This window comes from Pseudomonas sp. SJZ103 (assembly GCF_007828335.1).
In the GTDB taxonomy this organism is placed as follows: domain Bacteria; phylum Pseudomonadota; class Gammaproteobacteria; order Pseudomonadales; family Pseudomonadaceae; genus Aquipseudomonas.
In genome coordinates this window covers 170,736-225,838 of the sequence record NZ_VIUN01000008.1, presented here as the reverse complement: position 1 = coordinate 225,838, position 55,103 = coordinate 170,736, and the positions used below count along the sequence as shown (strand labels likewise).

Sequence of the window (55,103 nt, the reverse complement as noted above, 5' to 3'; positions counted from 1 at the left end):
CATTCGGCGGGTAGCTGCCTACGGGCGAAGAATAGCTGTACCCGTCCGCCGGCCCGTAGGTGTTGGCATGCTCGGCGATGCTGTAGCCCTTGCCCTCGTCGAACGGGAAGGGGAATGGCCCGGTGGAACCGGCGCGCGCGGCGTATTCGCGCTGGGCTTCGCTGACCATGTGGTACTGCTGGCCGGTCTTTTTCGACAGCCAGGCCACATAGTGCTTGATGTCGTCCATGTCCATGCACACCGCCGGCTGGCGCGGGCCCTGGGGGTAGCGCGGCTTGCTGGCGATGCATTCGCGGCCGGGGCGCGTGTCGCCGTCGGCGATCTTCACACCGGTCTGGCGGATATAGCTGTCCCATTCAGCGGCGGTGATGTGGAAGCGGCTCATGGCGAACGGCTTGGCAAAGGTCACGTCATGCATCGGGCCTTCGTCCGGCTCGCGGCCGACTTCGTCTTCCGGTGTGCCCATGGTGAAGGTGCCCGCAGGGAGTACCACCATTTCCGGGCAGTCCTTGCAGTCCTTGAACACTTTGCCCGGTTGCGGTGTGGCGGCCTGGGCCAGGCCTGGCAGCAGCGCGCCGCACAGGGCGGTCAGCGCCAGGGCCGTCAGGGGTTTGAGTCGCAATGGCGTCATGTGGGCCTCTCGTTCAAAGGGGAAAGGGGTGTCACAACCGCTGGCTGAGCAGGGTCATGAAGCGCTGGATTTCTTCGGAATTGTTGAGCAGGCCGGGCGCCGTGCGGATCACCGGGCCGACGTCGCGGTCCACCGCATCGATCACCACGCGGTTTTTCAGCATGTGGGCCGCCACCGCACCACTGTCCTGGCCTTTGACCCGGAAGAAGGTAAAGCCGGCGGACAGCTCGGGGCTGCGCGGGGTGACCAACTCGATCTGCGGGTGCGCCAGCAATTGCTCCTTGAGTTCGGCGTTCAGCCCATGAATGCGCGCCTGCACCGGCGCCTTGCCCAGTTGCAGGTGCAGCTTGAAGGCCTCATCCGCCGCCCAGCGATGCTCGAAGGCGTGATAACCGCCGGGGGTCATGATGGTGGCGAAGTCCTTGTCCTCGGAGAAGGTCGGCACCATGGGCGTGACGTACTTGTTTTCAGGGTTGCGGGCGCAGACCAGGCCGGTGCCGCGGGGGCCGAACATCCATTTATGGGTGCCGGCAATAAAGAAGTCGCAGTGCATGTCGGGGAAGTCGAGGTTTTCCACGCCGAAACCATGCACGCCGTCCACCACATAGAGGATGCGGTCCTTGTCGTCGCGGTTGCGGTTGTGCTCCTCCACCAGCTTGCCGATCTCACCGATGGGCAGTTTCACACCGCTGCCGGACTGTACCCAGGTCATGCCCAGCACGCGGGTGTTGGGGCGGATATTGCGCTGGATGTTTCCCACTACTTCGTCGGCAGAGACCTGGCTGGCGCGCTCGAACATTGTGATCCGGCGTACCTGGGTGCCTTCCTTGAGCACGCGAAAATCCAGCACGTTCTGGGTGGCGTAATGCTCATGCACGGTGGTGAGGATTTCCTGGTCCGGGCGCACCTTGATCCCGCCATAGATCATCGCCAGGCCTTCGGAGGTGCTGCCGGTGAGGGCGATCTGCGGCGGGGCGGCCTTGAGGTAGCGGCCGGCCCATTCGCGCACCTGGCCTTCGCGTTTCCAGGTTTCCTCCAGGTCCCAGTCCATGGCGAGCCCCGGGTTACGGTCGATCTGTGCGCGGTAGCGCTCAATGGCTTCGCGTACCGGCCTGGGGTGCGAGGCCACCAGGAAATTGGAGAAGTGCAGGTAATCCGGATCCTGGTTGAACAACTGCTTGAACCCCGTCCATGGGTCATCCGTTGTGTTGGCAGCCAGTGCTTGCGGGAGGCGTGCAGCGCCCAATGGCAGGCTGGCGGCAACTACCCCGGCCAGCTTGAGAAACGTACGGCGGTCAGTCATGGACTTGCTTCTAGGTGATTAACGATTGGCCAAGGGCTTGGCGGCTTTTTGTACCTGGTCCCACACCCGCAGGAAGTTGCCTCCCCACAGTTTGGCGATGTCGGCTTCGGAGTAACCGCGCTGGATCAGCTCGGCGGTGACGTTGCGGATTTCGCCGACGTTGTTCCAGCCGTCGAGGCCGCCGCCGTCGTTGAAGTCCGAAGCGATACCGACGTGATCGATACCGATCTTGCGCACGGTGTAGTCGATGGCGTCGCCCAGGTCCTTGAGCGTGGCCTTGGGTTCCTCATCGAGGATCGCGTACAGCGCGCTGGCGTACTCGCCGAACCTGTGCTCGGGCCAGGCGGCGATGATCGCGTCACCCGGCATCAAGGCCACGGCCAGGTTGGGCAGGGGGGGCAGGTCGAAGCGGGCGCGCAGGGTGTTGAGCTTGTCCTGGGTCGGTTGGCTCAGCGGGCGCAGGTAGGCCGAGAAGCCCACGATTTGCACCACGCCGCCGCTGCGCTTGATCAGTTGCAGTTCCTTGTCGCTGAGGTTGCGCGGGATGTCCACCGCTGCGCGCGGCGCCGAGTGCGACGCCACCATCGGCGTGCGGCTCAACTGCGCCACCTGCTCCAGGGCCTTGGTCGACATCTGTGACACATCGATGATCACCCCCAGGTCATTGAGGCGCTGCACCGCTTGTTTGCCGATGTCCGACAGGCCGTCGAGCGCATCCACCGAGTCGTTGAAAAACGGCAGCGGGCGCGATGAGTCCGACCAGGCGTTATTGCCCACATAGCTGAAGCCGAACATGCGCATGCCACGTGCCGCCCACAGGTCCAGTTGGTTCAGGTCATTGCCCAGCGGGTAGGCGTTGAGCATGCTGATAAAGATCGCAAACTTGCCTTCGCCATGCAGGCGTCGAAAGTCGTCCGGGGTATAGGCGATGCCGACTTGATTGGGAAAATCACGCACCATGCCGGAGATGATCTTGTAGCGCACTTCCTGCTCGTGGCGGGCTTCCTCGACAAAGCCGTCAGTGGGCTTGTGCGGCGCGTTGGGGCCATTCCAGATTTCCGGCCAGCCGAAAATCGTCAGGGCAGCGCCGGACAAGCGACCGCGTGCCGCTTTGGCCAGGTCGAACTGGCCGCTGCCGTCCTTGTCGGCCTCGTTGCCGGCGGTGCCGAAGTCCATGGGGACGGTGATGTGGCTGTCGAACGACAGCAGGCGGTCCTGCATTTCATTGGCCTGCTTGATCACTGCGAGCGGGTAGCCGGCATTGCCCTTGAACCAGTGATCCCAGGCCAGGAAGCCTGCGCCGGCACCGATGGCCAGTGCCAGCGGCAAGCCGATGTACAGCGCCTTTTTCGAACGTGGTTTTGTCATTGCCATCTCAGTCAGTTTAGGCCTTCGCTATCAAGGAGGAACGAGTGATGCGCGGGGAAATTTAGGCGGCGCGGGCAGGGCGGTAAATTTCCCTGGCCTGCAAACGTTCTAGCTCTGATAAAGCCGTTTCCTAAGGTAGACAATGACCATCTCTCGACGTGGGTTCATCGCAGGCCTGGCGCTGACCGGCGCGGCTGTGCCGGCCGCCTTCTATGCCCATCGCGAGTTGACGCGCGAAGAAGAATTCCCCATCACTCCCGGCGAAGCCACCGTTGACCTGGCCGACACCGCCGGGCAGCACTTGGCCAACACCTTGCGCGGGGTGTGGAGCCTGCGCCTGGAAGGCCGCGACGCCGGCCTCAAGGGCTTGCCGCTGCAAGGCCTGGAACTGCTGCTCGACATCGCTCCCCGTGGCCGTGGCCTGCGCGGCTACCTGGACACCGCCGCCAACCTGCGCAGCGAAGGCGAACCGCGCTACCGCGTGCTCGGTGACCTGCTGACGGGCGAGGGCGCGTTGCTCTACTGGCGCCTGATCGACCGCGATGCCCTCGACGGCAGGCCCGCCTATGAGTTCAAGATGACCCTCGATGAGGTCTGGGCCGACTTCGGCAATGCCGGCAGCGGCACCCTCAGTGGGCACATCCTCGACCTGGACCGGCCGCTTGCCCTGACCGAGCGCGACAACCGCTTTATCGCCCACAAACAGCTGTTTCCCGAAGCCCGCCAACGCATCGGCCTCAACCCGACCCTGTTGGCCTGGCTGATCGCCCCCGAGCACCGCCTGTTTCACCAGCTATGGCACGCCACCCGTGACCAGTGGCACAAACTCTCCGAAGCAAAACGCGACGCCCTGCGCGGCATCGGCTGGCAACCCGGCCCGCGCGGTAAAGAGCGCGACGCCCGCGGCAAGCTCAAAGACCGCAACGGCTCGGGCATCGACTTCTTCTTCATGCACCGCCATATGCTCGGCACCGCGCGTTCCATGCAGGACTTGCCCTCGTGGCCCGCATTCCCCGAACCGCAACCGGCGCTGGAGCGTGATCGCCTTGGTTTCCTGCGTTACTTCGACAACCACGACGGCTTCGCGCTGCCGCCCACCTGGTCGGAGCCGGATGACAGCGAGTACACCCAGTGGGTCGCCGACATCAAGGCCGCCGAGACTTACCACAGCAACTTCCAGGTCTGGGAATCCCAATACCGCGACCCGCGCTACCTGGCCAAACGCACCCTTGGTCAACTCGGCTCCGAAATGGAACTGGGCCTGCACGACTGGCTGCACATGCGCTGGGCCTCGGTGCCCCGCGACCCGTCCAACGGCGCCCCGGTACCCCTGGCCCGCGACCCGGCAGACTTTGCCGCGCGCTGGTACGCGGCAGAAAACGACTTCCTCGGCGACCCGTTTTCATCCCACGTAAACCCGGTGTTCTGGCACTTCCACGGCTGGATCGACGACCGCATAGAAGACTGGTACCGCGCCCACGAACGCTTCCACCCCGGCGAGGTCAGGCGCCTGGACGTCAATGGCGTGGCTTGGTTCGCGCCGGGGCGCTGGGTCGAAGTCGGCGACCCGTGGCTGGGCCCGGACACTCATGGCTGCAGCACCACACCGGGGTTGCAGATGGGCAAGTCGATGGAGATGGACCCGGAAACCATGAAGCTCGCATTGCGCATTACCTTTGGCGAGGACGAGAACCTGTTGCAGGGCCTGTTCAAGCGCGTGCCGCAGCGGCCTTGGTATGCGCGGCATTTGAAGGTGAAGGCGCGAGAGGCTTGAGCGTTTGGCGCGGCACGGCGCGGCTGCACTTGGCCAACGCCTGCTGCACGTCCGCCAACAGGTCGGCAACGTCCTCAAGCCCCACTGATAAACGCACCAGGCCTTCGCTGATACCGTGATGCGCGCGTTCTTCAGGGGTGTAGGTGCTATGGGTCATGCTCGCCGGGTGCTGGGCCAGTGACTCGGCGTCGCCCAGGCTGACCGCGCGGGTGAACAGCTTGAGGGCATTCATGAAGCGTCGACCGGTGTCGATACCGCCCTTGAGTTCGAAGGCGATCATGCCGCCGGCCTGGCTCATCTGCCGCGCCGCCAATTCATACTGCGCGAAGCTGCGCAGCCCCGGATATGTCACCCACTCCACAGCGGGATGCGCCTGCAGGGCTTCGGCCACGGCCTGGGCGTTGCTGCAATGGCGGTCCATGCGCAGGGCCAGCGTCTTGAGACCGCGCATCAACAGCGAAGCGTCCTGGGGCGACATCACCGCGCCGGTCAAGTCCTTGAGGCCTTGCAGGCGAATGCGCTGGGCGAGGGCCTGGTTGCTGACGGCAATACCAGCGGTGATGTCGCCATGGCCGCTGAGGTATTTGGTGGCGGAGTGCACCACCACGTCGGCGCCCAGTTCCAGGGGCCGTTGCAGGTACGGCGTGCAGTAGGTGTTATCGACCACCACGGTCACATTCGGCTGTTGATGGGCGAGGGCGGCCACGGCGGCGATGTCCACCAGTCGCAGGGTGGGGTTGGCCGGGGTTTCGCAGTAGATCATGCGCGTCGCGGGGCTCAGCGCCGCTTGCAGGGCGGCCAGGTCGGTGAGGTCGACGTGGCGCACCTTGATGCCGAACTCGCCGATACCGTGATGCAGCAGGGCGAAGGTGCAGCCGTAGAGTGTCTGGCTGACGATCACCTCATCGCCTGGGCGCAGCAGGGTCCAGAATGTCGCGGCAATTGCGCCCATGCCGGAACTGAACGCTACCGCTGCCTCGCCGTTTTCCAGGGTGGCCATGCGGGACTCCAGCAGCGCCAGGGTCGGGTTGGAAATGCGTGTATAGAAATGGCCGCTGGCCTCACCGGCAAAACAGGCGGCGCCGTATTCGGCGGTGGGAAAGGCAAACGTGGCCGACAGGTAGATCGGCGGCACGAGTGCGCCATGGTGGTCCTTGGGGTCATAGCCGTGGTGAATGGCACGGGTGGAAAAGCCGAATGCGTTGTGTTTATTGTTCATGTCGGACACTCCTTATTTCCTACAATGCTATGCTCATAACCACGGCTGTATTTTCCAAATATTGCCGACAAGTCCCCTGTCCTGGGATGAAAAATCGCTAAAAACAATAAACAGAGGCACATCATGCCCGTCACGCTGGATCGCACCGACAAAGCACTATTAAACGCCCTGCAAGGCAACGCCCGTTTAACCGTGGCCGAGCTGGCCGACCGCGTGTCCCTGACCACTTCTCCGTGCTGGCGGCGGGTCAGGAACCTGGAGGAGAGCGGGGTGATCAGCGGCTACCAGGCGATCCTCTCGCCCAAGGCGCTGGGGTATGGGGTGACGGCGTTTGTCAGCATCATGATGGAGAGCCACACCCAGGAAATTGCCCGCGCGTTTGAGCAGCGCTTGTTGGATATTCCGGAAATCGTGGCCTGTCATAACGTGTCGGGGCGCTATGACTTTTTGCTGGAGGTGGTGGCGAAGGACCTGGAGTCGTTCGGCGAGTTTGCGCGGGAGGTGTTGCAGACGCTGCCTTGCGTCAAGGAGATCTATTCGAGTTTTTCCTATAAATCGGTGAGGCCGTTGCGGGTGATTCCATTGCCGGGTTGATCACACACCGCCCCATTGGTCACCTGTTCTTCCCCGCAATTGGCTATTTCTCCCGTACGGCCCGGTGGCTAACCTAGCCACCACTTCCCACCGTTCTGGAGTTCCTCATGCAAGCCCGTACCGATTTCTACACCGCTTCCCCAGACGCCATGAAAGCCATGCTTGCCCTGGAAGCCGCCGTCGGCAAACTGTCCATCGAGCTGCCATTGCTGGAACTGATACGCCTGCGTGTATCACAGATCAACGGCTGCGCGTTCTGCCTCGACATGCACACCGCCGATGCCCGCAAGGGTGGCGAGACCGAGCGTCGCCTGTACACCCTGTCGGCCTGGCGCGAAACGCCGTTCTTCACCCCGCGTGAACGCGCGGCATTGGCCTGGGCCGAGAGCTTGACGCTGCTGAGCCAGACTCACGCCCCGGACGCAGACTTCACTGCGCTTGCCGCTGAGTTCAGCCCCCAGGAGCAAGTCGACCTGAGCGTGGCCATCGCCACCATCAACAGCTGGAATCGACTCGCGGTAGGGTTTCGCAAGATGCCTAAATAAGAAGGTTGAAGACGGCTGTTTGTGGCGAGCCCGCTCGCCACTGGGGTAAGTGTCAGAAGTTTACCGAAGCACTCAGGCGCGCCGTCAGTGGCGCGCCCATGAACAGATAGTCATCGCCCATGTACTCGCCCGCGTCGCGCCAGTAGCGCTTGTCGAACAGGTTGTCGACGCTCAGGCGCAGCACCGTCTCGTAGCCGTCGACCTTGGTGGTGTAGCGGCTGCCGACGTTGACCACCGCATAATCCCCCACCTCCACATTGCCGCTGCGGTTGGCGTACTTCTTGGCGCTGTATTGCACGCCGCCGAGCACCGCCAGGCCATTGACCCACGGCAACGCATAATCGGCGTACACACTGGCGCGCAGCTTGGGCACGTTGATCGCCTGGTGCTCTTCGTATTCCGGCGTGCCGCTGCCGTTTACCCGGGCACGAATCGCCGCCACGCTGGTGGAAATCTGCAGGCGCTCGGTGGCCCAGCCGTTGGCCGACAGTTCCACGCCGGTGTTCTTCTGCTCGCCCTGTTGCACATAGGTAAAGGTACCGGCGCCCTCCGGCTTGGCGTACTGGTAGGCCTGGCGCGTCTGGAACACGGCGGCGGCGAAGCTGATGCGGCGCCAGTCGTATTTCACCCCGGCTTCGATTTGCCGCGAGGTGGTCGGGGCCAGGGTTTCATCGGCGTTGTTGGCAAACCACGGCGCAGTGCCGCCCAGGGACAGGCCTTTGCTGTAACTGGTGTACAGCGAGATATTTTCTATGGGTTTGTAGATCAATGCCGCCTGGGGCAGAAACACGTATTGCTGGGTATGGCGGGCTTGGTCGCCCGTCACGCCGTCGAAGGCTTTTTCATCCAGGCGCACTTCGCGGCCGCCGAGGATGGTTTGCCATTGCTCGTTGAAGCGGATGCGGTCGGTGACGAACAGGCCGTACTGGCGGCTGTCGAGGGTGCGATGGCTGTCGTTCAAAGGCTTGTCGGTGGGCGTGAACGTCGGTGCATCATCGTCGATATTGGTCGTGCCGATGTACTCGTTGACGGACTTGCGCTTGTCGATCACCCGGCGAAACGCGCTGGTGCCGAAGGTCAGTTCATGGCCGATGCCTGCGGTGTCGAACAGGCCGGTCATCGCCGCCTGGACTTCATCGTCACGGCGGGTATCGTCGGGGCTGCGGTAGTCGTAGACGTCGTAGTTGCCTTCGGGGCTGAAGTAGTTCGGCACGCTGGAGGTGCAACTGGTCGAGCCATAGCAGCCCCAGGCAAATGAACTGTAGTCATCAATCACCACCTTGCTGCGCGCGGCGCTGACGCTGCCTTTCCACTGGTCGCTGAAGCTGTACTCGAACGTGCCGTTGAGGTTCAACGCGTCGATGCCGACCTGCCTGGAACCGCTCTGGTGGCCCAGCAGTTTTTTCGGCGAGGCATCGTGGGGCACCTCGTTGCCGCCCAGCAACTGGTAGCCCGGCACCGAGCGTTGTTGCTTGTTCTGGTATTCCGCGTCGAGTTGCAGCACGGCGTCGGGGCTGATGTTCCAGTCGAAGGCCAGGGACACGAAATCGCGCTGGCCGTTGGCGTGCTCCACGTAGGAATTGAGGTCTTCATGGGCGACGTTGGCGCGCAGGCCGAATTGCTGCTCGCTGCCAAACCAGCCGCCGACGTCGGTGGCGATATAGCCACTGCCACGGTCATCGGTGGACACCGTCACCGAGCGCACATCCTCCGGGCGCTTGGTCACGTAGTTGATCACGCCGCTGGGTTCGGAAATCCCGCTCTGCAAACCGGCCAGGCCCTTGAGCACTTCCACCTGCTGCTTGTTTTCCAGGGCAACGTTCTGCTCGCCGGTGATGGTGCGTCCGTTGATCTTGTAGCTGCTCGCCGCATTCAGCGAGAAACCGCGCACCACGAAATTTTCGTAGTAGCCGATGGGGGCGTAGCTGTCGCCCACCGAGGCGTCGTTGCGCAGCACTTCACTGAGCAGGCGTGCTTGCTGGTCCTTGATCAACGCGGCATTGATCACCGTGATCGAGGCCGGGGTGTCCAGCAGCGGCGCCTCATTGAAGCCGCCGACCGAAGCGGTGTCTGCGCGATAGCCGGATGCGTCCTCGCCCTGGACCTGCACCGCCGGCAGTTCGATCTGCGCCGCCCAACTGTTGCCGATACCGCCGCTGAGCAGCAGGCCGAGAGCGAAACGTGTACTGACGACGGGACGAAAACGCAAAACCATGGGGGCAGGGCCTTAAAGCGCAGGGCGGGGGGCGCATAAACTAGGCATAACGGCCAGGTTTTACAAGCGTTCGGTACCGGCGCGTGCGCTGAGACAGTGCGTCTCAACGCCAACGCCAAACCCTTTGCGCCTCGACAGCCCGTGCGCGCACCTGCGATAGACAACGCTCTCTCATCGTTGCAGGAGATTGTCATGAGTATCGCTGGAAAAGTTGCGCTGGTGACCGGCGCCGGGCAGGGCATTGGCCGGGCCATCGCCCTGCGCCTGGCACAGGACGGTGCCGACATCGCCCTGGTCGACATCAATGGCGCCAAGCTCGAAGCCGTGGCCGCCGAAGTCGTGGCGTTGGGGCGCAAGGCCTCGGTGTTTATCGCCGACGTGTCCAAGCGCGATCAGGTGGTGGCGGCGGTCGAGCATGCGCACCAGACCCTTGGTGGCTTCGACATCATCGTCAACAACGCCGGGGTCGCGCAGATCGACGCGCTGCTGGACGTCAGCCCGGAACAGGTCGAGCGTACCCTGGGCATCAATGTGCAGGGCGTATTGTGGGGCATCCAGGCTGCCGGCAAGAAATTCAAGGCGCTCAAGCAGAAGGGCAAGATCATCAATGCCTGCTCCATCGCCGGCCACGAAGGCTTTGCGTTGCTGGGCGTGTACTCGGCCACCAAGTTTGCCGTGCGGGCCTTGACCCAGGCGGCGGCCAAGGAACTGGCGAGCGCCGGGATCACGGTCAATGCCTACTGCCCTGGGGTGGTGGGCACCGACATGTGGGTGGAGATCGACAAGCGTATGGCCGAGATTACCGGGGCTGAAGTGGGCGCGACCTACAAGAAGTATGTGGATGGGATTGCCTTGGGCCGTGCGGAAACGCCGGAGGATGTGGCGGGGTTGGTGGCCTACCTGGCCGGGCCGGATGCGGATTACATGACCGGGCAGGCGCCGTTGATCGATGGCGGGCTGGTTTATCGCTGATCTTCCAAGGCCTGCGGTGTTAAATGTGGGAGGGGGCAAGCCCCCTCTCACATGGTTGACCCCGTTGTGTCAGTGCTTGCCGGGCATGTCGATGCCCAACTGGTTGACTCGGCGGTACAGGGTGGCTCGGGAAATGCCCAACGCCTGCGCCGTCGGCAACGGCTTCCAGCGATGCCGGATCAACGCGTCCAGTACCACTTGGCGTTCCGGGCTGACGCTGTGCTCGGTCAGCGCCTCGACCTGTTCGCCGCGCACTTCCACCGGCAAGTCCGCCAACTGGATGGTCCCGCCTTCACACACCGCACAGGCATACGCCAGCGCATGGTGCAGTTGGCGCACATTGCCCGGCCAGGCGTAGCCCAGCAACCGTTCCAGCGCGGCCTGGCCGATGCCCACCGAGACGCCGCTGCCGCGCGCTTGCTGCTCCACCAGCCGGTTGATCAATGCCAGTTTGTCACTGCGCTCGCGCAGCGGTGGCAGGCAGAAGCGGGCGCAGCCGAGGCGGAAGTACAGGTCTTCGCGAAATCGTCCTTCGTTGACCAGCACGGCCAGGTCGCGGTGGCTGGCGCAGATCACCTGGATGTCCACCGTGCGGGTTTTGGCCCCGCCCAGGGGCGCGACTTCTCCCTCGGCCATCACCCGCAACAGGCGCGTCTGCAACGCCAGCGGCATATCGCCGATTTCATCGAGGAACAACGTGCCGCCATCGGCCTGCACCAACAGTCCCGGCATGCCTTTGCTGGACGCACCGGTAAAGGCCCCGGCCACGTAGCCGAACAGCTCGCTTTCAATCAGGTTCTCGGGGATCGCCGCGCAGTTCACCGCGACAAAGGGCCCTGTTCGCCGAGCGCTGCGTTCGTGCAGTTGGCGGGCGAAAACCTCCTTGCCGGCGCCGGTTTCACCCTGGACCAGTACCGGCAGGTTGCGGTCCTTGACGCGCACGGCCAGGCGCAGGTGTTCTTCCACCCGTGGGTCGACCTGAGTGTGCGCAACGGGCCGTGCCGGTTTGCGTCGCGGGGTGTTGACCCGCACGTGCAAGACGCCAGGCTCGCCCAGCCATTGCAGGTGTTGGGTTGATTGATCGGTGGCCGAGCGCAACGCATCCAGGTCGAACACTTCGCCGATATGCTCCGGCACCTGGCCGAAACGCCGGCGCAGTGCCTGGCGCGCCTTGCTGTTCAGCGCCTGCAGGCGTCCATCCTGGTCCCAGGCCAGCAGCAGGTCGGGCTGGCTGTCCACATAGCCCGGTGTGCTGTGGGCCTGGAGCACCCAGTGCTCGCGGGCGCTGTGCATGAAGAAGGCGTTCTCGATGGCTTGGGCACTCTGCGCCACCATCTGCCGCACCAAATGCTGGCTGCGTCGGTCATCCGGGGATTTGAGCGCCGAGGCGTCCATCACGCCCAGCAGGTTGCCCTGGGGGTCGAAGATCGGCGCGGCGGAGCAGGTCAGGCTGATAAAGGCGGCACGGAAGTGGTCGCGCTTGTGCACGGTCACTGCGGCCTTGCTGGTCAGCACCGTGGCCACGCCGCATGTGCCTTCCTCGGCTTCCGACCAGCAGGTGCCGAGGTACAGGCCGGCTTTGCGGCAGTCGCTGCGGATGGCAGTGTCGACGCGGTGGTCGATGGTCTGGCCCTGGGCGTCGGTCAGCATCACGCAGTAGTCGGCGTGGCGCACCCGATGGTGCAGTTGCCCGACTTCTTCGCTGGCGATGCGCATGAACAGTTCCGCGCGCTCGCGGCATTCTTTGAGCAAGGGTTCGGTGAGGATGCGGGGCCCCTGCAGCGAGCCGGGGTCGAGGTGGTGTTGCTCCATGGAGCGCCGCCATGAATCGAAAATCAGCGACGGCACCGGCGCCTGGGGCAGGCGATCGGCATTGCGGACCACGCGACTGACACAGTCGACGTGTTCCCTGGAGTTCGCGGCGAACATAAGGCCTCCGGTTCTCGATCTTTGTTGTTATGCCCGCCATTAAGCGCTTATGGGCGTCGACGGACAAGGCTGGCCTGACCAACTGCCGAGGCTGAGACGCAGCGTCTCAATTCGCCTGAGACGCTGCCTGCACGTTGCAATGCTGGGTCTCATTCTGCGCTGGCATCGCGCAGCGGCACAACCGTTCGGAACTGCTCTGGGTCAAGGCTTTGCCAGGTTTTTGTACGCCTTGGCACAGCCTGTGCTGAACCGCTTACAGCTGGCCGCAGCCAGCCTTTTGTGTGTCGAGACAACCTGGAGAACAACAAGATGTCCACTCACCTGTCCACCGATCAATTGCTGCATGCCTACACCGTGATGCGCACCATCCGGGATTTCGAAGAACGCCTGCATGTGGAATTCGCTACCGGCGAGATCCCCGGTTTCGTGCACCTGTATGCCGGCCAGGAAGCCAGCGCCGCGGGGGTCATGGCGCACCTCAACGATGAAGATTGCATCGCCTCCAACCACCGTGGCCACGGCCATTGCATCGCCAAGGGCGTGGATGTGTTCGGCATGATGGCCGAGATCTACGGCAAGAAAACCGGCGTGTGCGGCGGCAAGGGGGGCTCCATGCACATCGCCGACCAGGAGAAGGGCATGCTCGGCGCCAACGGCATTGTCGGTGCCGGTGCGCCGTTGGCGGCAGGCGCTGCCCTGGCTTCCAAGCTCAAGGGCAGCCAGGGCGTGGCCGTGGCGTTCTTCGGCGACGGCGGTTCCAACGAGGGCGCGGTGTTCGAGGCGATGAACCTGGCGTCGATCATGAAACTGCCGTGCCTGTTCGTCGCCGAGAACAACGGCTATGCCGAGGCCACCGGTTCCGGCTGGTCGGTGGCGTGCAAGGACATTGCCGAACGGGCGGTGGGCTTTGGCATGCCGGGGGTGATTGTCGATGGCAATGACTTCTTCGCCGTGCACGCGGCGCTGGGCGTGGCCGTGGAGCGTGCGCGCAAAGGCGAGGGGCCGACCTTGGTGGAGGTCAAGCTGAGTCGCTTCTACGGCCACTTTGAAGGCGATGCACAAACCTACCGTGGCCCGGATGAAGTGAAGAACCTGCGCGAATCCCACGACTGCCTCGCACTGTTCCGCCAGCGCTGCAGTGCCGAAGGCTGGCTTGACGCGGCTCAGTTCGAACGTATCGACGGCGAGGTCGCGCAGTTGATCGACGACGCCGTGCGCCTGGCCAAGTCCGATCCCAAGCCCCAGGCCGCCGACCTGCTCAGCGATGTCTACGTCGCCTACCGCTAATAACAACAAGACTCGGAGAGAATCTCATGGCTCGCAAAATCAGCTATCAGCAGGCAATCAACGAAGCCCTGGCCCAGGAAATGCGCAGGGACCAGAGTGTGTTCATCATTGGCCAGGACGTCTCCGGCGGCACCGGCTCCCCCGGCGAGCAGGACGCCTGGGGCGGTGTGCTCGGCGTGACCAAGGGCCTGTACCCGGAGTTTCCAGACCGGGTACTCGATGCGCCGTTGTCTGAAGTCGGCTACGTCGGCATGGCCGTCGGCGCCGCCACCCGCGGCATGCGCCCGGTGTGCGAATTGATGTTCGTCGACTTTATCGGCTGCTGCCTCGACCAGTTGCTCAACCAGGCCGCCAAGTTTCGCTACATGTTCGGCGGCAAGACCACCACGCCGCTGGTGGTGCGCGCCATGTATGGCGCCGGCCTGCGCGCCGCCGCCCAGCATTCGCAGATGCTGACGTCGATGTGGACGCACATTCCCGGCCTCAAGGTGGTGTGTCCGGCCACGCCGTATGACGCCAAGGGCATGTTGATCCAGGCGATCCGCGACAACGACCCGGTGATCTTCCTCGAACACAAGATGCTCTACAGCCTCCAAGGTGAGGTGCCGGAAGAGCTGTACACCGTGCCGTTCGGCGAAGCCAACTTTGTGCGCGAAGGCCGCGACGTGACCCTGGTGACCTACGGGCGCATGGTGCATGTCGCCCTGGAAGCCGCCGCCAACCTGGCGCGCCAGGGCATCGACTGTGAGGTGCTGGACCTGCGCACCACCAGCCCGCTGGACGAAGACAGCATCCTTGAGAGCGTGGAGAAAACCGGGCGCCTGGTGGTGATCGACGAGTCCAACCCGCGTTGTTCCATCGCCACCGACATCAGTGCGTTGGTGGCCCAGCAGGGCTTCTCGTTCCTGCGCGCGCCGATCGAGATGGTCACCGCGCCGCACACCCCGGTGCCGTTTTCCGATGCGCTGGAAGACCTGTACATCCCCAACGCCGCGAAGATCGAGGCCGCTGTGCTGAAGATCGCCGACAAGAGGAATGCCGCATGATCCATACCTTGACCATGCCCAAGTGGGGGCTGTCGATGACCGAAGGTCGCATCGATGTCTGGCTCAAGCAGCCCGGCGACCGGGTGGAAAAGGGCGAAGAAGTGCTGGACGTCGAGACCGACAAGATCTCCAGCAGTGTCGAGGCGCCGTTCAGCGGTGTGTTGCGCCGCGTGCTGGCGCTGAGCGACGAGACCTTGCCGGTGGGCGCGCTGCTGGGGGTCGTGGTGGAAGGTGAGGCCAGTGAGGCCGAGATCGATGCGGTGATCGAAAGCTTCAACGCCGGGTTCGTCTCAAGCAGCGCCGAAGCCGAAGCCACCGGGCCGAGTGCGCAGAAGATCGAGTTGGGCGGGCGCTTGTTGCGCTATCTCGACCTGGGTGAGGGCGGTACGCCGCTGGTGCTGGTGCATGGCTTTGGCGGCGACTTGAACAACTGGCTGTTCAACCAACCGGCCCTGGCCGCCGAGCGCCGGGTGATCGCCCTGGACCTGCCAGGGCATGGCGAGTCGGGCAAGCATCTGCAAGCGGGTGACGCCGAGGAGCTGAGCCAGGCCGTGCTGGCCTTGCTCGATCACCTCAAGCTCGACCGCGTGCACCTGGCCGGGCACTCCATGGGCGGGTTGGTCAGCCTGACGGTCGCCCGTCAGGCTCCGGCGCGCGTTGCCTCGCTGACCCTGATCGCCAGCGCCGGGCTGGGGGCGGACATCAATGGCGATTACCTGCAAGGGTTCACCGAGGCCAATAACCGGAACGCGCTCAAGCCGCAACTGGTGCAACTGTTCAGCGACCCGACGCTGGTGACGCGGCAGATGCTGGAGGACATGCTCAAGTTCAAGCGCTTGGAAGGGGTGGACCAGGCGCTTCGTCAGCTCAATACCCAGTTGTTTGAGGGTGGGCGCCAGCGCCTGGATTTGCGCAGCGTAGTGGGGCAGCAACCGAGCCTGGTGATCTGGGGCAGTGACGATGTAATCATCCCGGCCGGCCATGCCCAGGGGTTGGAGGCCCAGGTGGAGGTATTGCCGGGGCAGGGGCATATGGTGCAGTTGGAAGCGGCGGAGCGGGTTAACCAACTCATGGCAGCCTTCCTCAAATCCCACCCTTGAAATGCAATCCAATGTGGGAGGGGGCAAGCCCCTCCCTCATTTTCAGATGCATTTCAAAGTGAGTGCTTGAGGGTTTCGCTCGGCAGCTCTTTGAACAACGCGCGGTAGCTATTGGAGAACCGCCCCAAATGCCAGAACGACCAGTTCATCGCCACCTCGGCCACGGTCGTTCCGGTACTGCTCAGCAACTCCCTCCGTGCCCCATTCAACCGGCGCAAGCGCAACCACTGCGCCGGGCTCATCCCGGTGTAGGTCTTGAACCCTTGCTGCAACTGGCGCAGCGGCACGCCGGCGATCCGAGCCAGTTCCAACAGATTGACGGTTTCGTCCGGCGCATCCGCCGCCCACTCGCCTATGCGTGCCATCAACTGGCGCTCTTCGCTGCGCCGCTGCAATGAACTGCGGTCCAGGCACACGCAGGCGTTGTCGAGGATGAACAGGCAGTCGTCGAGCAATTGCTGGGTGAGGGCGTCGCGGCTGATCGGGTCGGTCAAGGTGGACAAGCGCGTCAGCGTGCCACTCAGCCAGCGGCTGAACAGCGCGTTTTGCTGACAAGTCAGCGGCGCCATGAACAGGCCTTCCAGCGTCTCCATATCCAGGCCGTGGCGCTGCACGAATTGCGGGCCGAACACTACCGCCACTTCACGGTAGTTTTCCGGGGTGATCCAGGTGTTACGGCTTTCGCCATTGAGCAGGTACAGCGCGTTGTCGCTGCCATCGAAACAGAACGCCAACGCGCCCGGTGGTGCGTTGAAGTGCTGCTCCACGCGGGTGTTCATGCTCTCTTCGTAGACCTCGACACCTTGCAGGTCGAGGTAGCGGATGCGCCCGGCAAAATGCCCGGGGGACATCTGCTGGTACTGCTGCACCCAACCGGGTGTCGCACTGCATTGGGCGGCCACGTCACCGGTGGTGAAGGCCTGTACGCGCAAAGCGGTTGCCTGTGTCATGGGTGATCCGTGCGCACTCTATTGGTGCGTTGTGCTGCGTGCAAAGTGGATAGATGGCCCGTGAAGGCTGGCCCAAGATAGACCTCAATGCGCCGCGAGTACAAGCCGGCGCAAGCCAACCCGTCTGCCGGAGCGTGTGTTGCTGCTGTTGAGCGTCTAAAAAACCAAAGGGGTGTCGATATGCGTCTTGTGAACAAGCTTCTTCCGCTGGCCCTGGTGGCCGCGTTCAGCAGTGCCGGCCAAGCCGCGCCGACGGTGAGCGTCTACAACTGGACCGACTACATCGGTGAGACCACCTTGGCGGATTTCCAGGCCAAGACCGGGATCAAGGTGATCTACGACGTATTCGACTCCAACGAAACCCTGGAGGGCAAGTTGCTCGCGGGCCGCACCGGTTATGACGTGGTGGTGCCGTCCAATCACTTCCTGGCGCGCCAGGTAAAGGCCGGCGCGTTCCTCAAGCTCGACCGTTCGCAGTTGCCCAACTTCAAGAACCTCGACCCCAAGCTGCTCAAGCTGCTGGAGAAAAACGACCCGGGCAATGCGCACTCGGTGCCGTACCTGTGGGGTACCAACGGCATCGGTTACAACGTCGACAAGGTCAAGCAGGTGTTGGGCATCGACCATATCGATTCATGGGCGGTGCTGTTCGAACCGGAGAACATCAAGAAGCTCAACCAGTGCGGCGTGGCCTTCCTCGACTCGGCGGATGAGCTGTTCCCAGCGATCCTCAACTACATGGGCAAGGACCCGCGCAGCGAGAACCCCAAGGACTACCAGGAAGCTGAAGCCAAGCTGCTGACCCTGCGGCCGTACATTACCTACTTCCATTCCTCCAAGTACATTTCGGACCTGGCCAACGGCAATATCTGCGTGGCGTTCGGCTATTCGGGCGATGTGTTCCAGGCCGCCAACCGCGCCAAGGAAGCCAAGAACGGCGTGAATATCGCTTACTCGATTCCCAAGGAAGGCTCCAACCTGTGGTTCGACCTGCTGGCCATTCCGGCCGATGCGAGTAACCCGAAAGAGGCCCATGCCTTTATCAACTACCTGCTCGACCCTGAAGTGATCGCCAAGGTCAGCGCCTCGGTCGGTTACGCCAACGCCAACCCGGCGGCCAAGGCGTTCATGGATCCGGAACTGGTGAACAACCCTGAGGTGTACCCGTCCCAGGCCGTGCTCGACAAACTCTATATTTCCACCACGCCGACCCCGGCGACCATGCGCCTGATGACGCGCGCCTGGAGCAAAGTGAAGACCAACAAATGATTCAAGCCAGTGACCACGCGCGTTCCTACTACCTTGCGTCCGCGAATGCCATGCCGGAGCGCCCGTCACTGGGCGCCGACCTGAGCGCCGATGTCTGTGTGATCGGCGGTGGTTTTACCGGCGTCAATACCGCTATCGAACTGGCCCAGCGCGGGCTCTCGGTGATCCTGTTGGAGGCCCGGCGTATCGGCTGGGGCGCCAGTGGGCGCAACGGTGGGCAGTTGATTCGCGGCATCGGCCACGATGTGTCGGGGTTCGCCAAGTACGTGGGCGAGGAGGGTGTGCGTTACCTGGAGCGCGCCGGTATCGACTCGGTGGCGCTGGTGGGCGAGCGCATTCGCGAGCACCGGATCGACTGCGACTTGCGCTGGGGGTTTGCCGAGCTGGCCAATACCCCGGCGCAGTTCGCCGCCTTCAAGGACGAGCAGGACAGCCTGGCGCGCCTGGGGTATGCCCATGAGATCCGTCTGGTGGGCCCGCAGGCTATCCGCGAAGTGGTGGATTCGACGCAGTATGCAGGCGCTTTGGTGGACATGGGCTCCGGGCACTTGCACCCGCTGAACCTGGTGCTCGGCGAGGCTCAGGTGGCCGAGTCCCTGGGGGTGCGGATCTTTGAACACACCGAAGTGCTGGCGCTGGTTCACGGCGACACGGTGCAGGTACGTTGCGCTGGCGGCACGGTAAGCGCCGCCAGTCTGGTACTGGCCTGCAATGCCCATCTGGAAGAATTGGAACCGCGCCTGAGCGGCAAGGTGCTACCGGCGGGCAGTTACATCATCGCCACCGAGCCGCTGCCTGAAGACGTCGCCCACGCATTGATTCCGCAAAACCTGGCCCTGTGTGACCAGAAAGTCGGCCTGGATTACTACCGGCTTTCCGCCGACCGCCGCCTGTTGTTCGGCGGTGCCTGTCATTACTCCGGGCGCGATCCGCGGGACATCGCCGCCTATATGCAACCGAAGATGCTCAAGGTGTTTCCGCAACTGGCCGACACCGCCATCGCGTTCCAGTGGGGCGGCAAGATCGGTATCACCGCCAATCGCTTCCCGCAGGTCGGGCGGCTGCAGCAGTACCCGAACGTGTTCTACGCCCAGGGCTATTCCGGGCATGGGCTTAACGTGACGCACTGGTGCGCGCGGCTGTTGGCCGAAGGCATACACGCGGGCCACAGCCAGGGCCTGGATGTGTTCAGCCAGGTGCCGCACATGACCTTTCCTGGCGGCAAGGCGTTGCGCTCGCCGCTGCTGGCGTTGGGGATGTTGTGGTACCGCCTGAGGGAATGGGTCTAGCCGACCGGCATCAGGTGGCAGTCATCATTCTTGGGGTTCGGTGAGTACCTTGCGGAAGGTTTCCACCAACGGCCGCAGGTTGATCCGGTGCCATGCCGCCCACAGCGGTGTGGTGTAGGTCAGCCACGGCAGTTCGCGCAGGACCACGCCGGGCGGTGCATTGCGGCTCAGGCCTTTTTGCACCATCGCCACCCCCAGCCCGGAGGCGACCAGGCCCAGTGCGGTAAACGGCTCGCTGGCTTCCATGGGGATCTGCGGGGTGAACCCGGCACGGATGCACGCGGCAACGAAGTCATCGGCCGGGCCGGCGCCGGGTTTGCGTTGCACGCCGATCCATTGCTGCTCGGCGAGATGGGCGGGCAGCAGTTCGTGTTGATGCGCCAGAGGATGATGCTCGGGCAAGGCCAGCAGCATCGGATCGTCCAAGACTTGCCGCGCGGTCAGGTCCGGGTCATCGACAGCGGGCGGCTCACCGACCAGGGCGACGTCAAGGCTGCGTTGGCGCAACCCTTCGAGCTGTTCCAGGGACGGCAGGTTGTAGAGCTTGATGTGCACGGTGGGCCGGTCATCGCGCAGGACGCGCAGGGCATTGGGCAATACGCCGGCATGCATGGCGTTCTCGATGTAACCGATGCACAGCCCGCCTTCTTCACCCCGACCCAGGCGTTTGCCCAGGGATTCCAGGCGATTGGCGTGGGTCAGCAGGGCCTTGGTTTCGGCGAGAAAGGTCTGGCCGTCTCGGGTCAGGCGGATGCGTTGCTGGCTGCGCTCGAACAGGGTCAGGCCCAGGCGCTCTTCGAGCTGGGCGATCTGCCGGCTCAGGGGCGACTGGGAAATGTGCAGGCGCTCGGCGGCGCGGCCGACGTGTTCTTCTTCGGCGACCACTTCGAAGTAGCGCAGTTGGCGTAGATCGATCATGTAAGACCTTCAAGGACTCAAGTTCGTCGCAGTATGTCTTGGACGGTCTTATCTATGCAATCTAGGATCTGCTCAACGGTCACAGCGACCCTGAACCCGATTGAGGATCCATCATGAGCTTGAAAGACAAACTGCCCGGCCAACTGGGCTTTGGCACCGCACCGCTGGGCAATATGTTCCGCGCCATTCCCGAGGAGGAAGCCCAGGCCACCGTAGCGGCTGCCTGGAACCACGGGGTGCGTTACTTCGACACCGCGCCGTTCTACGGCTCGGGTCTCGCGGAAATTCGCCTGGGCCAGGCCCTGTCGACCTATAACCGCGATGACTACGTGTTGAGCACCAAGGTCGGCCGGCTGATCCTCGACGAAGTTGAAGACAGCGCCCGCGACCTTGGCGAGAAAAGCGGCGTGTTCGAACACGGTCGCCCGAACAAGATGCTCAACGACTACAGCGCCGACGCCACCCTGCGCTCGATTGAGGACAGCCTGAACCGCCTGCAAACCGATCGCCTGGACATCGTGTGGATTCACGACATTGCCCAGGACTTCTACGGCGACCAGTGGCTGGAATACTTCAACCAGGCGCGTACCGGCGCGTTCAAAGTGCTCACCCGCCTGCGTGAAGAGGGTGTGATCAAGGCCTGGGGCCTGGGCGTGAACCGCGTCGAGCCGTGTGAGCTGACCCTGGACCTGAGCGAGGCGCAACCCGATGGTTTCCTGCTGGCCGGCCGCTACACCTTGCTGGACCATGAGCGCGCCTTGCAACGGCTGATGGACGCAGCCCACTCGCAGAACGTCGAGATCGTCGTCGGTGGCCCTTACAGTTCGGGCGTCCTGGCCGGTGGCGCGCACTTCGAATACCAGCAAGCCAGCCCGGCGATCATCAGCAAGGTCGAGCAGATCAGGGCGATTGCCCAGGCATTTGGCGTGAGCGTAAAAGCGGCGGCACTGCAATTTTCCCTGGCACATCCCGCCGTGGCTGCTGTAATTCCGGGAGCCAGTCGCCCGGGGCGGATTGCCGAAGACGTCGCAGCATTGTCAGAAATAATCCCCACTGCCTTCTGGCAGGCCCTGCGCGATGCCCGCTTGATTTCGGACCGTGCACCACTGCCACGTTGAATCCAGGAGTTCATGATGAAAATTGATGTAAGTGGAAAAGTAGCCATCGTCACCGGCAGCACCGCCGGCATCGGCCTGGGTATCAGCCAGGCGCTCGCGCAGTCGGGCGCCACCGTGGTGGTGATCGGGCGTGAAGCCGGCAAGGTCGACGATGCGCTGGCGAGCATTCGCCAGGCGGTGCCGGGCGCGGACCTGCGCGGGCTGGTGGCGGATCTTGGCACGGCCGAAGGCGCCGAAAAGCTGTTCGCTGCCGAACCTCGTGCCGACATCCTGGTCAACAACCTGGGCATCTTCAACGCTGTGGATTTCTTCGACGCCCCGGACAGCGAGTGGACGCGCTTCTATGAGGTCAATGTGATCTCCGGCGTGCGCCTGGCGCGGCATTACGTGCCGGGCATGGTCGGGCAGGGTTGGGGCCGAGTGATTTTCCTGTCATCGGAGTCCGGCGTGGCGACACCGGCGGACATGATCAATTACGGCGTGACCAAAAGCGCCAACCTGGCGGTGTCCCATGGCCTGGCCAAGCGCCTCGCGGGTACGGGGGTGACGGTGAACGCTGTGCTGCCAGGCCCGACGTTTACCGACGGCCTGGAGCAGATGCTCAAGGACGCCACGGCCCAGTCCGGACGCAGTGCGCGGGACGAGGCCGATGTGTTTGTACGCAATGCGCGGCCTACGTCGATCATCCAGCGTGCGGCGAATGTGGATGAAGTGGCGAACCTGGTGGCGTACATTGCTTCACCCTTGTCTTCGGCCACCACCGGTGCCGCGTTGCGGGTCGATGGCGGTGTCGTCGACAGCATGGCGATCTGAATTCTTTTTTATTGTGTGGAGTATTTATCGTGGCAACTGCCTCTTGCGTAATTGAAATCCCTGTATCGGCCGATCAGGTCTGGCAATTGGTCGGCGGCTTCAACAGCCTGCCGGATTGGCTTGCGTTTATCGCCAAGAGCGAGCCCGGTGAAGGTGGCCGCGTGCGCCATCTGACGACCGCCGACGGTGGTGTGATCGTCGAGCGTTTGCAGACCTTCGATAACGTCGGGCGTACTTACAGCTACACCATTGAAGTGTCGCCGTTTCCGGTGAGCGCGTACCTGGCAACGTTGCGGGTTGAGGCGTTGACCGAGTCGTCGGCGAAGGTGACGTGGTCTGGTGTGTTTACCCCGGCGGCGGGTACGACGGAGGCGGCGGTGGAAGAGCTGTTTGCCGGTGTATACAGCGGCGGCCTGGAAGCGTTGCGCGCGAACTTCCCGGCCTGATCCGATCTACCAGGCAATGCAAGACTAATGTGGGAGGGGCGGTGCGACGATTCGACTTGCCGCCTCCCACCGTTTGACCTCACTGGCTGATGGATCAGGCTTCGGGCATCAGTTGCTGGCGGCACTCCAGGATCAGGCGCGCACCGCCTTGCTCGCTGGTGCCGACTTCCAACTTGAACCCATGCAAGTTGATGATCGCCGCCACAATCGACAAACCCAACCCGAACCCGCCTTGCTGGTCGCTTTCATCCACCCGATAAAAGCGCTGGAACACCGCATCGCGCTCGGCTGCCGGTATGCCCGGCCCGGAGTCGTGCACTTCAATGCGCGTGCTGCCGGCATCGTTGAGCCCGCGCAGGATCACTTCGCCGCCCGGTGGGGAGAACTTGATGGAATTGCTCAGCAGGTTGGCCAGGGCTTCGAACAACAGGGCGCGGTCGCCGGTGATCCATGGCAGGGACTCGGGGACTTCGAGTCGCAGCTGCAATTCGCCTTCCTCCGCCAGGGGCAGGTAGAAATCATGCAACTCGCGCAGCAGCGGCAGCGGGTCCATGACCAGGAAGCCGGAACGGCGCTGGTGGTCTTCCAGCTCGGAGATACGCAGCAGCCCGCGAAAGCGCGCCATCAAGGTGTCGGTCTCGGCGATGGCGTCGTCCAGTTTCACCGCGTAGCCTGAGTCCTGCTCGGCCTCCTGCCGGATGCGGTAGAGCTGCGCACGCAGGCGGGTCAGCGGGGTGCGCAGGTCGTGGGCGATGTTGTCGCAGACGCCCTTGACCTCGTTCATCAGCTTTTCGATGCGGTCGAGCATGGCGTTGACGATGGCGGCGAGCATGTCCAGTTCGTCACGCCGGTTGGACAGCGGCAAACGGTGGGTGAGGTCGCCGGCGACGATGGCTTCGGCGCTGGCCTGGATCCCGCGGATCCGGCGCAGCGGGCGGCGGCGCAACAGATGCCAGCCGGCGGCGCCGGGGATAATCGTCAGGGACAGCGCCCACAGCAGGGCATGCCAGATGATCCGCGTCACACCGAACAGCGAGCCATTGGCGCGCACCAGCACCAGCCAGCGGCCGTCGTCGGTGTGGCTGGCGACGGCGTCGCAGCTGTCCTTGGGCAGTTTGGGGTCGTCGGAGTCGACGCAGTTGGCCAGGGCGTGGATCTTGCCGTCCAGCGGCAGGTCGGGCGGAATCGCGCGGATCGGTCCGCTCAAGGGACGGAACTGCTCATCGAACAGGCCGTAGGCGTCCACGCCCTTCATGTCGAAGGTCATGCTGGTGGTCAACGCTTCCAACAGTTCTTCGCCGTCGAAGCGTTGGAACAGGTGCTGGCGTTGCATCAGGGAATGGCGCGAGAGGTCGCCCAGGTAACCTGACACCTCGTAATACAGCACCCCCATGAGGATGCAGCTCCAGGCCACGAACAACGAACTGTACAGCGCCAGCAAGCGGCTGCTGGAAGAACGCCAGCCTTTAGAGGGGTTCAGCAATGACATAACCGGAACCTCGTACCGTGCGGATCAGCGGCGGGAGGCCCGGTGGATCGATTTTCTTGCGCAGGCGGCCGATGTGCACGTCGATCAGGTTGGTGCCCGGGTCGAAGTGATAGCCCCAGACTTCCTCGAAGATCATCATCCGCGACAGGATCTGCCCGGTGTTGCGCATCAGGAATTCCAGCAGTTTGTATTCGGTGGGCAGCAGGCTCAGCGGCTGTTCGGCGCGGCTGGCTTCGCGGCTGATCAGGTTCAATTCCAGGTCGGCCACGCGCAGGGCAGTCTCGAATTCCTTGACCGTGCTTTTGCGGCGCAGCAGCACCTCGACGCGGGCGGCCATTTCGTCCGAGGCGAAGGGCTTGGTCAGGTAGTCATCACCCCCGGCGCGCAGGCCGCGCACGCGCTCGTCGACGTCGGATAGGGCGCTGATCATCAGGATCGGCGTCGATACCCCGATGGTGCGCAGAGTGGTGACGATGGCCAGGCCATCGAGTTCCGGCAGCATGCGGTCGAGGGTGATCAGATCGTAATCACCACTCACGGCGCGGACCAGGCCTTCGCGGCCGTTGTCCACCCAATCTACGTCCAGTCCATGGCTACTCAGCTCGGCGACGATCTCGCGGGCCGTTACGGCATCATCCTCGATGGTCAAAATGCGGGTCATAGGATTACCTGGTGAGCGATTCACACTAGAAGTGGGGGCATTTTGCCAAGAAATGGCTGAACGCTTCCTAAATAAAACTTCATGTTGGCAAAACTGACACAAGTTTCATGGCGGGTACCGGCCGGGGACCATCCGTCTCCCACAGGGAATGCATTACGCCCGCCTGCCGCAGCCATTTCTTGCAAGTTGCATGGTTCAGGCAAGTTCAATTTACTTAACGTGTTGAAATATAAGGAGTTTAATTTTTGGCGCGACTGGCATGCTGCCTGCACTGTCCCTTTTGAGACTTGTAACACTATTTTTCCTGCCGGGAGCACAACAACAATGATCACATCGTCATCCATGCTGCAAGAGTCGAGCGCGCGCTCCGGGGTTTCCTGGGGGGCTATCTTTGCCGGGGCCGCTGCGGCGGCTGCGTTATCCCTGATTTTGGTATTGCTGGGCTTCGGCCTGGGTTTTTCGGCGGTGTCGCCGTGGGCCGACAGCGGTATCAGCGCCAAGGGGCTTGGCATTTCCACGATTATCTGGCTGGCGTTTACCCAGATCGTTGCCTCGGGCCTGGGCGGTTATATCGCCGGCCGGTTGCGGGTGAAGTGGGCCAATATGCATGGCGATGAGGTGTACTTTCGCGACACCGCTCATGGTTTCCTGGCCTGGGCGGTTGCCACGCTGATCAACGCAGTGCTGGTGGTCGGTTCGGTCAGCAGTGTCGTGAGCGGCGGTGTGAAAGCCGGTGCCAGCGTGGCAGCGGGCGCGGCCAGCGGTGTCACACAAGCCGCAGGCAGTGCAGCCAAAGGCGTCAACGGCGGCGACTTTGACTACTACGTCGACAGCCTGTTTCGTGATGATCGCCCGGTCGCCGTCAGTGATGACGCTGCCCATGGCGTGGTTGCACGCATCTTCACCCGCACCCTGAGCAACGACGGCCAACTCGCCGCTGAAGACCGTGCCTACCTGGCCCAGTTGATCAGCCAGCGCACCAACCTCAGCCAGGCCGATGCCGAAGCGCGTATCGACAAAGTCTACGGCGATGCCCGTAAAGCCGTCGAAGACGCCAAGCTCAAAGCCAAGCAAGCCGCTGATACGGCCGCGAAAGTTGCTGCCTATACCTCGCTGTGGACCTTTGTCGCACTGTTGATCGGCGCTTTCTTTGCCAGCTTCGCCGCAACCTTTGGTGGCCGTCGCCGCGATGCCGTGGTGTACGTCGAAACCGAAACCTACGTTCGTTAATTCAAGGAGAACACCATGCGCTCATTACTTCTGTGGTTCCTCGGCGTGCCGATCCCGGTCATCATCCTGATTGCAATTTTCATGCACTGATCCCGGGCTCAGCTCGGTCCGATGTGGGAGGGGACAAGTTCCCTCCCACATTTGGGTTTGTGGAGTGTCAGCCAGGTTGCTACCAACAGTGCGCTGGCAACGGCGGTCATGATCACCAGCGGCTGCGAGGTACCGTCGGACAGCAGCCCGGTGGCCCAACTGCTCACGGCAGTGAGGAACATCTGGGTAAAGAAGAACAACCCCGACGCGGTTCCTGCAATCGCTCCGTACGGCTGCAACACCGACAGTTGGCACGCCGGAATCACCATCCCCACCGACACCATGATCACCAGCATCGGCAGCACGATCGCCAGCCATTCCCCCGGCATAGCGGTGGTGGCAACCGCGAGCATCACGCTGCCCAGCACGTTCAAGCCGATGGCTGCATTGATCAACCGGTCCGGCTCGAAGCGCCGCACCAGCCTGCGGAACAGGTTCGCGCCGAGCATGTAGCCGCTGATCGTCGCCGCGAACACCAGCGCATACGCCGTGGCCGACAGGTGGAAGCCCCGCTGCAGCAGCGCCGAAGACTCACTGATAAACGGGAAATAGGTGCTGTACACGCAGCCGATCGCCAGGGAATAGCGCAGGAAATAGCGGTCGCGCAGTAACTGACCGTAGAGGCGTAGCAGGTTGCTCGGCGGCGCGGCGGCGACATCGGCCGGGCGGGTTTCGGGCAGGCGGCGATACACCACCAGGTAGAGCACTGCGCCGATCACGCCGAGCAGCACAAACAGGCCGCGCCAGTCGATGAAGGGCAGCATCAGGCTGCCAAGCACCGGAGCGGCCATCGGTGACACGGCCATGGCCATGGAAATCAGGCCCAGCAGGCGCGCCTGTTCATCCCGGTCGAAATAGTCGCGCACGATCACCCGACCGATCACCGTGGTGCAGCACCCGCCCAGGGCCTGGAACAGGCGGGCGATGATCAGCACACCGATGCTGTCGGCCAGGGCGCAGGCCACGGTAGCCAGCACGTACAGAAACAGTCCCGCCAGCAATACGGGACGGCGGCCGAAACGGTCGGTCAGCGGGCCGCTGATCAGCAGGGAGATCGCCGAACCGAAGGTGTACAGCGTGAGGGTCAACTGCAACTGGCTGTCGCTGGTCTGGAAGTAATCGGCCATGGCGGGCAGGGCGGGCAGGTGCATGTCCAGGGTGATGCGTGGCAGGCCGATCAGCACGGTCAGCAGTATCAGCCAGAACCACGGGGAGAGGGCGCGTTGAGTCATGGGCGGTGTCTTCACGAGGAGGAGAGCCCGCACTCTAGCGGCATTGTGGTTTAATCCTCAGGGCCGCTTATGACGAACATGATTGGACCACTATGAGCCGAGGAAAAACCCCATCCGCCCTGGACCTGCCGCGGCCCGACAGCCTGGAGGTGGGAAAGCAGCAGGGTGCTTACGAGGCCTTGCGCGCAGCGATCCTGAACCGACAGGTGCCGGCGGGCAGCCGTTTGCCGTCCACCCGCAGCCTCGCCGAACGCTGGCGGGTATCCCGTGGCACGCTGGAGGCGGCGTTCGACCGCCTGCACAGCGAAGGCTATGTACAGCGCGTGGCCGGTTCCGGTACGCGGGTGTGTGCGGTGATCCCCGAGCAATTCATTGCGGCACCTGCACCCCGCGCGATGCCTCGTCGCGAAGTGGCGGTTGATCGCCCCGAGTCCGGGGTGCAGAGCCATGTGCCTTTTGTCGCTCGGCGACCTGACGCCAGCCTGTTTGACATGAAGGCCTGGGCACGCTGTATTTCCCGGGGACTGCTATCGGCGGGGCCGGGTGCGCTCGAAGCAGGCCATCCCGCCGGGCTGCCGGAACTGCGCGCACAGATCGCCGACTACCTGCGCAGCTATCGCGGCATGCACTGTGAGGCGGATGAAGTGATCGTCACCACCGGCATTCGCCACGCCCTTGACCTGATCGCGCGTACGCTGCTCAAGCCCGGTGACACGGCCTGCGTCGAAGACCCTGGCTATCCACCGGCAAGACGCTTGTTCGGGCTGGCGGGTGCAGAGGTCCAGGCGATTGCGGTCACGGCCGAGGGGCTCGATACCGCTCAACTCCCCGACACGGCGCGCCTGGCCTACGTCACCCCGGCCCACCAGGCACCGTTGGGCATGACCCTGTCGGTGTCGCGACGCCTGGCGCTGCTGGACTGGGCTGCCCGCGCCGAGGCCTGGGTGGTGGAAGACGACTATGACAGCGAATACAACTACCACAGCGCACCGCTGGCGGCGCTCAAATCCCTGGATGCCAATGACCGGGTGATCTACTGCGGCAGCTTCAACAAAAACCTGTTCCCCGGTTTGCGCGTCGGCTTCATGGTGGTGCCCAAGGCGCTGCGCCCGGCGTTGTTGCGCACCCTGCAACTCACCGGGCATTCGGTGGGGGCCAGTGATCAATTGGGGTTGCTGGAGTTTCTCGGCAGCGGCGCTTTCGTGCGCCACTTGCGGGCTTCGCGCCAGGCGTATCAGGCGCGGCGCGATGTGTTGCTCGAGTGCCTTGGGCCCCACTGTACGATCAGCGGGCAGCAGGCCGGATTGCATTTTGTGTTGTGGTTACCGACCGGTGTCGAGGAAGGCGAATTCTGTGCGCGTGCCGCGCAAGCCGGGCTGACCTTGCAGCCACTGGGCAAGTTCTGCGTCGAGGCGATCCTGCCGCCGGCGGTCATCATCGGCTACACCGCGTTGACCCTGGCGCAGATCCGCTTTCACGGGCGTGCGCTAGCCCAATTACTGCCGGTCAGTCATCAAACCCGACCTGCTCGTGAATCTCGTCCACCTTCAACTCCAACCGATACGCCACCGCAATAAACAGCGCCTGGCACAGGCACAAGGTGGCGCTCAATGAGCGGAAGGCAAACGACGAGCCTTCATTCACCAACAGCACCGCGTTGGCCCGCTTGGCCAGGGGCGACAGGTTGCTGTCGGTGATGATCAGGGTCTTGGCCTGATGGTGCTGGGCGATCCGCAGGCAGTGCTGGGTCTCTTTGCCGTAGGGCGTGAAGCTGATGGCGATCACCAGGTCATTGGCACGCACGCTGCGCATCTGCTCGCGATAGCTGCCGCCCAGGCCTGAGATCAGGTGGATGCGCTTATTGGTGTGCTGCAGGTTGTAGACCAGGTAGTCGGCCACCGCGAACGAACGGCGCACGCCGACCACGTAGATATTGTCGGCGTTGACCACCAGGTCGACGGCTTTTTCAAACGCCACATCATCCAGCTCCAGCCCCAGGCGCTCGATACCCGACAGGGTCGCGTTGACGCACTCGCGGGCCAGGTCGCCGCCGCTGGCTTTCTGCGACTTGTTGGCGATCATGCTGCGAATGCGCTGCTGGTAGTTCTGCACCGGCGTGGTCTTGTGGGTGTAGGCCTCGCGAAACAGCGCCTGCATCTCACTGAACCCACTGAACCCGAAACGCTGGGAAAACCGCACGATCGCCGAGGGGTGCACTTCGCATTCGCGGGCGATGTCGCTGATGCGGTCGACCATGATCCGGTCGCTCTGCTGGCTCATGTAGCTGGCGATACGCTTGAGCTGGCGCGGCAGGCTTTCGTATTCGTCGGTGATCAGCTGCAACAGGCGTTCGGCATTGATCGGAGGGCTGGCGATAGTGTCTTCCAGGGTGGTCTCGGGATCGGTGCGGGACATGGGCAATCCTTCTGGCGTGTTCTTCTGATGCGCTGATGGGTGGCGCAAGTCTACAGGGTAGGCGCAAAAAAATACCCCGGCATCACGGCCCGCGTGGCCTGCTGAAACGATGCACGGCGGCTGGCGTGCCCCTATGCTGACGTATTGGAAAAAATATTCCACTAAAAATAATTATGGAATAAATATTGATTGCCGCCGCCGGACGTTCTAGTCTGCTCCCACCAAGAGCGTTTGCCGTCGCCACGGCGGCACAACGCAGGCTGATAAAAATAACAGGAGCCAGCATGGGCCAGACTCGTTTTGCCAGTGGGCGTCAATTGGATCTGATTTGCCTCGGGCGCCTGGGCGTCGACCTCTACGCACAGCAAGTAGGTGCGCGGCTTGAGGACGTGTCCAGCTTCGCCAAATACCTCGGCGGTTCCTCCGCCAATATCGCTTTCGGCACTGCCAGGCTGGGGCTCAAGTCGGCGATGTTGAGCCGGGTGGGGGACGACCATATGGGGCGTTTCCTGGTGGAATCCCTGGCCCGCGAAGGCTGCGATGTCAGTGGCATCAAGGTCGATTCGGAACGCCTCACCGCCATGGTGCTGCTGGGCCTCAAGGACCGCGAAACCTTCCCGCTGGTGTTCTACCGCGAAAACTGCGCCGACATGGCCCTGCGCGCCGAGGACGTCAACGAGGCCTTTATTGCCTCGAGCAAAGCCTTGCTGATCACCGGCACGCATTTCTCCACCGACGGCGTGTACAAGGCCAGCATCCAGGCCCTGGACTATGCGGCCAAGCACAACGTCAAGCGCGTGCTGGATATCGACTACCGCCCGGTGTTGTGGGGCCTGGCGGGTAAGGCTGACGGCGAAACCCGTTTTGTCGCCGACCAGAATGTCAGCCAGCATGTGCAGAAAATCCTGCCGCGTTTCGACCTGATCGTCGGCACCGAAGAAGAATTCCTGATCGCCGGCGGCAGCGAAGATCTGCTCACCGCCTTGCGCACCGTGCGTGAACTGACCCCGGCGACCCTGGTGGTCAAGCTCGGCCCGCAAGGCTGCACGGTGATCCACGGTGCGATTCCGGCGCGGCTGGAAGATGGCGCCATCTACCCGGGCGTGCGGGTTGAAGTGCTCAACGTGCTGGGCGCAGGCGATGCCTTTATGTCGGGTTTCCTCAGCGGCTGGATCAATGACGCCAGCGATGAGCGTTGCAGCCAGTTGGCCAATGCCTGTGGCGGTCTCGTCGTCTCGCGCCACGCCTGTGCGCCGGCCATGCCGACGCCGGCCGAGCTGGATTACCTGTTCAGCAGCCCGGTGCCGATCACCCGGCCCGACCAGGACGCTACCCTGCAACGCCTGCACCGCGTCACCGTGCCGCGCAAGGCCTGGAAACAGCTGTTCATCTTTGCCTTCGATCACCGCTGGCAACTGGTGGACCTGGCGCAACGCGGCGGCCAGGACCTGACCCGCATCAGCGAGATCAAGCAGCTGTTTATCCAGGCCATCCAACGCGTGGAGAAAAAGCTCGCCGAGCAGGGCGTCGAGGCCGATGTGGGCCTGTTGGCCGACCAGCGCTTCGGCCAGGACGCGCTCAATGCCGCCAGCGGTCGTGGCTGGTGGATCGCCCGCCCGGTGGAAGTGCAGAACTCGCGGCCGCTGGCGTTCGAACATGGTCGCTCGATTGGCAGCAACCTGATTGCCTGGCCCCAGGAGCAGATCATCAAGTGCCTGGTGCAATACCACCCCGACGATGAGCCCATGCTGCGCCTGGAACAGGAAGCGCAGCTCAAGGCGGTGTACGAGGCTTCGGTGACCAGCGGCCATGAGCTGCTGCTGGAAGTCATCCCGCCCAAGGACCATCCGTCCACTTACCCGGACGTGCTCTATCGCAGCCTCAAGCGCCTGTACAACCTGGGTATCTACCCGGCGTGGTGGAAAATCGAGGCACAGTCGGCCGAGGACTGGACAAAGCTCGACGAACTGATCCAGGAACGCGACCCGTACTGCCGTGGCGTGGTGTTGCTGGGCCTGAACGCGTCGGCCGAATGCCTGGCCGCCGGCTTCCAGCAGGCCAGCCAGAGCAGCACCTGCCGTGGGTTTGCCGTGGGCCGTACGATCTTCCAGGAACCGAGCCGTTTGTGGATGGCGGGGGAGATCGATGATGAGACGTTGATCCAGCAGGTCCAGGCGACCTTTGAGCAGTTGATCAACGCCTGGCGCAGTGCCCGAGCTTAAACCCAGTTCTTAATTTGAAATGCAATCCAATGTGGGAGGGGCGGTGCGACGATTCGACTTGCCCCCGATGGCTGAGTGTCAGACAACACTTCTGTAACTGAACTACCGCTATCGGGGGCAAGCCCCCTCCCACATAAAGCAGATCTCAGTGATACCTGAAAATAATAAAGGTGCAGCCATGCCCGCAATCCGAATTGGCATCAACCCGATCTCCTGGAGCAACGACGACCTTCCGGCCCTCGGCGGTGAAACTCCGCTGAGCACCGCCCTGAGCGAAGGCAAGGAAATCGGCTACGAAGGTTTTGAACTCAATGGCAAATTCCCCAAGGACGCCAAGGGCGTCGGCGACGTCCTGCGCCCCTATGACCTGGCGCTGGTTTCCGGCTGGTACTCCAGCCGCCTGGCCCGTCGCTCGGTGGCTGAAGAAATCGAGGCCATCGCCGGCCACGTCGAACTGTTGAAACAAAACGGCGCCACGGTGTTGGTGTACGGCGAAGTGGCCGATTCAATCCAGGGCTCGCGCATTCGCCTGATCGAACGCCCGCGTTTCCACAGTGAACAGGCCTGGCAGGACTACGCCGACAAACTCACCGAGCTGGCGCGTTTCACCCTGTCCCAGGGCGTGCGCCTGGCGTACCACCACCATATGGGCGCGTACGTCGAATCCCCGCAGGACATCGACGAGTTGATGCGCCGTACCGGGCCGGAAGTCGGCCTGCTGTTCGATTCGGGCCACTGCTACATGGGCGGCGGCGAACCCATCGAGGTGCTGCGCACGCATATCGACCGCGTCTGCCATGTGCATTTCAAGGACGTGCGCAAAGCCGTGGTGCAACTGGCGCGCAACCAGATGTGGAGCTTCCCCGATTGCATCGTTAACGGCACTTTCACCGTGCCTGGTGACGGCGATATCGATTTTGCCGAGTTACTCGATGTGCTGCTGGCCGCGAAATACGCGGGCTGGCTGGTGGTGGAAGCCGAGCAGGATCCGGCCGTGGCGCCCAGCTATGTCTATGCAAAAAAGGGTTATGACACGTTGCGTGCGCTTCTCAACGAGAGGACCAAACCATGAGCTTGCTGGTAAAGAGCAGTAAACGCGGGCAAACCATGGTCGCCCTGGAAGAGGGCCGCCTGGAATACGTAGGCTTTGCCGCCTACCGCCTGAGCCTTGGCGAAACATTGCCGGTGACTGCCGGCGATAAAGAGCTGTGCCTGGTGCTGCTCAGCGGCCGGGTGACTATCGAAGGTGAGGGCTTCAACTGGCAGAACCTCGGTGATCGCCAGTCGGTGTTCGAGGACAAGTCGCCGTTCGCCGCCTATCTGCCGCCGGGTACCGATGCCCAGGTCACCGCGTTGAGCGACGTACAGATTGCCGTGTGCGCGGCGCCCGGTGCGCCGGGTTTCGAACCACGCCTGATTCGCCCCGAGCACTGCAAGCGCAGCGTACGCGGCAAAGGCGCCAACACCCGCTACGTGTGCGACATCCTGCCGGACACCGATCCGGCCCATTCGCTGCTGGTGGTGGAAGTGCGCACACCATCCGGGCATTCGTCGAGCTACCCGCCGCACAAGCACGACACCGACGACCTGCCGCACCAGAGCTTTCTTGAAGAGACCTACTACCACCAGATCAACCCGCCCCAGGGCTTTGTGTTCCAGCGCGTGTATACCGACGACCGCAGCATCGACCAGGCCATGGCCGTGGAAAACAGCGACCTGGTGGTGGTGCCAAAGGGGTATCACCCGGTCAGCGTGCCGTATGGCTACGAGTCTTACTACCTGAACGTGATGGCCGGCCCAAAGCGTGCCTGGCATTTCCACAACGACCCGCAGCACAGCTGGCTGCTGGACCTGTAAACGGTGTTGGACGGAGAACAACAACAATGAAGTCGCCTCTACGCTTTGCCCTTAACCGTATGGTCGCGCCCAACCTGTCCCTGCCGGATTTCATCCAACTGGCCGTGGCCTTGAAATGCGATGCCATCGAGATTCGCAACGACCTCAAGGATCGTCAGATCGAATACGGCACCCCGGCCAGCCGCGTGCGTGAATTGTGCGCCGCCCAGGGCATCACGGTGCTGTCGATCAACGCGCTGTACCCCTTCGATGTGTGGAACGACGAGCGCCGCGCCCAGGCGATAGCGCTCGCCAGCTATGCCCGCGAATGCGGTGCGCAAGGCTTGGTTATGTGCCCGTTCAATGAACCCGGCGACACCCGCAACGAAGCCCAGCGCGCCGCCGGTTTGCGCACCGCGTTGAGCGAGCTGGCGCCGATCCTGCGCGAGTACGGGATTCTCGGGTTTATCGAGCCCCTGGGCTTCGAAGAGTGCGCCATGCGCCGCAAGCGCGTCGCGGTGAACGCGATCCAGTCCATCGGCGGCCTGGATGTGTTCCGCCTGGTACACGACACCTTCCATCACCACCTGGCCAGCGAGCATGAGTTCTTCCCGGAACTGACCGGGCTGGTGCATATCTCCGGCGTGGAAGATGTCCAGGCGCCGCTCAATTCGATCCGCGACGGCCACCGCGTGCTGGTGGGCGAGGGCGATATCCTCGGCAATGCCGCGCAGATCGACACCTTGCTCAGCAGCGGTTACAGCGGCTACCTGTCGTTCGAACCGTTTGCGACAAGCGTGCACGAGCTGGCGGATATCCAGCAGGCCTTGGGGGCAAGCATCGCCCACCTGCAGAAACGATAAGGGGCGCGACATGACCACTACCCGATTGACCATGGCCCAGGCCCTGGTGAAGTTTTTGGATAACCAGTACATCGAAGTCGATGGCGTGCAGAGCAAGTTCGTCGCCGGCGTGTTCACCATTTTCGGCCACGGCAATGTGCTGGGTCTGGGCCAGGCCCTGGAACAGGACAGCGGCGACCTCGTGGTGCATCAGGGCCGTAACGAGCAGGGCATGGCCCATGCCGCCATCGGTTTTGCCAAGCAGCACCTGCGCCGCAAGATCTACGCCTGCACCGCCTCCGTCGGCCCAGGTGCTGCGAATATGCTCACCGCGGCGGCGACCGCCACCGCCAACCGTATCCCGTTGCTGTTGCTGCCCGGCGATGTCTACGCCAGCCGCCAGCCCGACCCTGTGCTGCAACAGATCGAGCAGTTCCACGACCTGAGCATCAGCACCAACGATGCCTTCCGTTCCGTGAGCAAATACTGGGACCGTATCAACCGCCCTGAGCAGCTGATGACGGCGGCGATTCACGCCATGCGCGTGCTCACCGACCCTGCCGAAACCGGCGCGGTGACTCTGGCGCTGCCACAGGATGTGCAGGGCGAGGCTTGGGATTACCCGGACTATTTCCTGCAAAAACGTGTGCACCGTATCGACCGCCGCCCGGCCACCGCCGCGATGATCGGCGATGCGTTGGCGGCTTTCCGAGGCAAGCGCAAACCGCTGATCATCTGCGGTGGTGGCGTGAAGTACTCCGGTGCGAATGCCGCGCTGCAAGCCTTTGCCGAGCGTTTTGATATTCCCTTTGCCGAAACCCAGGCAGGCAAGAGTGCCGTGGTCTCCAGCCATCCACTGAATGTGGGCGGCATCGGTGAAACCGGCTGCCTGGCCGCCAACCTGCTGGCGCCCGAGGCCGACCTGATCATTGGCATCGGTACCCGCTATACCGACTTCACTACCTCGTCGAAATCGCTGTTCAAGCATGCCGAGGTGAAGTTTCTCAACCTCAATATCAGCCCCTGCGATGCCTTGAAACTCGACGGCGTGCAGGTACTGGCCGACGCCAGGGTCGCCCTCGACGCGTTGGCCGATGCCCTCGGTGATTACCGTTCCGGCTGGGGCGAGCAGATCGCCGACGCCAAGGCGCAACTGGACGCCGAAGTGGACCGTGTCCATCAGGTCGAATACCACGGCGATGATTTTGTGCCGGAAGTCGACGACCACCTCGACCGCGCCGTGCTGCGTGAATTTATCGAACTGACCGGTTCGTGCCTGACCCAGAGCCGGGTGCTCGGCGTGCTCAACGAGCGCCTGGCCGACGACGCGATCATCGTCGCTGCGGCCGGCAGCCTGCCCGGCGACTTGCAGCGTGCCTGGCGCAGCAAGGGCGTCAACACCTACCACGTCGAGTACGGCTATTCGTGCATGGGCTATGAGATCAACGCCGCCCTCGGCGTGAAGCTCGCCGAGCCGACCAAGGAGGTCTATGCCCTGGTCGGCGATGGTTCCTACATGATGCTGCACTCGGAGCTGGCCACCTCGATCCAGGAGCGCCGCAAGATCAACGTGGTGCTGCTCGACAACATGGCCTTCGGCTGCATCAACAATTTGCAGATCGGCAATGGCATGGACAGCTTCGGCACCGAGTTCCGTTACCGCAACCCCGAGAGCGGCAAGCTCGACGGTGGCCTGGTGCCGGTGGATTTCGCCATGAGCGCCGCGGCTTACGGCTGCAAGACCTACAAGGTCAGCAGTGTGGAACAACTCGAGGCGGCCCTGGCCGATGCGCGCACGCAAAGCGTCTCGACCCTGATCGACATCAAGGTCCTGCCCAAGACCATGGTCCACGGCTACCTCTCGTGGTGGCGGGTGGGGGTGGCGCAGGTGTCCACCAGCGAGCGCACCAACGCCGCCGCGAAAAAACTCAATGAACACCTGGCCAAGGCCCGGCAGTACTAATAACAAGAGGAGCGTTTGTATGTCTTTGAAGCTTGGTGTAATCGGTACCGGCGCCATCGGCCGCGATCATATTCGTCGTTGCAGCCAGACCCTGCTCAACAGCCAGGTGGTGGCCGTAACCGACATCAACCTTGAGCAGGCCGCCAAGGTGGTCGCGGAGTTGAAGCTGGACGCCGAGGTGTACCCGGACGGCCGTGCGCTGATCAATTCGCCGCAGGTCGAGGCGATTCTGGTCACGTCCTGGGGCCCGAGCCACGAGGAATTCGTGCTCGCCGCCATCGCCGCCGGCAAACCGGTGTTCTGTGAGAAGCCTCTGGCGGTGACGGCCGAAGGCTGCCGCAAGATCGTCGACGCCGAAGTGGCCTACGGCAAGCGCCTGGTGCAAGTCGGCTTTATGCGCCCGTATGACGAAGGATATCGCGCCCTCAAGGCGGTGATCGACAGCGGCCAGATCGGTGAGCCGTTGATGCTGCACTGCGCGCACCGCAACCCGACGGTGGGCGAGAACTACAAGACCGACATGGCGATCACCGACACCCTGATCCACGAGCTGGATGTCCTGCGCTGGCTGCTCAACGACGACTACGTGTCGGTGCAGGTGGTGTTCCCGCGCAAGACCAGCAAGGCCCTGGCCCATCTGCGTGACCCGCAGATCGTGCTGCTGGAAACCGCCAAGGGCACCCGTATCGATGTGGAAGTGTTTGTGAACTGCCAGTACGGCTACGACATCCAGTGCGAAGTGGTGGGGGAGACCGGCATCGCCAAATTGCCGGAACCGTCCCAGGTGCAGTTGCGCAGTGGGGCCAAGCTGTCGAATGCGATCCTGATGGATTGGAAGGATCGGTTTATCGGCGCCTATGACGTGGAGTTGCAGGCTTTCATTGATAGCGTGCGCGCCGGGCAGGTCGGTGGGCCGTCGGCGTGGGATGGGTTTGCGGCGGCGGTGGCGGCGGATGCGTGTATTGAAGCGCAGGGCAGTGAGCAGATTGTGAAGGTGGGCTTGCCGGATCGTCCGCACTTCTACGGCTAAATCACTGAAGGAACTCTGTTAAAAATGTGGGAGGGGGCTTGCCCCCGATGGCAGTGTGTCAGTCAACCAGTTGTTATCTGACCCACCGCTATCGGGGGCAAGCCCCCTCCCACAGTTGATTGGTTTCCAATTCAATTCAGGAGTTGATCATGCGAATCGGACTTGTCGGCTATGGCCACGGAGGGCGCTTCTTTCATGCGCCGCTGATTGCAACCCTGCCCGGCGCAACATTTGTCGGTGTCGTCACCCGATCACCCGAACGTCGCCAGCAACTGGCAACCGACCACCCCGGCGTCCAGGCCTTTGACAGCATCGGCCAGATCGTCGAAGCCGGTGTCGATGCCCTGGTCATTTCCACCACCCTCAAGGGCCGCCCGGCGCTGGTGCTGGAAGCCATCGAACACGGTGTGGCGGTGGTGAGCGACAAACCCTTTGCCGCCAACGCCGAACAGGCCCAGGCGCTGATCACTGCCGCCGAGCGTCATGAGGTGTTACTCAGCGTCTACCAGAACCGGCGCTGGGACTCGGACTACCTGACCCTGCGCAAATTGATCGACGCTGGTGCCTTGGGTGAGATCACCCGCTTTGAATCCCGCGTCGAGCGCTACAGCCCGCAAGCCGTGGGCAATGCCAGCGGCGGCGGCTGGTTGCGGGACCTGGGCAGCCACCTGGTGGACCAGGCGCTGCAGCTGTTCGGCCCGGTGGACCGGGTCTTTGCGCAGTTACAGTTCACCCCTGAATACCCGAACCTCGACCATGGTTTCTTCGTCTCCCTGACCCATGCCAACGGGGTGGTTTCCCATTTGTGGGGCAACGCCCTGCAGAACAGCCAGGCTCCGCGTTTTCGCGTCAGTGGCACCTTGGGTTGCTACACCGTGGACGGGCTGGATGGCCAGGAAGAAGCGCTGATGGCCGGCAAGTCGCCGAAAACCGAAGGTGAACACTGGGGTGCAGAAGAACATCGCCGCTGGGGCTGGTTCGAACAGGGGCCGGAGCGTGAGCGAGTGCCGTCGGAGAAGGGCTGCTGGACCCAGTTCTATCGCCAGTTGCAAGCGGCGGTGCAAGGGCAGGGCCCGTTGCCCGTGGATGCGTATGACGCGCTGGAAACCACCCGTATATTGGACGCTGCACGCCTCAGCGCCGAGCGCCAGCAGGTGGTTTCAACAAAAATAGAATAAAATTCTAAAACAGGTTGATATGGAAATTATTTTCCAATAAAGTCTTTTCCAGGTTGCATAAAGTACGTTCGGACTCGATTCGGGCGACTCAACAAAAACAAGATCAAAAACAACCAGGTACCGTCAGATGAAAATCTTCAACGCTGTACTGCGAGTTTTACGCCCTGCCCACACGCCCCGCGGCCTGCCGCGCGCCCGGCCGTTCTACTTCTCCTTCCTTAATATGCTGTGCGTCGAAAACCAAGGCGCGCTGGTCTGCTGCATTCCAGGCGCACCGGTCGTACGACTGCCCGCCGAGCTCTGATAAACGCAACGTCCAAAAAACCAACAAGAAAGTGGAGACAGACCGTTCATGAAGACCCCGATCCGTTTTACCGCGCTGGCTTTATCCATGATGCTGGCCAGCGGTTTTGCCAGCGCTGCCGACATCAAGGTCGGCGTGAGCATGTCCGCGTTCGATGACACCTTCCTCACTTACCTGCGCGAAGACATGGACAAGCAGGCCAAGTCCTATCCCAAGGGCGACGGCGTGCAGCTGCAGTTCGAAGACGCCCGCGCCGATGTGGTCAAGCAACTGAGCCAGGTCGAGAACTTTATCAGCCAGAACGTCGACGCCATCATCGTCAACCCGGTCGACACTGCTTCCACCAAGAACATCATCAATGCCGCGACCAAGGCGGGCATCCCGCTGGTGTTCGTCAACCGCCGTCCCGACCAGAAGGACTTGCCCAAGGACGTCGTGGCCGTGACCTCCGATGACGTCGAGGCCGGCAAACTGCAAATGCAGTACATCGCTGAGAAACTCGGCGGCAAGGGCAAGATCGTGATCCTGCTGGGCGACCTGGCGAACAACTCCACCACTAACCGCACCAAGGGCGTGAAGGAAGTGTTGGCCAAGTACCCGGACATCAAGATCGAACAGGAACAGACCGGTATCTGGCTGCGGGACAAGGGCATGACCCTGGTCAACGATTGGCTGACCCAAGGCCGCGAGTTCAATGCGGTGTTGGCCAACAACGATGAGATGGCGATCGGCGCGTCCATGGCACTGAAATCGGCCGGCAAGGAAAAGGGTAGTGTGCTGATCGCGGGGGTCGACGGTACGCCGGATGGCTTGAATGCGATCACCAAGGGTGACATGGCCGCCTCCGCGTTCCAGGATGCCAAGGGCCAGGCAGTGGGCTCGGTGGAAGCGGCGCGCAAGATGGCCAGGAACGAGCCGGTCGAGCAGAACGTGATCATCCCGTTCCAGCTGATCACCCCGGAAAACGTCGCCAAGTTCAAGTAGCCCTGACATAACAACAATGAACCGGCAGGGCGGTCGTGCACGCCCTGCTGATGGAGTACCGTCTTATGCTCGCTCAAGCCGCTGTCTCGCAGACTCCCGGTATCCAGCCGTTGCCGCTGGACGAACCTTACCTGTTGGAAATCGTCAACATCAGCAAAGGCTTTCCCGGCGTCGTGGCCCTGGCCGATGTACAACTGCGTGTGCGCCCCGGCACGGTGCTGGCACTGATGGGCGAGAACGGTGCGGGCAAGTCGACCTTGATGAAAATCATCGCCGGCATCTACCAGCCCGACGCCGGTGAAATCCGCCTGCGCGGCAAGCCCATCGTGTTTGACACGCCGCTCGCGGCGCAGAAGGCCGGGATCGCGATGATCCACCAGGAACTCAACCTGATGCCGCACATGAGCATCGCCGAGAATATCTGGATCGGCCGCGAGCAGCTCAACAGCCTGCACATGGTCAACCACCGCGAAATGCACCGCTGCACCGCCGAGTTGCTGGCGCGCCTGCGCATCAACCTGGACCCCGAGGAACACGTGGGCAACCTGAGCATCGCCGAACGGCAGATGGTCGAGATTGCCAAGGCCGTGTCCTACGACTCCGACATCCTGATCATGGATGAACCGACTTCGGCCATTACCGACAAGGAAGTGGCCCACCTGTTTTCGATCATTGCCGACCTCAAGGCCCAGGGCAAAGGCATCGTCTACATCACGCACAAAATGAACGAAGTGTTCGCCATTGCCGATGAAGTGGCGGTGTTCCGCGACGGCCAGTACATCGGCCTGCAACGCGCCGACAGCATGAACAGCGACAGCCTGATCTCGATGATGGTGGGGCGTGAGCTGAGCCAGTTGTTCCCGGTGCGCGAGACGCCCATCGGCGAACTGCTGCTGTCGGTGCGCGACCTGCGCCTGGACGGGGTGTTCCAGGGCGTGTCGTTCGACCTGCATGCCGGTGAGATCCTCGGCATCGCCGGCTTGATGGGCTCGGGGCGCACCAATGTGGCGGAAACCATTTTCGGCATCACCCCCAGCAGCGGTGGGCAGATCACCCTGGATGGCGAGGCGGTGCGCATCAGCGACCCGCACATGGCCATCGAAAAAGGCTTTGCGCTGTTGACCGAGGACCGCAAGCTCAGTGGCCTGTTCCCCTGCCTGTCGGTGCTGGAAAACATGGAAATGGCCGTGCTGCCGCACTATTCGGGCAACGGTTTTATCCAGCAGAAAGCCCTGCGCGCCCTGTGCGAGGACATGTGCAAGAAACTGCGGGTGAAGACGCCGTCCCTGGAGCAGTGCATCGACACCTTGTCCGGCGGCAACCAGCAGAAAGCCTTGCTGGCGCGCTGGCTGATGACCAACCCACGCTTGCTGATCCTCGATGAGCCGACCCGGGGTATCGACGTGGGGGCCAAGGCCGAGATCTATCGCTTGATCTCCTTCCTCGCCGGCGAAGGCATGGCGGTGATCATGATTTCCTCCGAGCTGCCTGAAGTGCTGGGCATGAGCGACCGGGTGATGGTGATGCACGAAGGCGAACTGATGGGCACCTTGGACCGTGCGGATGCGACCCAGGAAAAAGTCATGCAGCTGGCCTCCGGTATGACCGCGGTCCACTGACGAACAGCCGCGCGGGCCTGCGGTTGGTCCGTGCCATAGAATAAGAAGGTGATTGGCTATGAACGCAATAACAGACAACAAGCCTGCCACGGCACCGGTCAAGCATCGTCGGCGCTTGCCCACCGAGCTGAGCATCTTCCTGGTGCTGATCGGCATCGGCCTGGTGTTTGAGCTGTTTGGCTGGATCGTGCGGGACCAGAGCTTCCTGATGAACTCCCAGCGCCTGGTGCTGATGATCCTGCAAGTGTCGATCATCGGCCTGCTGGCGATCGGGGTGACCCAGGTGATCATCACCACGGGGATTGACCTGTCGTCGGGTTCGGTGTTGGCGCTGTCGGCGATGATCGCCGCCAGTTTGGCGCAAACCTCCGACTTTTCCCGGGCGGTGTTTCCTTCGCTGACGGACTTGCCGGTGTGGATTCCGGTGGCGATGGGGTTGGGTGTGGGGCTGCTGGCGGGGGCGATCAACGGCAGCATTATCGCCGTCACGGGTATTCCGCCGTTTATCGCCACCCTGGGCATGATGGTCTCGGCCCGTGGCCTGGCGCGCTACTACACCGAAGGCCAGCCGGTGAGCATGCTCTCGGATTCGTACACGGCTATCGGCCATGGCGCGATGCCGGTGATCATCTTCCTGGTGGTGGCGGTGATTTTCCATATCGCTCTGCGCTACACCAAGTACGGCAAGTACACTTACGCCATCGGCGGCAATATGCAGGCGGCGCGGACGTCGGGGATCAACGTCAAGCGGCACCTGATCATCGTCTACAGCATTGCCGGCCTCCTGGCAGGTCTGGCGGGTGTGGTGGCCTCGGCACGCGCTGCCACCGGCCAGGCGGGCATGGGCATGTCGTATGAGCTGGATGCGATTGCCGCCGCGGTGATCGGTGGCACCAGCCTGGCGGGCGGGGTAGGGCGTATCACCGGCACTGTGATCGGCGCGCTGATCCTCGGGGTGATGGCCAGCGGGTTCACCTTTGTCGGCGTGGATGCGTATATCCAGGACATCATCAAGGGCCTGATCATCGTGGTGGCGGTGGTGATCGACCAATATCGCAACAAGCGCAAGCTTAAACGCTGACGCAGTACAAAATGTGGGAGGGGGGAAGTCGAATCGTCGCACCGCCCCTCCCACATTTAATCATCAACAGTCTGTTTCAACCGTTTGTCTTCTATATAGCTCCACAACACTGAATTTCTTGCTATAAACGCACTCCGATGACCATTCGCCAAGCCCGTCCTGGTGCCTTTGGGGGTTATATCGGTAAAAATGCCTGTCATTTCAGTTGCTGTGCCCTCAAGTCGGCCTTAGACTGCCGCCCCTCGTAAATTGAGTGCCGGGTGGCGCTTGGAATGGATGGCGCCTTTCCGAGACCTGCAGAGGTCGACCGGAACGCTCCCTTATTCGCCTTAATGCACGTATTTTTTATAGAGAAATCAATGACAAAGGAAAAGTTGCTGGCCATGCCGGCGGATGACTACATGAATGCCGAACAGCACGCTTTTTTCGAGAAGTTGCTGCAAGACATGAAGGTGGAGCACCACGAGCGCATTGAGCAGAACCGCATCGCCATTGAAAGCCTGGACACCCCGGCCGACCCGGCCGACGCCGCTTCCGTTGAAGAAGAGCGCACCTGGCTGGTCAACGCCATCGACCGCGATCAGCGCATGCTGCCGCAGCTTGAGCGTGCACTGGAACGCATCAAGGAAGACTCCTTCGGCTGGTGCGATGACAGCGGTGAACCTATTGGCCTCAAGCGCCTGCTGATCAGTCCTACCACCAAATACTGCATCGAAGCGCAAGAGCGTCACGAGCAGATCGACAAGCACCAGCGCCAAGCCTGATGCGCTGAAGCTGGGGGATCGCCTGCGCGGTCCCCCGGAGAAAGACCCGTTACGCCCTCGTCTATTGATCTGCTGCAAGCTACCCCACTAAAGGCCCATGGATAATGGCTCGATAGTGGCGTTTAATGCAGGGACAATAATGACAAGCGGTGGGGTGACGAAGATGGCTGGAGACGGATCTCTGATGGGCGCAGCAGTGCTACCGCAACCGGTGGTGCGTGGGTTGCCCGGCTGGTTGATGCCGCTCTTGCAGAGCGCCGCAATGGTGCTGGTACTGCTGGGCCTGGGGTTTGCCAGCCTGCCGATATATCTCTGCCTGCCCATTGCCTTGCTGGTGATCTGGCTGCCAAGCCTTATGAACCGCACATCCCGCACGGCACCGCCCGACACTACCGATGCTATTGGCGAGCTGACCCGTGATCTGTCCTATACCACCAGCCATAACGCACTTTCCGCTGCCGGCGTAGCCTACTCGGTCAAGCAACTGGCGGCTCGTGTGCAATCGCAATTGGGCGCGGCCAAGCAGATCGTCAGCAGTGCCGAGGTGATGATCAGTACCGAAAAGGTCACCTCTCAACTCAGTCGCGAGGCCCTGCAGGCGGCCAGCCAGGCCCATCAACGCAGCACTGAAGGCCGTGAAGTGCTGGCCCAGTCGATCATTCGTATGCATCAACTCAGCCAGCGCGCCAATGCCAGTCGAGAGTTGATTGAAGCCCTGAGCCAACGCAGTGAAGAAATCCAGCGGGTGACCTTGGTGATTCAGTCCATCGCCAGCCAGACCAACCTGCTGGCGCTCAACGCCGCGATTGAAGCGGCGCGGGCCGGTGAACACGGTCGCGGGTTCGCCGTGGTGGCGGATGAAGTGCGTGGGCTGGCTGGCCGCACTGCCACGGCCACCGATGAAGTCGGGGTGATGGTGGCGGATATCCAGCAACGCACTGCCCAGGTGGTTGAGCAGATTCGCCAGCTCTCGGCAGACTTGCACACCGGTGTAGAGCAGGTGGAGCACGCCGGCGAGCACCTGGAGAACATTGCCGGCCTGGCGGCGGGTGTGGAAGGCCAGGTCAATGAAATCGCCCAGGGCACCGACGACAACCGCGTTCAACTCGACAGCCTCTTCCACGCCGTGGAGCAAATGCGCAGCGACCTTATCGTCAGCGACCAGCAAACCCGCCAGTTGGCCGAGGCCGCTGTGCAGATGGAAGGGCAGGCCGAAACGATCAGTGAGCGCCTGGCGGAAGTCGGGCTGGACGACTATCACCAGCGCATCTACGACCTGGCGTGCGAAGGCGCGAGCCGGATTGCCGCGCAATTCGAAGCCGATGTACAGCAGAATCGCATCAGCCTGGATGATTTGTTCGACCGCAGCTACACCTTGATCCCCAGCACCAGCCCGAGCAAGTACCACAGCCGGTTCGATGGCTACACCGATCAGGTGCTGCCGGCCATCCAGGAAGCGCTGTTGCCACGCCATGAAGGCTTGGTGTTTGCCATTGCCTGCACGCCCCAGGGGTATGTGCCGACGCACAACAAGGCGTTTTCCCAGGCGCTGATCGGTGATGCCCAGGTCGACGCGGTGCAGAACCGCACCAAGCGCAAGTTCGATGACCGCACCGGGATCCGCTGCGGCAGCCACCAGCAAGCGGTGTTATTGCAGACCTACACCCGCGATACCGGCGAGTTGATGCACGACTTGTCGGTGCCGATCATGGTCCGGGGGCGGCATTGGGGTGGCTTGCGCCTGGGGTATAAGCCGGAGGGGGCGAAGGCTGTGCGCTAGGGATTGTTGCTGTCTGTGCTTCGCCAGTCGGGAAGCAGCGGGGAAATACAGGCTGCCTGGCAAGCGCTATTGCGCCCGTTGCGGTCAGGCAGCCGGCATTGGGTGGATTACTGCGGTTGATGCAGGCGCTGGTTCAGCTCATCCACCGCCATGGCCCAATCGGCGTCTTCACGCAGTTCTTCCTTGAGGAACTGAGCCTGTTGCGGCGTCCAGAAGGGCGCGTCGATCAACTTCACGTCGTCACTCAGCGGGTGCGCGACGATGAAGGCATCGATCGCTTCGGGTGTTGAGTCCAGGCCCAGTTGTTCAAATAACGTTTCGAGTGTAGGTATTGGCGCATCCATGTCAGTCTCCGTGCGGGTTTCAGGATCGTTATGCATGGGAGGCTTGTGGCGCGGTAGAGTTCGATCGGATTGTCAGGAGGTCAGTGCCCCTGAATCCACTGCAGCCTTGAGTGCCTGCGCGGATTCTTTTCCGGCGCTGGCGGCGGTATCGAGGGTCTTGAACCAACGGTCTTTTTCGACCTGGTGCGTCGTGACGGTAGTCAACGGTGGCTTGGCGCGCATCACGATCACTGCTTGAAACTCACCGTCTACTTCCCTTGCGTCGCCATGGATGAAAAATTCGCCAATATCAAATTCCGTCACGTAAGCCTTCCCTTCGAGGTAACCAACTGCACTGATGAAACCTGGCCCGTGCGGGGGCAAATTCCAATGGACAGGCCAGTATGGCAGTTGTTGAAGGGCTGCGGCGCAGTAAAGTCATCCGGGTGACGAAACGATCCCGTCGTGCAGTGAGGCTTCCAGCCGCTTGGCCAGTTCACAGGCCTCGATGTGGTCGCTGCGAAAGCCTTTGATTCTGCCACTGGTAACTTCGCGGATATGGAAGAAGTTTCTTCCGGCGGGTACAACTTGGTAAAGAACGGAATTGGGGTACCCGTTGGGAGTGCGCAAGCAGTAGTATTGTCGTTCGTCCTGACATGATGAGCGAGTGCGGGAAGACGTAGCGTCGTATGGGCGTCGTTGCATTGTCAGCTCCTGTCGATCTTGTTGACCTACCAGCAGCGTTACAGGTGGTGTTGACCCGTGTTGCTGTTTTAGTATTGTCGTCGGCAGCCCGCACCTGGTTCCGCGCCGAGATGTTTTTGTTTGTATGAGCTGTCGGAAACTGCGTTTTTAATAGTGTTATTCTCTGAAGCGGGTCGACCGGTATTCTCTGGTTATTGAACCTGTGATCTCCTGCGATGCCTGATGTCCCTGCGCTAGGCCCATCGTGCATGCCCGTCCGGGGCTTTGGGCGCAGCAACGGGGTCTTCTTCAGTTTTTCAATGAATGTGTTGTGTGATCGTGCCGAGATGGCCGTTTCTTTGTGCTGCCCGCTCTGGCGGACAGTGCTTTTTTCTATATGGGGGCGTTTCCTTGGCAGTCAGTAATCTGGATATGCACGCGTTGTTCGTGCTGGGTGATTTGCGCGCAAAGTTGGTCAAGCAGTTTCAATCCCGTTTTGTTTACATCACTGAGCAGACGCCGGAAGGCATCTACATCGCCGAAATCGATACCGAAGCGGCCATGGTGGTGGATGACAAGCCCCGTCTGGAGCTCAAAGTGGGTGACCATTTCCGTGCTGCGGTATTGCCCAGTCGCGAAGGTGGCAAGTTCGAACTCAAGTTCCGCGATATCAAGTTGACGGTGTATGGCTTGGGCGACTACGCCTTTGTGTCTTCTACCGAGGGTCAGGGCATCGTCTTCAAGGAAGGCCACAGTGTGATGCTGGTGTTTGCCGCCAATGAACAACTGCAGGAAGGCTTGACCAAAACCCTCAAGGCCGTGACCGGCAAGGCCGCCAAATGGCGCAAGGGTGAGCTGGTGACGTTCAAGGCCAGTGAATAATCGGTAAATACTGCGAACATCTCCTATCTCCCGGAACCTCTACTACAGTTGAGTTGACTTAACTATTCAGAGGCTTCGCGCATAGACAGCAAAGCCGTTCGTTGTTTGCTGCGACATCGCGAGGTGCAAGGGCATGAAAGGATTGAGAACGCTGTTGGCTGCATCGCTGACGACCCTGAGTTTATCCGTGACTTCGCTGCCAGCTTCGGCCGCGCAGGCGCCGGTGCACTTTGCCGATCTGAACTGGGAAAGCGGCAGCCTGATCACCGAAATACTGCGGGTCATCGTCGAGAAGGGCTACGACTTGCCCACCGACACCTTGCCCGGTACCACCATCACCCTGGAAACCGCCCTGGCCAAGAACGACATCCAGGTCATTGGTGAAGAGTGGGCCGGCCGCAGCCCGGTGTGGGTCAAGGCCGAGGCCGAAGGCAAGGTGGTGGGCCTGGGCGATACGGTCAAAGGCGCCACCGAGGGTTGGTGGGTGCCGGAGTATGTGGTCAAGGGCGACCCGGCCAAAGGCATCAAACCCCTGGCGCCGGACCTCAAGAGCGTGAAGGACCTGGCGCGTTACAAGGACGTGTTCAAGGACCCGGAATCCCCAGGCAAGGGGCGTTTCCTCAACAGCCCCATCGGCTGGACCTCGGAAGTGGTCAACAAACAGAAGCTCAAGGCCTACGGCCTGGATGACAGCTACGTGAACTTCCGCAGCGGTTCGGGAGCTGCACTGGATGCCGAAATCGCCTCGTCGATCCGTCGCGGCAAACCGGTGTTGTTCTATTACTGGTCACCGACGCCGTTGATGGGACGCTACAAGTTGATCCAGCTGGAAGAACCACCGTTCGATGCCGAGGCCTGGAAGACTCTGACGGATGCGGATAACCCTGATCCGAAGCCAACGCGGTCGTTGGCATCCAAGCTGAGTATTGGCGTGTCCACGCCGTTCCAGAAGGAGCATCCGCAGATTGCCAAGTTTTTCGAGAAGGTTGAGTTGCCGATTGAGCCGCTGAATAAAGCCTTGGCGACCATGAGCGAGAACCACACCGCGCCTCGGGAGATGGCCCAGGCGTTTCTCAAGGAACATCCAGAGGTGTGGAAGGCGTGGTTGACCGAGGATGTGGCGCAGAAGGTTGAGGCGAGCTTGAAGTAAGCACGAAGCTTACTTACCGAGCGGAGATCCAGAAATGTGGGAGGGGCGGTGCTTCTTCCACATTTTGTTTGCATTGCCGCTTTCGAATCTGGTTTGCACCGCCAGCTCAAGCGAACCCTCTGCGCGTGGCCGATACCGCAGGCGAACACATTGAACAGGACGCAGCAATAGAGCATCCAGGCAATGAGCGAGCGGTCGGCACGGGCGAGTTTTATGGGGCGGCACTTTACTATCAGCCGCCGACGAAATACCTGCAAAAAATCTCAGGGCGACTATCCTGTTTCGCACCTTTCAGGGAGAACCCGCCATGAGTTTTGTCATCGCACGATGGATCGTCGGCGTTTTTACTTGCATCAGCATGGTGCACCTGTATTGGGCTGCCGGCGGCAAACTCGGCAGCCTCGCCGCCATCCCCCAACTGCCCGGCGAATTCGCCAGCGGGCCTCGCCCTGCGTTCAAGCCCTCGGCGCTGGGTACCTTTCTGGTGGCGATGGGCTTGGTAGGCATTGCGCTGCTGGTGTGCCTGCGGGCCGGGCTGTACTTTTCGGCGGTATCCCATGCGGCGTTGCAATGGGGCATCAGCGCGATTGCCCTGCTGATGTTTGCCAGGGCGATTGGGGATTCGGAGTTGGTGGGGTTTTTCAAGAAGGTCGGCGGGTCACGGTTTGCGCGGTTGGATACGTGGTTTTATTCGCCGTTGTGTTTGGTGTTGGGGGTGGGGCTGTTGGTGGTGGCGTGGGGGTGAGGGGGTTACGTCCTGATCAAATAGTATTGAGTCGGGATGCAAGAAAAGAAAGTTGGCTTCACGCAACGCTCAGTAAAGTAGATAGGCATAACACTTCCCTATGTTTTCGGTCACTCGGCCAATAGTTCGAATGATTCAACTTTTCCGATATATTAGTTGTCGGAAAAATCTAATGTTAGTTGCATATAATGATTTTTGCCTTCTTAAATATAATAAGGGCGGTAGCTGATAAAAAATTAATGATCTCCATCGGCACCAAAGAACAGATGCGTGCGCAGAATGCCGAGAGCCTCAACCAGACCTGCGCTACAGTGCCGCAGTCCTCCCGGAAACCCGCGGCGCCACGGCTTCGCGTCTCGACCAATTGACCATTAAGGCGTGTATTCCTACCGGGTGGCGGGGCTTTTCGACGATGCCGATGGCCAGGTCGAACACACCGAAACCCGTCGCCAGTCGTTGTCCAGCGCGTTCACCTGGCGGCCGACGAAGGCACCTCGCTGACCTTGCTCGGGCATTTCCAGAAGGACCCCAAGGGCGCGTTCTACGGTTCGGTGCCGGCCGCTGCCAGAGCCAGGACGGCGAAGTGCAATCCCGTGGTTTTGAGCTGGCAGGCAAGGCCAGTCTCAACGACAACACGGCGGCCTATGCTTACCTGGATAACCGCATCAGCAAGTCGAATAACACCGTGCGTTATGCGCCCATCAACGATATCGGCGTAGACCCGGCCATTAACGCTGAGGGCATCACCACCTACGCGGTACCGCGCCACACTGCTTCAGCGCGACCTACCAGTGGTAATGGCACGCCGATAAGGCAATTTAATGGCCCCTTTGTAACAAAATTCTCGCCAGAATCGCTTTTATTTTCAGGTGGTTAGGTGGGGAAGCAAATGCGCACTGTTGGAATCATGCTGATCGCCTGCTCCCTGGCCGGCGGCGCGGCTGCCGTGCAGGCACGGGAGCTGCGCGAGGGTGACAAGTACATGTGCAGTTGGGGCGCCGGCACGGCCGCCAGGGCCCAGGAGCTCAAGCTGTCGGGGGTGTCGCTGTACGCTGCGCGTCAGAAGATCCAGACCATCAAGTTCAATAAATCCTGGATGCGCATGATGGCCATGGGCATCACCGAGCAGACATATGACAGTCGTTCACGGCTCAAGCCCGAAGCGATTCGCCAGAGTTTCTACCAGGATTGCGTGCGTTACAAAGTGGCACGCAAGTAAAACCCTACTCGCCGGCGCCGGCTTACAAATCCACGACAAACGCGTGTTTCCATTTGCATACAATTGCGCTCCTGATAGAGGAGGCTTGTATGCACACGGTTATTCGCCTTGCGAGGCTGGACGATATCGACGCGTTGTTTGCCATCCGCACTTCGGTGGTGCAAAACCATTTGAGTGTCGCGCAGATGGCGGACCTGGGCATTACGCCCCAGATGCTGGCCGACAGCATCCGTGAAGCACCCTGCGCGTGGGTCGCCGAAGTGAACGGTGTGCGTGCAGCCTTTGCCATGGTCGATCTGGCCGAGGGCGAGGTATTTGCGATGTTCGTATTGCCCTCTCATGAAAATCTGGGCCTGGGCCGGAAGCTGATGGCGGTGGCAGAGGCCGCATTGTTTGAACACCACGACACGCTGTTTCTGATCACAGACGGGCGCGACGAAATCCGCGCCAACGGGTTCTACCGGCGCTTGGGCTGGTCGGTGGTGGAGCGGGTCGAGGCTGACGACGTTCGCTATCAGAAGAGCAGGGGAGGGTAAGCCGATGAGCCCGGCAGAACACCCATCGCCCGCCAGCTTGCGCTTCCTCGCGGTCGGCGTGCTGCTCGTTGCGGTGGTGCTGGGGGGCTATTTCGTGCAACTCAACGCCAAGGCGGATCGCCAGCGCGAAGAAGCGGCCGAGCGTTTGGCACTTTGCCAGCAGATTGAGCGAGTCGCCAGTGTGGCCACATCCGGTGGCCTCGAACTTCGCGATACCTGCAAGCAATTGAGAGCGAACGGGTCGAAGAGTGTCATGCCGCCTTAACTAATAACCATTTTTTATAAGTGGAAATATCGACGGTAGTTGCACCAAAAAGTGGCACTCATATACGTCACTACCTTAAAAAACATGTGGTTATTGAAGGACTTACACCGCTTTTAATCCGACGAAAGGATATAAAATTTTCTTGTTACAGCTTTTTACACTCGTTACTATAGCCGGGCGTTCACCTCCCACGGTTTATGCATTTTTAAATCCCAAGTTTCCATCAGCTACTTGGGATTTTTTTTGCCTGGGATTTACCCCCCGGCGTCAAACTTCACCTTCTGCATACTCCGCACGCATCCGCCCATTGCGTTTGGCCTGGTAAAGCAGCTTGTCGACGTCTTCGACAAAACCCAGCATCGAGCTGTCGGGTTTGACGATGTGCGTACCCACGCCCAGGCTCAGAGTCAGCAGGTTCGATACCGCTGAACAGCCATGTTCGATCTGTTGCTGGCAGATCAGGTGCAGGCAGCGCTGTGCCACCTGTCTGGCCGACGCCGCATCGGTTTCCGGCAGCAACCACACAAACTCCTCACCACCGATACGTGCGATGAAGTCCCGGGGCCGGTTGGCGGCCAGTGACAGGGTACGCGCGACCTGGCGCAGGCACTCGTCGCCCTTGATGTGGCCATAGTGGTCGTTGTACTGCTTGAAAAAATCGATATCCAGGATGATCAACGACAGCGGCAACTGGCTGCGCTGGGCGCTGGCCCATTCGCGCTCGAGCATGGTGTCGAACATGCGCCGGTTGGCGATGCCGGTGAGGCCGTCCTGATAGGAATATTCCTCGAGTTGCTTTTGCAGGCGCACCAGGTGTTCTTCGGTCTTCTTGCGTTCACTGATGTCGAACATAAAGCCAATCAGCGCCTCGACTTCGCCGTCCTTGCGCACTACGTGCACCACGTCGCGAATCCAGACATAGTCGCCGTTCACCGTCAGCGCCCGGTAATCCGCCTCATGGTCCACCCCGGCACGGGATTGCGATACGCAGAAATTCACCACGTATTCGCGGTCGTCCGGGTGCATGCGCGAGACCCAGTCGTCAACGCTGACCCAGCTTTGCGGGGTCCAGCCCAGCAGCGCTTCGATCTGCGGGCCGATATAGCTGAAGGTCATGCTCTGCCAGTCGATACGCCAGGGTATGGCCTTGGTCGACTCCAGCAGTGTCCGGTATACATCGCTGTCGGGCTGGCTCGGAGGGGCAATGCTCATGGTGGACGGCTCGAATGATGGCTAAGTGCCCAGAGCGTCGTGTGATCGACGGTGGGAGTCAAGCGCTTGCCGAGGCAGCAGACGAGAGGTCGAGGGGCGGGCATTGTGGCGGCCCGCTAGCTATTGACAGCATGGCTTGGTGTATCCAGTGCGCCGTAGTAACGCCAGCAGCAATGACGGTGCTCCGGCACGATCACGCAGCCGCTGAGGCAGACGATCAGCAAAGCGGCAACCAGCAGGGTAAGTCGACGGTACATGGTGTTTCCTCTTGGATTGACCTGGGTTAATCCTTCAACGTTGCGGCCTGCCTGAATCCGTCGCGAAGCTTTCAGATATTTCATCAAACCCCGTCATCCTCTGGGCAATACTGCCTTCGAACACTGCCCGAAAATAAATCTGCGCAGCCCGCGACGGATTTTTGCGCACGCGCCGTTCAACCCATCAGCAACCTGCACTTTCGCGTGTTGCATGAAGGAGTTGCCATGAGACCCCTGGCCACATTGCGTTTTGCCTTGCTTGCTCCGCTGGCCCTCGCCGCGTTTGTCAGCACCCCGACTTTTGCCCAGACCGAAATCATCATCCAGCAGGCGCCGCCGCCGCAGCGCGTGGAAATGATCCCGGCCCAGCGCCCCGGTTATGCCTGGGATCCTGGCCACTGGCGTTGGGAAGGGCGCGGTTATGGCTGGGTGCCGGGCCACTGGCAGCCCGTGATGCGTCACGCGCGCTGGGAGCCGGGTCACTGGGAAGCCCATGGGCCGAACTGGTACTGGCGCGAAGGGCATTGGATCCGCTGAACCCTGCCCCTTGGCCCTGAGAACCGCCCGATTGAAAGACCCTGATCCGGACGTCGAGCTGCTGGCGCGTATCGGCAATAACGAACCTGCCGCCGTCAACGAAATGGTGACGCGCAAACTCCCGCGTTTGCTGGCGCTCGCCGGTCGTCTCCTGGGAGACGCCGACGAGGCCAAGGACGTGGCCCAGGAAAGCTTCCTGCGCATCTGGCGCCAGGCCGCCCACTGGCGCAGTGGCGAGGCGCGTTTCGACACCTGGCTGCACCGGGTCGCGCTGAACCTGTGCCACGACCGCTTGCGGCGGCGCAAGGAGCGCCCGTTAAGCGACGCGCAGGCGCTGGAAGTGGCAGACAGCTCGCCATCGCCTGAAGAGCAGCTGGAGACCCAGGACCGCAGTGCACGCATGGCCGCCGCATTGGCGGCCTTGCCCGAACGCCAGCGCGAAGCCATCGTGTTGCAGTACTACCAGGAGCTGTCGAACATCGACGCCGCGGCCCTGATGAATATCAGCGTCGAGGCACTGGAGAGCCTGCTGTCGCGGGCCAGACGCCAGTTGCGCAGCCAACTTGCCGACACACCCGGGCTTGCCCGCCCAGGAAGGGGAAAATCATGACACCCGAACGCTTTGTTTATCTGGCCGACGTCTATGGGGCGGACCTGCGTCGCTGGCCCGAGGCTGAACGGGTAACGGCCCAGGCATTGCTCCGCAGTGGCAATGTGAACGCGCGTAAAGCCTTGCAGCAGGCACGTTGGCTCGACAGCCAGTTGGACAGCCATCAACTTGCATTCCCCGACCCGGCGCTGGTCCGGCAGATACGCCAATCCGCCCCACGCTCATTCTGGTCACGCTATGCCAACTGGTTATCGCCCGCTGGCCTTGTCGGCGTGGGCATTGCCGGCATCGTCACCGGGATGCTGGTGGCGTCCATGAGCGTGCCGCTGCCGATGTTGTCCTCCGAAGTGCTGCCCAGCGTCTTCGATCAAGGCGACGCGGAAGTCGTCTTCAGCGTCAACGCCGAGGAAACCGAACAATGACCGCCAGATCCCTCAAGCCGTGGTTGCTCGTTTCGGTACTGCTCAACGTGTTTTTGATCGGCGGCGTCGGTGGTGGTCTCTACCATTGGATGGCCAACACCCCGCCCGCCGAAGTGGTGGTCAACCCGCACGGCCTGCGCCAGGCGATGGTCAAGTTGCCACCGGAGCGACGCAGGGAGCTGCGCCAACTGCTGCGTCACAATCGCGACGACAGCCAGCCGCTGATCATGGCCGGGCGTGAAGCGCGGTTGGGGGTGATCAAGCAATTGGAAGCGCCGAGCCTGGACCGTGAAGCACTGGTTGCAGAGCTGGCCAAGGCACGGGAGGCCGATATGGCCCTTCGGGCGCTGGTGGACAGCACCCTGGCGCAGTTCGCCAATACCTTACCCCAGGATGAACGGCAGAAGCTGGTAGAGGCCTTGTACATGCGCGGGCAGGCAAAGTCGGCAGGCAACAAACCTCGGTCGTGAGCTGCGAGACCTGAAGTCGTTCGGTTAAGGACGAGCACTGTCCCCGTGGCGAGGGAGCTTGCTCCCGTTGGGGTGCGAAGCGCCCCCAGCGCCTGGTTTGAAAAGACTGCAAAGTGGGCTTGGTAAACAAGGATTAATCGACAGCAGGTCGAGTGCGTATTTACAGGCGGCGTAGAAAGGATTTGACGATATGACGTGTGGCGTCGGTAGTGTCTATATCGTCCACGGCGCCATAAGGGTGCCACTGGCAATCGACAATCTCGTTCAAAGGCCGTGCATCCGCGA

55 protein-coding genes and 2 pseudogenes (2 of these 57 cut by a window edge) are annotated in these 55,103 nt (G+C 61.9%); 39 read left to right on the top strand and 18 right to left on the bottom strand.

The window, feature by feature from the left end:
- The 3 genes in view from FBY10_RS18870 to pvdM are tightly spaced (at most 31 nt apart) and all read right to left on the bottom strand, a layout consistent with a single transcriptional unit that may run on beyond the window.
- On the bottom strand, window positions 1–631 hold the 5' portion of the coding sequence (locus FBY10_RS18870) for a formylglycine-generating enzyme family protein (protein WP_131700183.1). Its footprint begins 242 nt before the window's first position; the window shows 631 of its 873 coding nt (coding positions 1–631); its start codon is at window positions 629–631; its stop codon lies off the left edge, out of view.
- 31 nt (window positions 632–662) lie between these two features.
- A complete protein-coding gene (locus tag FBY10_RS18865; protein ID WP_145337240.1) occupies window positions 663–1,934 on the bottom strand; it encodes an aminotransferase class V-fold PLP-dependent enzyme in 1,272 nt (423 codons plus the stop codon).
- Window positions 1,935–1,952: 18 nt separating this feature from the next.
- Window positions 1,953–3,302, bottom strand: a complete 1,350-nt coding sequence (gene pvdM, locus FBY10_RS18860; RefSeq protein ID WP_145337241.1) for a pyoverdine-tailoring dipeptidase-like protein PvdM — start codon at window positions 3,300–3,302, stop codon at window positions 1,953–1,955.
- A 142-nt stretch (window positions 3,303–3,444) separates the two neighbouring features.
- Between pvdM and FBY10_RS18855 the strand changes: the two genes are divergently transcribed.
- Complete coding sequence (locus tag FBY10_RS18855) at window positions 3,445–5,076, top strand: PvdJ/PvdD/PvdP-like protein (protein WP_145337242.1); 1,632 nt, start codon at window positions 3,445–3,447, stop codon at window positions 5,074–5,076.
- On the opposite strand, the gene FBY10_RS18850 is transcribed toward FBY10_RS18855, so the two are convergent.
- Entirely contained in the window at window positions 5,012–6,295 is a 1,284-nt protein-coding gene (locus FBY10_RS18850; protein ID WP_256663512.1) for a methionine gamma-lyase, read from the bottom strand. The genes FBY10_RS18855 and FBY10_RS18850 overlap by 65 nt on opposite strands.
- A 123-nt stretch (window positions 6,296–6,418) precedes the next feature.
- On the opposite strand from FBY10_RS18850, the gene FBY10_RS18845 reads away from it, so the two are divergent.
- Together FBY10_RS18845 and FBY10_RS18840 are read left to right on the top strand one after the other, a co-directional pair.
- Entirely contained in the window at window positions 6,419–6,889 is a 471-nt protein-coding gene (locus FBY10_RS18845) for an Lrp/AsnC family transcriptional regulator (RefSeq protein ID WP_090405514.1), read from the top strand.
- A 107-nt stretch (window positions 6,890–6,996) separates the two neighbouring features.
- On the top strand, window positions 6,997–7,434 hold the full coding sequence (locus FBY10_RS18840; RefSeq protein ID WP_053133396.1) for a carboxymuconolactone decarboxylase family protein: 438 nt from the start codon (window positions 6,997–6,999) through the stop codon (window positions 7,432–7,434).
- Window positions 7,435–7,486: 52 nt separating this feature from the next.
- Here FBY10_RS18840 and FBY10_RS18835 read toward each other — a convergent pair whose 3' ends face one another.
- Window positions 7,487–9,649 carry a TonB-dependent siderophore receptor gene (locus FBY10_RS18835; RefSeq protein WP_145337243.1) on the bottom strand — a complete coding sequence of 721 codons (2,163 nt, stop codon included), beginning with the start codon at window positions 9,647–9,649 and terminating at the stop codon, window positions 7,487–7,489.
- Between the two features lie 192 nt (window positions 9,650–9,841).
- On the opposite strand from FBY10_RS18835, the gene FBY10_RS18830 reads away from it, so the two are divergent.
- Window positions 9,842–10,621 carry an acetoin reductase gene (locus tag FBY10_RS18830; protein ID WP_145337244.1) on the top strand — a complete coding sequence of 260 codons (780 nt, stop codon included), beginning with the start codon at window positions 9,842–9,844 and terminating at the stop codon, window positions 10,619–10,621.
- A gap of 69 nt (window positions 10,622–10,690) precedes the next feature.
- Here the strand turns inward: FBY10_RS18830 and FBY10_RS18825 are convergent, their stop codons facing one another.
- Window positions 10,691–12,550, bottom strand: a complete 1,860-nt coding sequence (locus tag FBY10_RS18825; RefSeq protein ID WP_131700191.1) for a sigma-54-dependent Fis family transcriptional regulator — start codon at window positions 12,548–12,550, stop codon at window positions 10,691–10,693.
- A gap of 309 nt (window positions 12,551–12,859) precedes the next feature.
- On the opposite strand from FBY10_RS18825, the gene FBY10_RS18820 reads away from it, so the two are divergent.
- From FBY10_RS18820 to FBY10_RS18810, 3 genes are read left to right on the top strand one after another with little or no spacing between them, the layout of a single operon-like run.
- Entirely contained in the window at window positions 12,860–13,837 is a 978-nt protein-coding gene (locus FBY10_RS18820; protein ID WP_131700192.1) for a thiamine pyrophosphate-dependent dehydrogenase E1 component subunit alpha, read from the top strand.
- Between the two features lie 26 nt (window positions 13,838–13,863).
- On the top strand, window positions 13,864–14,883 hold the full coding sequence (locus tag FBY10_RS18815) for an alpha-ketoacid dehydrogenase subunit beta (protein WP_131700193.1): 1,020 nt from the start codon (window positions 13,864–13,866) through the stop codon (window positions 14,881–14,883).
- Window positions 14,880–15,983, top strand: a complete 1,104-nt coding sequence (locus tag FBY10_RS18810) for an acetoin dehydrogenase dihydrolipoyllysine-residue acetyltransferase subunit (protein WP_145337245.1) — start codon at window positions 14,880–14,882, stop codon at window positions 15,981–15,983. Before FBY10_RS18815 ends, FBY10_RS18810 begins: the two co-directional genes overlap by 4 nt.
- 53 nt (window positions 15,984–16,036) lie before the next feature.
- On the opposite strand, the gene FBY10_RS18805 is transcribed toward FBY10_RS18810, so the two are convergent.
- Window positions 16,037–16,933, bottom strand: coding sequence for a helix-turn-helix domain-containing protein (locus tag FBY10_RS18805; RefSeq protein WP_145337246.1), 897 nt, complete (start codon window positions 16,931–16,933; stop codon window positions 16,037–16,039).
- Between the two features lie 180 nt (window positions 16,934–17,113).
- Here FBY10_RS18805 and FBY10_RS18800 point away from each other — a divergent pair, with 180 nt between their 5' ends.
- Both FBY10_RS18800 and FBY10_RS18795 read left to right on the top strand, forming a co-directional pair.
- The gene (locus tag FBY10_RS18800; RefSeq protein ID WP_145337247.1) at window positions 17,114–18,202 is read left to right on the top strand and encodes a polyamine ABC transporter substrate-binding protein; all 1,089 of its coding nucleotides are present in this window, start codon (window positions 17,114–17,116) and stop codon (window positions 18,200–18,202) included.
- Window positions 18,199–19,491 carry an FAD-binding oxidoreductase gene (locus FBY10_RS18795; RefSeq protein WP_145337248.1) on the top strand — a complete coding sequence of 431 codons (1,293 nt, stop codon included), beginning with the start codon at window positions 18,199–18,201 and terminating at the stop codon, window positions 19,489–19,491. Before FBY10_RS18800 ends, FBY10_RS18795 begins: the two co-directional genes overlap by 4 nt.
- Window positions 19,492–19,515: 24 nt before the next feature.
- On the opposite strand, the gene FBY10_RS18790 is transcribed toward FBY10_RS18795, so the two are convergent.
- Complete coding sequence (locus FBY10_RS18790) at window positions 19,516–20,409, bottom strand: LysR substrate-binding domain-containing protein (protein ID WP_145337249.1); 894 nt, start codon at window positions 20,407–20,409, stop codon at window positions 19,516–19,518.
- 113 nt (window positions 20,410–20,522) lie between these two features.
- On the opposite strand from FBY10_RS18790, the gene FBY10_RS18785 reads away from it, so the two are divergent.
- Genes FBY10_RS18785 through FBY10_RS18775 form a run of 3 tightly spaced genes read left to right on the top strand, consistent with a single transcriptional unit; the run spans window position 20,523 to window position 22,786 of the window.
- Entirely contained in the window at window positions 20,523–21,527 is a 1,005-nt protein-coding gene (locus tag FBY10_RS18785; RefSeq protein ID WP_145337250.1) for an aldo/keto reductase, read from the top strand.
- 15 nt (window positions 21,528–21,542) lie between these two features.
- Window positions 21,543–22,340, top strand: a complete 798-nt coding sequence (locus FBY10_RS18780) for an SDR family NAD(P)-dependent oxidoreductase (RefSeq protein WP_145337251.1) — start codon at window positions 21,543–21,545, stop codon at window positions 22,338–22,340.
- A 29-nt stretch (window positions 22,341–22,369) separates the two neighbouring features.
- Window positions 22,370–22,786 (top strand): SRPBCC family protein, encoded by a 417-nt coding sequence (locus FBY10_RS18775; protein ID WP_145337252.1) that lies wholly within the window; start codon window positions 22,370–22,372, stop codon window positions 22,784–22,786.
- 94 nt (window positions 22,787–22,880) lie between these two features.
- Here FBY10_RS18775 and FBY10_RS18770 read toward each other — a convergent pair whose 3' ends face one another.
- On the bottom strand, window positions 22,881–24,275 hold the full coding sequence (locus FBY10_RS18770; RefSeq protein WP_145337253.1) for a HAMP domain-containing sensor histidine kinase: 1,395 nt from the start codon (window positions 24,273–24,275) through the stop codon (window positions 22,881–22,883).
- Entirely contained in the window at window positions 24,253–24,936 is a 684-nt protein-coding gene (locus tag FBY10_RS18765) for a response regulator transcription factor (protein WP_122539638.1), read from the bottom strand. The genes FBY10_RS18770 and FBY10_RS18765 overlap by 23 nt, the downstream gene beginning before the upstream one ends.
- Window positions 24,937–25,260: 324 nt before the next feature.
- Here FBY10_RS18765 and FBY10_RS18760 point away from each other — a divergent pair, with 324 nt between their 5' ends.
- Window positions 25,261–26,166 carry a hypothetical protein gene (locus FBY10_RS18760; protein ID WP_145337254.1) on the top strand — a complete coding sequence of 302 codons (906 nt, stop codon included), beginning with the start codon at window positions 25,261–25,263 and terminating at the stop codon, window positions 26,164–26,166.
- Window positions 26,167–26,264: 98 nt separating this feature from the next.
- On the opposite strand, the gene FBY10_RS18755 is transcribed toward FBY10_RS18760, so the two are convergent.
- On the bottom strand, window positions 26,265–27,488 hold the full coding sequence (locus FBY10_RS18755; RefSeq protein WP_145337255.1) for a multidrug effflux MFS transporter: 1,224 nt from the start codon (window positions 27,486–27,488) through the stop codon (window positions 26,265–26,267).
- A 92-nt stretch (window positions 27,489–27,580) separates the two neighbouring features.
- Between FBY10_RS18755 and FBY10_RS18750 the strand changes: the two genes are divergently transcribed.
- Window positions 27,581–29,065 carry a PLP-dependent aminotransferase family protein gene (locus FBY10_RS18750; RefSeq protein WP_145337256.1) on the top strand — a complete coding sequence of 495 codons (1,485 nt, stop codon included), beginning with the start codon at window positions 27,581–27,583 and terminating at the stop codon, window positions 29,063–29,065.
- Here the strand turns inward: FBY10_RS18750 and FBY10_RS18745 are convergent.
- Window positions 28,995–29,903: a MurR/RpiR family transcriptional regulator gene (locus FBY10_RS18745; RefSeq protein WP_017136418.1), complete on the bottom strand. Its 909-nt coding sequence runs from the start codon at window positions 29,901–29,903 to the stop codon at window positions 28,995–28,997. The genes FBY10_RS18750 and FBY10_RS18745 overlap by 71 nt on opposite strands.
- 284 nt (window positions 29,904–30,187) lie before the next feature.
- Between FBY10_RS18745 and iolC the strand changes: the two genes are divergently transcribed.
- From iolC to FBY10_RS18685, 13 genes are all read left to right on the top strand, one after another.
- The gene (gene iolC, locus FBY10_RS18740) at window positions 30,188–32,125 is read left to right on the top strand and encodes a 5-dehydro-2-deoxygluconokinase (RefSeq protein ID WP_145337257.1); all 1,938 of its coding nucleotides are present in this window, start codon (window positions 30,188–30,190) and stop codon (window positions 32,123–32,125) included.
- A gap of 178 nt (window positions 32,126–32,303) precedes the next feature.
- Complete coding sequence (gene iolE, locus FBY10_RS18735) at window positions 32,304–33,197, top strand: myo-inosose-2 dehydratase (protein WP_131700209.1); 894 nt, start codon at window positions 32,304–32,306, stop codon at window positions 33,195–33,197.
- Window positions 33,194–33,982 (top strand): 5-deoxy-glucuronate isomerase, encoded by a 789-nt coding sequence (gene iolB / locus FBY10_RS18730; protein ID WP_131700210.1) that lies wholly within the window; start codon window positions 33,194–33,196, stop codon window positions 33,980–33,982. The genes iolE and iolB overlap by 4 nt, the downstream gene beginning before the upstream one ends.
- A gap of 26 nt (window positions 33,983–34,008) precedes the next feature.
- Window positions 34,009–34,824 carry a TIM barrel protein gene (locus tag FBY10_RS18725; protein ID WP_145337258.1) on the top strand — a complete coding sequence of 272 codons (816 nt, stop codon included), beginning with the start codon at window positions 34,009–34,011 and terminating at the stop codon, window positions 34,822–34,824.
- A gap of 10 nt (window positions 34,825–34,834) precedes the next feature.
- Window positions 34,835–36,766: a 3D-(3,5/4)-trihydroxycyclohexane-1,2-dione acylhydrolase (decyclizing) gene (iolD, locus tag FBY10_RS18720; RefSeq protein WP_145337259.1), complete on the top strand. Its 1,932-nt coding sequence runs from the start codon at window positions 34,835–34,837 to the stop codon at window positions 36,764–36,766.
- 19 nt (window positions 36,767–36,785) lie between these two features.
- A complete protein-coding gene (locus FBY10_RS18715) occupies window positions 36,786–37,796 on the top strand; it encodes a Gfo/Idh/MocA family protein (RefSeq protein WP_145337260.1) in 1,011 nt (336 codons plus the stop codon).
- Between the two features lie 149 nt (window positions 37,797–37,945).
- The gene (locus FBY10_RS18710; protein WP_145337261.1) at window positions 37,946–38,974 is read left to right on the top strand and encodes a Gfo/Idh/MocA family oxidoreductase; all 1,029 of its coding nucleotides are present in this window, start codon (window positions 37,946–37,948) and stop codon (window positions 38,972–38,974) included.
- Window positions 38,975–39,101: 127 nt separating this feature from the next.
- Window positions 39,102–39,278 carry a hypothetical protein gene (locus tag FBY10_RS31530; RefSeq protein ID WP_167655448.1) on the top strand — a complete coding sequence of 59 codons (177 nt, stop codon included), beginning with the start codon at window positions 39,102–39,104 and terminating at the stop codon, window positions 39,276–39,278.
- Window positions 39,279–39,326: 48 nt separating this feature from the next.
- Window positions 39,327–40,262 carry a sugar ABC transporter substrate-binding protein gene (locus FBY10_RS18705; protein WP_131700623.1) on the top strand — a complete coding sequence of 312 codons (936 nt, stop codon included), beginning with the start codon at window positions 39,327–39,329 and terminating at the stop codon, window positions 40,260–40,262.
- 65 nt (window positions 40,263–40,327) lie between these two features.
- Window positions 40,328–41,881, top strand: a complete 1,554-nt coding sequence (locus tag FBY10_RS18700; RefSeq protein WP_131700624.1) for a sugar ABC transporter ATP-binding protein — start codon at window positions 40,328–40,330, stop codon at window positions 41,879–41,881.
- 58 nt (window positions 41,882–41,939) lie between these two features.
- Complete coding sequence (locus FBY10_RS18695; RefSeq protein ID WP_024076018.1) at window positions 41,940–42,962, top strand: ABC transporter permease; 1,023 nt, start codon at window positions 41,940–41,942, stop codon at window positions 42,960–42,962.
- Window positions 42,963–43,321: 359 nt separating this feature from the next.
- Complete coding sequence (locus FBY10_RS18690; RefSeq protein ID WP_003191666.1) at window positions 43,322–43,726, top strand: TraR/DksA C4-type zinc finger protein; 405 nt, start codon at window positions 43,322–43,324, stop codon at window positions 43,724–43,726.
- Between the two features lie 97 nt (window positions 43,727–43,823).
- Complete coding sequence (locus FBY10_RS18685; protein ID WP_371920982.1) at window positions 43,824–45,506, top strand: methyl-accepting chemotaxis protein; 1,683 nt, start codon at window positions 43,824–43,826, stop codon at window positions 45,504–45,506.
- A 107-nt stretch (window positions 45,507–45,613) separates the two neighbouring features.
- On the opposite strand, the gene FBY10_RS18680 is transcribed toward FBY10_RS18685, so the two are convergent.
- Entirely contained in the window at window positions 45,614–45,850 is a 237-nt protein-coding gene (locus tag FBY10_RS18680) for a DUF2789 domain-containing protein (protein ID WP_027606523.1), read from the bottom strand.
- 72 nt (window positions 45,851–45,922) lie between these two features.
- Window positions 45,923–46,153 (bottom strand): hypothetical protein, encoded by a 231-nt coding sequence (locus FBY10_RS18675; RefSeq protein WP_065927941.1) that lies wholly within the window; start codon window positions 46,151–46,153, stop codon window positions 45,923–45,925.
- Between the two features lie 792 nt (window positions 46,154–46,945).
- On the opposite strand from FBY10_RS18675, the gene FBY10_RS18665 reads away from it, so the two are divergent.
- Both FBY10_RS18665 and FBY10_RS18660 read left to right on the top strand, forming a co-directional pair.
- Entirely contained in the window at window positions 46,946–47,395 is a 450-nt protein-coding gene (locus FBY10_RS18665; RefSeq protein ID WP_177409513.1) for a hypothetical protein, read from the top strand.
- Between the two features lie 133 nt (window positions 47,396–47,528).
- Window positions 47,529–48,545: an ABC transporter substrate-binding protein gene (locus tag FBY10_RS18660; protein ID WP_131700627.1), complete on the top strand. Its 1,017-nt coding sequence runs from the start codon at window positions 47,529–47,531 to the stop codon at window positions 48,543–48,545.
- A gap of 113 nt (window positions 48,546–48,658) precedes the next feature.
- On the opposite strand, the pseudogene FBY10_RS31805 reads toward FBY10_RS18660, so the two are convergent.
- Window positions 48,659–48,760: pseudogene (locus tag FBY10_RS31805) on the bottom strand (DUF2946 domain-containing protein); the annotation flags it as partial.
- A gap of 92 nt (window positions 48,761–48,852) precedes the next feature.
- Between FBY10_RS31805 and FBY10_RS18650 the strand changes: the two are divergent.
- The 6 genes and pseudogenes from FBY10_RS18650 to FBY10_RS18625 all read left to right on the top strand — a co-directional run bounded on the left by FBY10_RS18650 (window position 48,853) and on the right by FBY10_RS18625 (window position 51,310).
- Window positions 48,853–49,290: a DUF3995 domain-containing protein gene (locus FBY10_RS18650; RefSeq protein ID WP_131700628.1), complete on the top strand. Its 438-nt coding sequence runs from the start codon at window positions 48,853–48,855 to the stop codon at window positions 49,288–49,290.
- A 218-nt stretch (window positions 49,291–49,508) separates the two neighbouring features.
- Window positions 49,509–49,850 (top strand): annotated as a pseudogene (locus FBY10_RS18645) (TonB-dependent siderophore receptor); the annotation flags it as partial.
- Between the two features lie 23 nt (window positions 49,851–49,873).
- Window positions 49,874–50,167, top strand: a complete 294-nt coding sequence (locus FBY10_RS18640) for a hypothetical protein (RefSeq protein ID WP_256663520.1) — start codon at window positions 49,874–49,876, stop codon at window positions 50,165–50,167.
- Between the two features lie 12 nt (window positions 50,168–50,179).
- Complete coding sequence (locus tag FBY10_RS18635) at window positions 50,180–50,509, top strand: hypothetical protein (protein ID WP_026136677.1); 330 nt, start codon at window positions 50,180–50,182, stop codon at window positions 50,507–50,509.
- Between the two features lie 89 nt (window positions 50,510–50,598).
- Window positions 50,599–51,045: a GNAT family N-acetyltransferase gene (locus FBY10_RS18630; protein WP_145337263.1), complete on the top strand. Its 447-nt coding sequence runs from the start codon at window positions 50,599–50,601 to the stop codon at window positions 51,043–51,045.
- Between the two features lie 4 nt (window positions 51,046–51,049).
- Window positions 51,050–51,310 carry a hypothetical protein gene (locus FBY10_RS18625; RefSeq protein WP_131700630.1) on the top strand — a complete coding sequence of 87 codons (261 nt, stop codon included), beginning with the start codon at window positions 51,050–51,052 and terminating at the stop codon, window positions 51,308–51,310.
- Window positions 51,311–51,577: 267 nt separating this feature from the next.
- Here FBY10_RS18625 and FBY10_RS18620 read toward each other — a convergent pair whose 3' ends face one another.
- Entirely contained in the window at window positions 51,578–52,522 is a 945-nt protein-coding gene (locus tag FBY10_RS18620) for a sensor domain-containing diguanylate cyclase (protein ID WP_131700631.1), read from the bottom strand.
- 116 nt (window positions 52,523–52,638) lie between these two features.
- On the bottom strand, window positions 52,639–52,779 hold the full coding sequence (locus FBY10_RS31525) for a hypothetical protein (RefSeq protein ID WP_167655452.1): 141 nt from the start codon (window positions 52,777–52,779) through the stop codon (window positions 52,639–52,641).
- A 225-nt stretch (window positions 52,780–53,004) separates the two neighbouring features.
- Here FBY10_RS31525 and FBY10_RS18615 point away from each other — a divergent pair, with 225 nt between their 5' ends.
- The 4 genes from FBY10_RS18615 to FBY10_RS18600 are packed head-to-tail and all read left to right on the top strand — an operon-like array spanning window position 53,005 to window position 54,818.
- Window positions 53,005–53,316, top strand: coding sequence for a YXWGXW repeat-containing protein (locus FBY10_RS18615; RefSeq protein ID WP_131700632.1), 312 nt, complete (start codon window positions 53,005–53,007; stop codon window positions 53,314–53,316).
- 31 nt (window positions 53,317–53,347) lie between these two features.
- Window positions 53,348–53,926: an RNA polymerase sigma factor gene (locus tag FBY10_RS18610; RefSeq protein ID WP_145337264.1), complete on the top strand. Its 579-nt coding sequence runs from the start codon at window positions 53,348–53,350 to the stop codon at window positions 53,924–53,926.
- Window positions 53,923–54,348, top strand: coding sequence for a hypothetical protein (locus tag FBY10_RS18605; protein WP_131700634.1), 426 nt, complete (start codon window positions 53,923–53,925; stop codon window positions 54,346–54,348). The genes FBY10_RS18610 and FBY10_RS18605 overlap by 4 nt, the downstream gene beginning before the upstream one ends.
- Window positions 54,345–54,818 (top strand): periplasmic heavy metal sensor, encoded by a 474-nt coding sequence (locus FBY10_RS18600; RefSeq protein WP_145337265.1) that lies wholly within the window; start codon window positions 54,345–54,347, stop codon window positions 54,816–54,818. The genes FBY10_RS18605 and FBY10_RS18600 overlap by 4 nt, the downstream gene beginning before the upstream one ends.
- Window positions 54,819–54,978: 160 nt before the next feature.
- Here FBY10_RS18600 and FBY10_RS18595 read toward each other — a convergent pair whose 3' ends face one another.
- A protein-coding gene (locus tag FBY10_RS18595) for an NUDIX hydrolase (RefSeq protein ID WP_131700636.1) crosses the window boundary here: on the bottom strand, window positions 54,979–55,103 show its 3' portion. The gene runs 238 nt beyond the window's last position; 125 of the gene's 363 nt are visible here — the last part of the coding sequence; its start codon lies beyond the right edge, outside the window — the gene reads right to left on this strand; its stop codon occupies window positions 54,979–54,981.

Bases quoted from the DNA above. Each gene is read 5' to 3' on its own strand.
- FBY10_RS18695 (WP_024076018.1), top strand. From the start codon at position 41,940: ATGAACGCAATAACAGACAACAAGCCTGCCACGGCACCGGTCAAGCAT.
- FBY10_RS18800 (WP_145337247.1), top strand. From the start codon at position 17,114: ATGCGTCTTGTGAACAAGCTTCTTCCGCTGGCCCTGGTGGCCGCGTTC.
- FBY10_RS18780 (WP_145337251.1), top strand. From the start codon at position 21,543: ATGAAAATTGATGTAAGTGGAAAAGTAGCCATCGTCACCGGCAGCACC.
- FBY10_RS18635 (WP_026136677.1), top strand. From the start codon at position 50,180: ATGCGCACTGTTGGAATCATGCTGATCGCCTGCTCCCTGGCCGGCGGC.
- FBY10_RS18845 (WP_090405514.1), top strand. From the start codon at position 6,419: ATGCCCGTCACGCTGGATCGCACCGACAAAGCACTATTAAACGCCCTG.
- FBY10_RS18750 (WP_145337256.1), top strand. From the start codon at position 27,581: ATGAGCCGAGGAAAAACCCCATCCGCCCTGGACCTGCCGCGGCCCGAC.
- FBY10_RS31525 (WP_167655452.1), bottom strand. From the start codon at position 52,779: ATGTACCGTCGACTTACCCTGCTGGTTGCCGCTTTGCTGATCGTCTGC.
- FBY10_RS18745 (WP_017136418.1), bottom strand. From the start codon at position 29,903: ATGTCCCGCACCGATCCCGAGACCACCCTGGAAGACACTATCGCCAGC.
- FBY10_RS18700 (WP_131700624.1), top strand. From the start codon at position 40,328: ATGCTCGCTCAAGCCGCTGTCTCGCAGACTCCCGGTATCCAGCCGTTG.
- FBY10_RS18725 (WP_145337258.1), top strand. From the start codon at position 34,009: ATGAAGTCGCCTCTACGCTTTGCCCTTAACCGTATGGTCGCGCCCAAC.
- FBY10_RS18790 (WP_145337249.1), bottom strand. From the start codon at position 20,409: ATGATCGATCTACGCCAACTGCGCTACTTCGAAGTGGTCGCCGAAGAA.
- FBY10_RS18630 (WP_145337263.1), top strand. From the start codon at position 50,599: ATGCACACGGTTATTCGCCTTGCGAGGCTGGACGATATCGACGCGTTG.
- FBY10_RS18680 (WP_027606523.1), bottom strand. From the start codon at position 45,850: ATGGATGCGCCAATACCTACACTCGAAACGTTATTTGAACAACTGGGC.
- FBY10_RS18760 (WP_145337254.1), top strand. From the start codon at position 25,261: ATGATCACATCGTCATCCATGCTGCAAGAGTCGAGCGCGCGCTCCGGG.
- FBY10_RS18705 (WP_131700623.1), top strand. From the start codon at position 39,327: ATGAAGACCCCGATCCGTTTTACCGCGCTGGCTTTATCCATGATGCTG.
- iolC (WP_145337257.1), top strand. From the start codon at position 30,188: ATGGGCCAGACTCGTTTTGCCAGTGGGCGTCAATTGGATCTGATTTGC.
- FBY10_RS18865 (WP_145337240.1), bottom strand. From the start codon at position 1,934: ATGACTGACCGCCGTACGTTTCTCAAGCTGGCCGGGGTAGTTGCCGCC.
- FBY10_RS18855 (WP_145337242.1), top strand. From the start codon at position 3,445: ATGACCATCTCTCGACGTGGGTTCATCGCAGGCCTGGCGCTGACCGGC.
- FBY10_RS18605 (WP_131700634.1), top strand. From the start codon at position 53,923: ATGACACCCGAACGCTTTGTTTATCTGGCCGACGTCTATGGGGCGGAC.
- FBY10_RS18770 (WP_145337253.1), bottom strand. From the start codon at position 24,275: ATGTCATTGCTGAACCCCTCTAAAGGCTGGCGTTCTTCCAGCAGCCGC.
- FBY10_RS18820 (WP_131700192.1), top strand. From the start codon at position 12,860: ATGTCCACTCACCTGTCCACCGATCAATTGCTGCATGCCTACACCGTG.
- iolB (WP_131700210.1), top strand. From the start codon at position 33,194: ATGAGCTTGCTGGTAAAGAGCAGTAAACGCGGGCAAACCATGGTCGCC.
- FBY10_RS18785 (WP_145337250.1), top strand. From the start codon at position 20,523: ATGAGCTTGAAAGACAAACTGCCCGGCCAACTGGGCTTTGGCACCGCA.
- FBY10_RS31530 (WP_167655448.1), top strand. From the start codon at position 39,102: ATGAAAATCTTCAACGCTGTACTGCGAGTTTTACGCCCTGCCCACACG.
- FBY10_RS18715 (WP_145337260.1), top strand. From the start codon at position 36,786: ATGTCTTTGAAGCTTGGTGTAATCGGTACCGGCGCCATCGGCCGCGAT.
- FBY10_RS18650 (WP_131700628.1), top strand. From the start codon at position 48,853: ATGAGTTTTGTCATCGCACGATGGATCGTCGGCGTTTTTACTTGCATC.
- FBY10_RS18600 (WP_145337265.1), top strand. From the start codon at position 54,345: ATGACCGCCAGATCCCTCAAGCCGTGGTTGCTCGTTTCGGTACTGCTC.
- iolD (WP_145337259.1), top strand. From the start codon at position 34,835: ATGACCACTACCCGATTGACCATGGCCCAGGCCCTGGTGAAGTTTTTG.
- FBY10_RS18805 (WP_145337246.1), bottom strand. From the start codon at position 16,933: ATGACACAGGCAACCGCTTTGCGCGTACAGGCCTTCACCACCGGTGAC.
- FBY10_RS18615 (WP_131700632.1), top strand. From the start codon at position 53,005: ATGAGACCCCTGGCCACATTGCGTTTTGCCTTGCTTGCTCCGCTGGCC.
- FBY10_RS18710 (WP_145337261.1), top strand. From the start codon at position 37,946: ATGCGAATCGGACTTGTCGGCTATGGCCACGGAGGGCGCTTCTTTCAT.
- FBY10_RS18795 (WP_145337248.1), top strand. From the start codon at position 18,199: ATGATTCAAGCCAGTGACCACGCGCGTTCCTACTACCTTGCGTCCGCG.
- FBY10_RS18850 (WP_256663512.1), bottom strand. From the start codon at position 6,295: ATGAACAATAAACACAACGCATTCGGCTTTTCCACCCGTGCCATTCAC.
- FBY10_RS18625 (WP_131700630.1), top strand. From the start codon at position 51,050: ATGAGCCCGGCAGAACACCCATCGCCCGCCAGCTTGCGCTTCCTCGCG.
- FBY10_RS18825 (WP_131700191.1), bottom strand. From the start codon at position 12,550: ATGTTCGCCGCGAACTCCAGGGAACACGTCGACTGTGTCAGTCGCGTG.
- FBY10_RS18690 (WP_003191666.1), top strand. From the start codon at position 43,322: ATGACAAAGGAAAAGTTGCTGGCCATGCCGGCGGATGACTACATGAAT.
- FBY10_RS18815 (WP_131700193.1), top strand. From the start codon at position 13,864: ATGGCTCGCAAAATCAGCTATCAGCAGGCAATCAACGAAGCCCTGGCC.
- FBY10_RS18685 (WP_371920982.1), top strand. From the start codon at position 43,824: ATGGATAATGGCTCGATAGTGGCGTTTAATGCAGGGACAATAATGACA.
- FBY10_RS18665 (WP_177409513.1), top strand. From the start codon at position 46,946: ATGCACGCGTTGTTCGTGCTGGGTGATTTGCGCGCAAAGTTGGTCAAG.
- FBY10_RS18765 (WP_122539638.1), bottom strand. From the start codon at position 24,936: ATGACCCGCATTTTGACCATCGAGGATGATGCCGTAACGGCCCGCGAG.
- FBY10_RS18810 (WP_145337245.1), top strand. From the start codon at position 14,880: ATGATCCATACCTTGACCATGCCCAAGTGGGGGCTGTCGATGACCGAA.
- FBY10_RS18830 (WP_145337244.1), top strand. From the start codon at position 9,842: ATGAGTATCGCTGGAAAAGTTGCGCTGGTGACCGGCGCCGGGCAGGGC.
- FBY10_RS18620 (WP_131700631.1), bottom strand. From the start codon at position 52,522: ATGAGCATTGCCCCTCCGAGCCAGCCCGACAGCGATGTATACCGGACA.
- pvdM (WP_145337241.1), bottom strand. From the start codon at position 3,302: ATGACAAAACCACGTTCGAAAAAGGCGCTGTACATCGGCTTGCCGCTG.
- FBY10_RS18835 (WP_145337243.1), bottom strand. From the start codon at position 9,649: ATGGTTTTGCGTTTTCGTCCCGTCGTCAGTACACGTTTCGCTCTCGGC.
- FBY10_RS18755 (WP_145337255.1), bottom strand. From the start codon at position 27,488: ATGACTCAACGCGCCCTCTCCCCGTGGTTCTGGCTGATACTGCTGACC.
- FBY10_RS18660 (WP_131700627.1), top strand. From the start codon at position 47,529: ATGAAAGGATTGAGAACGCTGTTGGCTGCATCGCTGACGACCCTGAGT.
- FBY10_RS18840 (WP_053133396.1), top strand. From the start codon at position 6,997: ATGCAAGCCCGTACCGATTTCTACACCGCTTCCCCAGACGCCATGAAA.
- iolE (WP_131700209.1), top strand. From the start codon at position 32,304: ATGCCCGCAATCCGAATTGGCATCAACCCGATCTCCTGGAGCAACGAC.